The following is a 57,333-nucleotide window of genomic DNA, read 5'->3' on the forward strand; positions in this document are numbered from 1 at the left end:
CCACGCTGGCCGACCGAGAGGACACCCTTGTCAGGGCCCTTCAGCACGGGGAATATCGCAAGTATTCGGGCGACGAGATCCCGGGATGTTTCGCGTATCTCGCACTGACGATGCTCGTCGAGGGAATGATCGATCCGGACACGAGCAGCCACGAATTCCGTCCGAAGCTTGCCTCGTTCCTCAACCTGAGGCGTACCTTTGGCAACTTGCCCGGCATCAATACCATGTGGCTCGAGCTCGATGCTTGGCTGAAGGAGAGATCGGCGAAGGGACTGCCCTTCCGCGCGCTGGAACTGCCGCCAAGAGACGTGAGGCGGAAGCAGATTGGATACTCGGTCCAAATGTCCTTTCCGTCCCGGAAGGACAAGCAGTTGGTTCAGAGCTTCTTAGCCGATAACGAGGGCGTCCTGCGCAGCCCGCTGGACTTCCTGGATCAATTCAGACGCGTGGCAGATGGCACAAAGGCGTCCGCGTACCTGAAGGCCGCGTACGGTGACTTCGCGCGCAGCTATCGAATCGGCCAACGCGCGCTCGCCGACCACCGCTTCTGGCGGCTCGTTCAGGCAATCAGCCTAGGACGGAAAACATCCTCGACGGTGGAGCTCGTGCTGGAAATGGTCCGCGACGAGGACGACCTTTGGTCGTTCGCGATCTCCGACGCGGCGACTGGTCGAGGCATCGGATCCCACGCGTCGTTGGATCGGGCCGCGTCCGCCTGTTCGGCCAAAGAAGGCCACGAACTGACCCGGGCGATCGACCTCGGCGCGATCTTCTTTCGGCAGATCGGGCACGCGCGCTGGGAGGCGATGCCCACGCTCGCCGATGGACTAGGCAGGGTCATCGTTGGCCTTTCACAGCGCGTGGCGGCCAGGATCGGAGACAAACTCGGTCCGCTGGAGAGAAGCGGAGACTGGTGGCTCACGCGGGTCGTGCCAGCGGGCAGCGCGCAAGACCGGATCGGAGCCATCGTCAAACTGCCGAAGCCGGAAGAGCAGATCCGAAACGTTCGCGTGTTTGGCGGCGTCCGCAGCGGCGGCGAGTGGCTGGGAAGACCGTTGGTGCTTCCGCGCGTCGCGGCGGATGCAAGCGGTCTCTCGATCGCGCCTCGCGGCGGCTCGAAAGATGGCACGATCGTCTGCGAGGAGAAGTCCGGAGGCACTTACTCGATACGCAGCGACAAGCCGCTCGATGGCCAGTATGTCGTTCAGCCCGCTGCCGAGGAGGGCCGTCCGTCGCCTTCATGGTCGCGCAGCCTTTCCTTCGTTCGCGATGCGCATGTCCACCGTTCCGTTGGCGAGCCAAAAGGGGCGCCGATCCAAGAATGGAGCGACGTCGCGGACATGCATGACAAAGTCGCGCCTCCTCGAGCCGGATGGGAGGACGTGCATCCTGCGCTCTCCGATCTGATTGAAGCGGTCTACGCGGGCGGCGGATCTTCCGGCTGGCCCGAATCCGAGCTCGTCCCGATGCTGTCGGACATTTCGGCGGGCGGCGCGAGTCCTTGGGACCTGCTGCGCAGCCTTCAAGAGGCGGCGATGATCGAGCCGTTCTTGAGGTCCGGGTGGAAAGGCCGGACCTGGATGCTGGTCCGGCCGACGATCGCGCCCTTGGGCCCGGCTGCGGGCGGTCTTGTCGTGATCGATGGCTGCATCGGCGCACGCCAGGTAAACGACTTCAGGGAAGCGGTGGCGGCAATGGGCGGCGAGGCCTTTCGAACGAGCGGCATCGCGCGTTGGTCGCCCCCCTTGTTTGGCGCAACTTCGGTGCGACCCGACGAGCTCTCCGCACGCCTTCGCTGGCCGATCGGCGTGCGCAAGGTGGCCGGAAACGCGCCGGGTTCATTCGTCCAGACGCCCATCAGCCACGAATTCTATGCCGAGGCGTCGTTCTGGTCCTGGAAGAAACGGCATTTCGTTACGGTGCGCGACGATGATGGCGAGCCTGTGAGGCTCATCCGCTGGAAGAACGTCGGCGACCGCGACCATGACGTCTACGTCGTTACCGTCCGCGGACGCGAATTCAGGTTCGTTTCGCGACATGCCGCGATCGTGCATGCTCACCTGCTTCGTCGTTCTCCGATGTTCAGCTTCGGAGCGCGCGGTCTCGTCCGTTGCGCCGGTGAGGGCGCGTTGCCGCTGCCGATCGCCGCGGGGTTGCGATACCGACATCTCACGAACGCAGGCTCGTCCGGCAGGCGGCATTACGTGTATCCCGCGAGCGCGACCGACCTCTCGAAGCTGCAGAGCCTGCTGCCGTCCATCGTCGAGGCCGAGGGGTTTCAGTCCGTGCTGGACGCCTCGATGGCATTCAGAAGGTCCGGAGGCGCCGCGCGCCTTCTCTGGTTGAACGAAAGCGTAAGAGCGGCGCGAGCTTTGCCGCCAGTTGGGTAGGTCAGAAGTGCCGAACGATAGCAGCAATTTCGTATTGGGCGTATGCACCAGGACGCAAGGCCCGTCAGCCTTCGTCGAGGTTCGAGCACGGTCGATCGAGGGTACGATCTCCGACATTTCTGCATCGTCGCACAATTTGTTCGGCAATCACGGAGAGATCGAAGTCAAGTCGGCGCGGCCGGCGTTGAAAGTCGGCGACTGGGTGCTGGCAAGACCGACGCCGGAAGGGCCGCCGAAGAGACAGCGTTATGTCGCGACGTTCGGAAAGCGGCTTGTCCCGTTCGAAGACCTTTCCGGGCTTTACGCGCCTGAGGCCGCCCGTAGGCTTCTGGTCGAGACCGGGCGCCAGGACGGCTTCGCCGGCGACAAGGTTTTCCGCATCAGCGCTTCTGACCTGATCGAGGTGCGGATGGCGCTCTCGCCTGACGGGCGCTCGCGGATAGCCCAACCTGAAGACCTTGGCTCGCTGCCAGTCTGGCCGTACCAAGCCGACAGGCACTTGCGTGTGCCGACGGCGGCGGGCCCATTAGACTTGTTCGCGAAGGATGCCAGCGCGTCGCAGAGCGGGTTCGTCAATTGGAGCTCCGACGCCGACTATCTGGCGCAGGTCATCCGCAGCCTGGCCAGCGAGGGCACCGATGACGATGCGCTTAAGCAGGTCCCCACGCTGCTGGCGAGCCATCTTGCAAGGCTCGAAAATGTCCTGACGGAGGCGGAGTTGCTCGATCCGCGGGTCGGTCAGGAGATCATGCGATCGCGACGGCTCGCAGACGTCCTCAAGTCGCGTGACGATCTCCTCAACGGCTTCATGAACGTGCTTCGGTCGGACCCGGAGGTGAGGGCGCAACTTGCAGTGCGAACTGAGGAGCTCGCGATTCAAGCCGCTGCGGTCAGATGCGAGGCGCTCGTCAGCGAGCGAACGGCGGCGCTCAAAGCAGACCTCGATCAACAACGCGAAATTGGCCAGAAGGAGATCGCCGCGACGTTGCGCGATCTGGAGGCGTCCGATCTCGCTGCGATGGAAGCGCGTCTGAAGTCGGCCGAAAAAGCTGCCTTAGCCGAGATCTCCGCGAGGAAGAACGAGCTCGAGATCGAAATCGAGCTGCTCAATGAGCGAAGCGCGCAGGTCGCGCAGGAGAATGCGATGGCAGCGCGCCGGCTCGCGGATGCCCAACAATTCCTGCGAACACTCGACGGGGACATCGCAAGCCGAAAGGACGAGATCGACCGCATCGTCCGTATCGAGACCTTGCTAAAGGACAGGGAGAATGCGCCGGGGGAGAAACCGCGGGTTCCGGGGTTTCGGCCAACGGGCCAGACGCAACCAATCGCCGTGGGCGAGCTCGCGGCTTGGGTCGATTCTAGCAGCCTGCTGAGCAAGTCGGGGAAGGTCGCTTGTCTGCGCGTGCTCACAGATTTGCTGTCCGGCGGCCTTCCGGTGCTAAGCGGCAATGAGATCGACGACTTCATCGCCCTGATGGCGGCTGCTGTGGGAGGCGGACGGCATATCTCTTTCGAATGCGATCCGACCATCATCACGTTCGATGATCTTTGGGTCCGCCCTGGCAGCGGGGCGCCGACCGTGCTCGGCGAAGCGCTCGCCGACAGCGCCGGCGAGAGAGCGGTTCGCCTGTGCGTGCTGCGCAACATCGACAGGGCGGGCGCGCATTTGTGGGTGGAGGCGCTCGCGGACAAGCTTCGTCGCCGCGTCATTCCGGACAACATGTTGATTTGCCTCTCGCTCGCGGAGGCGCCGAGCGAAGCGCTGGCGGAGGCACTCAAGCAGCTGCTTCTCATCGACGCGACCGGCGCGATGGAAAGAGCAGGCGTCGTCGCGGCGCTTGCGCGGTCGCCGGCCGATCGTCTGGAACGACAGATCGACATGTCGACGATCGAGCCTGCGTCTGCCTCGGCAGCCACCCAAGCGGCCGGAAAACTCCTCCTGAAGGACGTGCAGATCGGCTTCGCGGACGTCGATTGGTTCGGCCGTGTCGTGTCGGTAGCGAATACGCTGCTTGCTAAGGGGGCAGACGACTTCATTCTTGCGGCTGCCCGACGGCGATTTGCGGTTCAGAAGGGCGGCGCGCCGAGCAACGGAAAGCCAGGTCTTCGGGTGATCGAGTCCGGAGGCGCGTCGAATGCTTGATCCAGTCGGCGGCTTCAGCCGCATCAAGGACTTCTTCATCTCGTACATCGAGACGGCGTTCCGAATTTCCGACCGAAGGACTGCAGCGGCCCGCCGGGCCCTACTCGAATCCGAAGGCATGCTCGCGACGGTGCCGTTCGTCGAGCCCGTCCTTCGTTACCTTGCGGCGAAGGAGCCGATCGAGAAACTCATCGATGATCCGGCGCTCGATCGGCTTTCGCGGCCCGGGAAGGTCGCATTCGCCGAACTTGCCTTGTCAGGCTTGTTCGACGGAGAGCCCGCGGAGGGCGAGATCAGGCGCAAGTCGACCTTCGCGCCTTACGTCCACCAGAAAGACATGCTGCTGCGGGGCGTGCAGCCCGGCAAGCCCGGCATCGTGACGTCCGGCACGGGATCGGGAAAGACCGAAAGCTTCATGCTGCCGCTGCTCGCGCAGCTTTCTGACGAAGCTCTCGGCTGGGCCGCTCCAGCAGCCGACTATCTGCAGGGCCGCTGGTGGAGGGGTTCGGAACGATACCGGGCGCAGCGAGGCGGCGAGACCCGGCGCGCGGCCATCCGCGCGCTCGTCCTCTATCCGATGAACGCGCTCGTGGACGACCAGATGGTTCGTCTCCGCCGGACGCTGGACTCCGATGGCGCTCGCACCGTCATGGACAACCGGTTTAAGGGAAACAGGATCTTCTTCGGCCAGTACACCAGCGCCACGCCCGTCACGGGCTACGAGCGTCATCCACGCCGGTTCGCTGATCCAGTCGAGAGGAAACGCCGCGCGCGGCGCCTTGCAAAGCTGCGCGCCGACATGCGCTCGTTCGAGAAGGGCCAGAACGCGGCGCGTGCGCATGACTTCAAGAAGGCGGCGGACGCCGCAGCTGGGATCGCTCCGGCGGAGGATCCGACGCGCTACATCTTCCCGAGCGTGGACGGTGGAGAGATGGTCAGCCGCTGGGACATGCACGCTGCGCCTCCGGACATTCTCGTTACCAACGCTTCGATGCTCGGAACGATGCTGTCGCGCGAAGTCGAAGAGCGGATGTTCGAGCAGACCCGCGACTGGCTCCTTAGTGACGACAAGGCTTATTTCTACCTCGTCATTGACGAGCTTCATCTCGTGCGCGGCTCGGCCGGGACCGAGGTTTCGTTTCTGATCAAGTCGCTGTTGCAGCGCCTCGGCCTCGACGATCCGGCGCACATGCACAAGCTTCGTATTCTCGCATCGAGCGCGTCGCTGCCCCTGGACGAGGCTCGCGGTCAGCAAAGCTTGCGATATCTGCGGGATCTGTTCGCACCGTTCGGCACCTGCACGAAGGCGGGCGACACGGGAACGACGGAGACCGAGTTCTGGCGCGGCTGCGTCGTTCCTGGCGAAGCGAACGTTCTCCCGTGGGACGGGCGGGGCCTGCCGCCGGTGCCTTTCGAGCGATTGCTTGCGGCAAGCGATCAGGACAGGCACGGATTCGTCGCCAAGCTGGAGCCGACCGAAGCCATCCGCTCGGCCTTGGCCGACGTGCTGGGCGAGCTAGGAATCGCTCGCGATGCGCCGGATCGCGTCGTTCAGGCTGCCGTCCAGGCCGCCGCCGCCCTAACAGCGTCATGCCGAAGCGGCGACGGCGTCCGCGCCACGTCGGTCGCCGACATCGCCGCCTTTCTGTTCGGCGATAAGACGAGGGTAGACGCCGTTCGCGGGCTCATGCTTGTGCGCGCCCTGCCGGAGAGCAAGCATGCCGAGTTCAAGGCGAAGTTGCCGGAAGGCGTGCCGTCTTTCCGCTTTCACGGCTTCATTCGGAACGTGGAGGGGCTGTTCGGATCCATCCGCGCCGTCGCGGATGGAATCGAGATCGACGACCTGACGACCGAACGCGGCATCTCGCATGGCGTCCCGGCCGAGAGCGAGACTCGTGGTCGCCGCCTATTCGAGCTGCTGTACTGCGAAGCCTGCGGCGAGCTCTTGGTCGGCGGTCAGCGCGGCGACAAGAATTCGGGTGCCGTCGTGGAGATGCTGCCCTCTGCGGCGGATCTCGAGAACATCCCCGAGAAGGGCGTCTCCGAATACTACGACAAGATGCTCTTCGATCAGTTCGCGGTCTTCTGGCCAAGAAGGGACGCATGGAAGGGCTCGGAGAAGGGGTTCGACCGATGGGAGCCGGCCTCCCTCGATCCGAACACAGGTGCGGCGACGCTCGGCAACGACGTGCCCCCAGGCCACGTCGGTGGCCACCTGTACTTCCAAACCGACGCAGCCGTGACGGTCAAGAGGAGGCTGGCGTTTCCAAAGACGGCACAGCCTTTTTGCTGTCCGAAGTGCTCGACCGACTACTCCTCGCGACCGAGAGAAAGCCGGTCACGTTCTCCGATCCGCGCGTTCCGGACCGGCGTCGGTAAGGCGTCGCAGATGGTCGCGACGGAGATGTTCGAGCTTCTGCACGCCATTGGCGCGGATGCCAAGAGCATTGTTTTCAGCGACAGCCGACAAGATGCGGCGAATCAGTCTCTCGAGATCGAGCGGCTGCATCTGCGTGACCTGCGCCGCGAGATCCTCGTCTCGGCCGCAAGAGCGGCGCTAAGCGAGGCGGAAGCGTCGTACCTGACGCAGGACCAGCAGAACGCGATGATCGTGCAGATGGCCCAGACCAATCCGGGGGGCGTCCAGGCGATGATCGAGGGCTGGAAGAAGAACTCGGGGGGCGGCGCTATCAGCGTCCCGACACGGAAGGTCCGTCTCGACCACCTGCTGCAATTCTCCGTCAACAGCACAAGCGTTTCGCGCATCACGTCGGAGTTCGTGCGTCTCGGAATCCATCCTTTCGACGAGTTTGGAAGGAAACGCTTCAACAGACAACCTTGGTGGCAGGCGTTCAACGAGGCAGCCGGCGACGTGACGTTCTCGAACGCACTGACGCCCGTGCTGCGAGGAGATCTATCGCAAGAGATCATGAGAAGCCAGTACGGGCTGATCGAGGACGTGATCTTCGCGAACAGCTTCTTCGCCATCGAAGAGACCGGCCTTGCGTATCCCTCTCTGTCTGACGATGAAGGAGAAGCGGCGGACGAAATGGATGCGTGGCTCCGCGTGTTCGCAAGCGGAAACCGGGTCCAAGAAAGCGAGTATTTCGATCCGACGAATTACAAGCAGTGGCACTCGGCAGGCGATGTGCAGGAAACCAATAAGGTGTGGCGTTTCGCGGACCACATTTTTGGCGCGCAACGTCAGATCGGCCTCGACGACGTGCTGCGTCGGCTAACGGCAAAGGACCAGCTCGGCGGCACGATCCAGGTCGGCAAGCTCTATCTCAAGATCGCGCGCGAGGACGATCCCTATTGGCGGTGCACCGCATGCGAACGGGTACACATGCATCAAGGCGTCGGGAGATGCACCCGTTGCTACGCGCCGCTGCAGACGCCGCGCACGGGACCGGTCGAGGAGCTTTGGGACTCGAACTTTCTCGGGCGCCGCATCGTCCGCGGCCATGAGCAGGGCATTCCGCGCTTCAGACTCAAGTGCGAGGAGCTCACCGGCCAAACCGACGACTTCTCCGATCGCCTGCGGCGCTTCAAGGACATCTTCGTCGGACTGGACAACATCGTCGGCCAGCATGCGCAAGAAATCGACATGCTATCAGTCACGACGACCATGGAGGTCGGCATCGACATCGGCTCGCTTCAGACCGTCTACCAGGCGAACATGCCGCCGCAGCGATTCAACTATCAGCAGCGCGTCGGCCGCGCCGGCCGAAGGGGGCAGGCGTTCTCGTTCGTGACCACGTTCTGCCGCGGCCGCAGCCACGACGCATTCTACTTTCGTCATCCGGAATCGATCACGGGCGACCCGCCGCCGGCCCCGTTCCTGGCGGTCGATCACAATCCCATTCCGCTGCGGCTGCTTCGGAAGGTCTGGCTTCGGCAGGCGTTCGCGCTGGTGCGGGACGAAGCGATTCAGGACGGCCTGCCATACCCCGGCGACGATCTCACCCCGCCGGACGTGCACGGCGAGTACGTCCCGACGACTGAGTTCTACGAGGTAGGCTCGGCTTGGCCGGGCAAGCTCCGCAAGGCGCTGGATGAGACGGACGACGTCCGTCAACGTTTCATCCGGACGGCGGTGCTGAAGCCCGCGCAGCGCCGGCAGCTTCTCGACATGTCCGAACCTGATACCCTGATGAATGAGATCATGGGCCTTGGCGCGCAAAAGCCACGCGTGCGCGGCGGCCTCGCGCAGTTCTTGGCGGAGCAAGGTCTGCTGCCGATGTACGGGATGCCAACCCGGGTAAGAAACCTCTATCTAGGCGCCAGGCGCGAACCCGGCGTGGTTCCGGAGGAATACGACTGGAGCCTGATGGACCGCGACCTGGAAATGGCGATTTACGAGTTCGCGCCGGGAGCGGTGCTCGTCAAGGACAAGGCCCGGCATCGTGTCATCGGCTTTACCGGGCCGTTGCCCGAACCGGAGCGACGCGGCAGGGATATCGTCGTCGACCCGCCGAAGTCCGACTGGTTCGGCGAGACGACCCACGTCGCGTGGTGCGGAGCCTGCGGAGCCGCGAGCCATACGGCCGACCATCCAGGGGCGCCGGTCGCTTGCGGCGACTGCGGCGTCGACGTTCCCGAAGAAACGTTCAACTACTACGTCTCGCCCAGCGCCTTCCGCACCGATTTCCGTCCGACCCCGAAGGATGTCGAGACGCCCGGTCAGATGGCGATCCGAACGGTCGCGACGATCCAGCACGACGGCGTGCCCAGCACGATCGGTAGCCTGACGGTGCACGCAGGCGCTGGCACCACGATCATGAACCTCAACAGCGGCGTGGAGGATGAAAACGGCCAAGCGAAGTTCTTCAGCGCCGACGTCGTAACTGACAATGACGTGCTGGGCTGGCAGAAGAACGTCACGGTTCCTGAACAGGCGATCGATCCCGAGATCGAGAAAATCACCGGAAGCCCGAGATGGACCCTGACCGCGCCACTCGGGATGCGTTTCGGGCTCCTTGCGCGCAAGGAGACGGACGCGCTTTTCCTTGAGGCAATCGGCTTCAATCGTCGGCTCAATCTAGATCTCGTCGCTCGCCGGGGCCTTCGGTCCAGAATCGGCGCGAGGTCGGCGGCCGTGAGCGCGACGCATCTGTTGGTGCAGAAGGCGGCGCTAATCCTCGACGTCGCCCCGGACGAGTTCGAGGCGCTGGAGCCGAGGCTTAGAGGCGAAAGACCAATGCTTCAGATCGCCGACACGCTGATCAATGGATCCGGTCTCTGCCGAAGGCTCGGCGAGCCTGGCCCCGACGGTCGTCCTCAGATCGTTCGCTTGGTCGAGGACGTCATCGGAGATGGAGGGCAGTGGCCACTTAAGGACTTCCTGAAGGAAGATCATGTAAAGCGGTGCTCGACGTCGTGCTACGTGTGCGTGCAACAATATCAGAACCGTAGATACCATCCGCTGCTCGACTGGAGGCTGGCCCTTTCCTATCTGCGCGGAATAATGGACCCACATTATTCGTGCGGTCTCGACGGGAACTTCGACGGCCATCCGGAACTACGTGGCTGGCTCGACAAAGCTCATGCGCTTGCACAGGACGTCGTGTCGATGCGGCCGAGAACGCTCCGCTATGGCCGCTTCGGCGTCGGAGGACGAATTCCGTTCATCGAAGAACGCACCGTCGATGGCCGTCTCGAACGGCGCTATGCCGTCGTCCATCCTCTCTGGAGGCTGGACGCAGCATCGGTCCGGGAGTTCGGCATCGCGCCCGATGGAAGCTCATTATGCTTCGTCGACACGTTCGATCTCGAGCGGCGGCCGCTGAACGCGCTGAGGTTCGGGGCCATACGGCCCGAAGACAACGCGCTGGCGCGCTGAGACCACGTCGCACGCGCGGTTACAGCGCCTTCGGCTTCGACGCGATCTTTCGGCGCAGGATGCCGGCGAGCTTCTTGGCGTCCTTCGTCTCGCACTCCCAAATACGCACGCATCGCCAGCCGGCCTTCCGCAGATCGGTGGCGTTGCGGGCGTCGCGTCGCACGTTCCGATCGAACTTCGCGGTCCAATACTCGACGTTCGACGCTGGCGAAGTGGCTTTGTCGCAGTCGTGCCTATGCCAGAAGCAGCCATGCACGAACAGCGCGATCCGCTTTGATGCAAACGTCAGATCAGGCGTTCCAGGCAGGCTCTTGCGGTGAAGCCGAAACCGTAGCCCCAGAGCATGTGCGGCCTTGCGCACAGCGATCTCCGGTTTTGTGTTTTTCGATCGCACTTGGGCCATCGTCCAGGAGCGAAGGGAAGGGTAGCCTTCCTTCGTCTTCGATCTGCTCCGAGCGGACCGCTTTGCGAGTTTAGAGCCAGTCCGTTTGGAACAAGCTCCGGTGGGTGTCGCAGGATAGACTGCCATTGTTCTTAGGTAGTGGTCAGGCTAGATGCTTACCAGAGCAGAGAAGCTCTTCAATGTCGCGGGCAAGCGCGAGTGCAAGGAGGATTGAAGTGTCGGAACTACAACGCTTCGCGAGCCTCATCACGGAGGCGCAAGAGAGCGAGATCGCGGCCGATGTCACTCTCGGTGGTCGACTCCTGCTCGCGAAGCAACATTCGCTTGCCATCAGCTATGCACCTTTCGAATATATTCAGAACGGCGCCCGGATTGCCATCGTCGGAATTACTCCCGGAGCCCAACAGGCCCGGAATGCCCTAACGGAATTCCGACGCCAACTTACCTCGGGTGCTGATCACGCAACTGCCCTTGGAGCTGCAAAGACGTTCGCGAGCTTTTCGGGTCCCATGCGTGCGAACCTTGTCGCGATGTTGGACCATATCGGGCTTGCAGGCTGGTTGGGCTTGGCCAGCACGGCGGAGCTTTGGACGTTGCGGAGCGATCTTGTTCACTTCACCAGTGCCATCCGATATCCGGTCTTCATCAATGGCGAGAACTATAGCGGTTCGCCGTCGATGGTCACGACGCCACTGTTGCGCGAGGCATTGCTTCAGTATCTCGCAGAGGAAGTTTCCGCGTTGCCGGATGCGGTGTGGGTTCCCTTGGGACCAAAGGTGAGCGAAGGACTGGCATTGCTCGTTAAGCGTGGATGTCTCTCGGCAGATCGGCTGCTGATCGGTCTACCTCATCCGAGTGGCGCCAACGCAGAGCGCATATCGTATTTCCTTGGCCGAAAGGATAGGGCCTTGCTGTCGGCGAAAACGGCGCCGGACGCGATCGACGCGCACCGTGCAGCACTCGCCGATCTGGTTGCTAAGCTGCCAAGATGATCTCGCGCGGGGCGCAGGCTGTGGTCTGTCCCAACTCTGCCTTTGCTCTATGAAAGCGTCGTCCGGGCGCGGGCAGAGCGGACTCTGGTTCAAAATTTGACGCCTTAGCAGGTTCGTGATAGGCCTTAATCCATCATCGCTGTAATTTTTGATCGGAAGCCCCGCCGTAGGTGGGGCTTTTGTCGTCGACCTGTCCGACGCCTCGGCAATCCCGCCGGGGCGTTTTGTTTTGGAGGAACTATGACTAACCGCCTTTTCTACGATCCCGATACCGCACGGCCACATGTGGGCTTCAGGCTATCAGCGCACCAACTGGCCGCGCTGGATGAAGCACGCCTGAACCTTCGTCAGGGCAGGTCAGAGTTCGTGAGGCAGGCCATCGAGGAGCGTCTGCAACGGCTTCAGGGCGCCGCGAAGTAGCCACCAACGAAAAAGCCCACGGCGTTCGCTGCGCCATGGGCTTCAAATCTCATTGTTCAACCAACCGCGATCGAACGAAGATACACTAATGCAAAAATCCCGAAAAAACAAGCACGCCAGCGACAACAGGTGTCAGGCGGAAATCCAGCCGACTGATCGCCTCGATTTCTTGGCCGAAATCGCAATGGACCACGACATCTCCGCCAAGCAGTCCATGGCGGTGCGCGTTGCCGCAGTCGTGCTGAAGCACCGCCACAATCAAACCGGACTGATCATTCTGAGGTACAAGACGATCGCGAAAGAGATCGGATGTTCCGTATCGGCAGTTCGAGACGCAGTCGAACTGCTGGAAGATCTGTGCTGGTTCAAGGTTGAGCACGTTTATCGTGACGGGGAGATCACGGCCAACAGATACACGCCATGCTGGGATTGGGCGGCGGCGTGCGGAGGGGTCTGGTGCGTAGAGAGCAGACGTCTGCTCTCCAGGGGACAGACCCCTGCTGAGTGGAGGACTAACCTCTGTGCTCCGGGGGACACTCAAAACTCAGGGGTTTATTCTCAGGGGGTTGAACCCAGCGCTTCAAACCCGACAATTCCCGAGAGCTCTGCTCCGGGTATGTTTGCGTGCTCCTCTCAGAGGAAACGCGCCTGTGGCGCTGATCGGCGCGGCAATGAGAGGACAACCGGATACCAACAGACCAACGAGGAAGCGGAGCGAGACTGGGTCGAGTTGAATCGCATCCTGCCGGGAACATCAGAAGATGCCGAATGCCAACCAGCGAAGAACTCCACCCATGGTGCTAAAGTTCTCTGGCACCGCTTGCTCAAGTCAGGCGTCCCATCGTGCCAGATCGTGCAAGCCGCGCGTGGTTACTTGGAACGGAAGCCCGATGGACAATGGCAGAGTGGCGTAGCCGGTTTCCTGAGCAACTTCGATCCGGAGCAGCTTCCGGATGGGACATACCCTGAATGGGGCACGTACCCTGACGATAAGCCGGCCGCGAACGATAACCGCCATTACGATCGTGCCAGCGGCGATGACCCCAACGAAGGTATTGAGGTCGATGTTTAACCCATGATCGGCAGCAGCACGCGCCGCGTGCTGTGGTCCCTTGGTCCGCCCCAGCCGGTGACTGCCTAGCAGGTCTGCCACCGGCTTCACCGTCACGCACATTCATCACTATGCCGGGCCGTCAGAGCGCGTCACCGGCTCCGAAAGCATTCCCCATGACTTCTTCGCTGGACCAGTCCTCCGACTGCCTCAACTTTTCCCGACCTTCTTCAGCAAAACCCACTGGCCCCCACCGCATCACCATCCGCGAGGCTGATGACCGACATGGACGGTTCGAAATCCGGCTCCCGGGTGGCTTAACCCTACCGGCTTCCCGCACGCCGATGCTCGCCGCAGCTCGCTACCTTCTCAGTGAAGGTGCGGACCCTTCCGCTGTTGTCGAGATGCGTCACGGCAGCCGGCCCGACACTGTGGCCGCATTCGGCAGGGTGGGCGCACTCGCAAAGCTCGACGTTCGGGAGGATCAAACGAGCGGACCACGTTTCTGCAAGTGGCGACCTCCACCGCAAGACCGGCCCTAGATGCTGCGGGTATCGACCGCTGGTGCGTTTTTCAGGATGGAGGCTATCCGCTGTAGCTCTCATTGAGAGGCGCGCTATACGGCTCCGCGCTGCACGCCATCTAGCGCGATCGACCGTGGACCTTGAAAAGGTCCGCCGACTTGCGGATCTACACCACATAAAAAGCGAGCGGCATTTTCGGGCGCAATTTGCATTCTTCCGCAAGACACCTTGACAAAACCCGCGTACCGTAGTACCAAGTTAGGCACAATAGCATTAGAATGCACGATACGAGATAGGCCCCTCCGCGGGGCCTTTTGCATTTGTTAAGCCTGTCAATCCCCAGCCCGCTCGGCATCCTGCCCGGCGGGTTTTTGCTTTGGAGTACCCCAAATGAAGAAAACCGATCCGTTCGCACCAGACGAACTTGTTTGCAGTCCGATGGTTCACGTTGGCCTCAAGCTACCCAAGGTTCTGCTCGACAAGATCGATGCTGCCGCCGCTCAAGACGATCCCAGCTGCATGAACCGCAGCTCGAAAATGCGCAGATATCTGATCGCCGGCCTTCGCCGCGAACATGAGGCAGCCTGAGATGACCACGGACGCAATCGAGGGCGCCGTCGTCTCTGCCGCACGCGCCAGAGGCTATGCGCTCAACTCCGCGACCATGGCGACGGTCGCAATCGATTTGGCTGGAAGCTCGCTGTCCGGCGACCTGATCACAGTTCCCGGCAAGGGCTCGTTGTCCGTCCAGGACTATCTTCGCGACCTGCACGACCGGGCACCGAGCGGCTTCAGCCGACTGCAACAGGACAAGCCGGACGAGGAGCGGACAATCACCGAGATGCGTCGGAAACGTCCGCTCGATGATGCCGCATGGCATGCACGCCGCGCCAAAGTGACCGGCACCACGGCCGCCTACATGGACGAGATCAAAAGGAACCGCACATGACTTATCGAAGACTACGAAGTGCAGTCGCGACCCGGGAAGCCATCGAAGCAATTCCGCCCGATGCACGGGAGCAACGGGCTCAGCATTTGGTGGCCCGCGAACGAGGCCAGCGACTTGCCGCCGCTCAGGCCGCCGTGGCAGCTGCGCTTGAGGCGCATGAACGCGCGCTGGCCAGCGTCCCAGCGGCTGAGGCCGATCTCAAGGCCGCCCGTGCGAAGTTCGACGAAGTCGAAAGAGAGGTAGCAGCGGCGACGCAGGCTGCTTAGATGTTTGGACCGCGGTTTCAGCTTCTCCAGAGTCGCCGCGGTCCATTGGAGGCGCAACGGTGATATTGAGACTCGCAGGACTGCACGCACTCGCGCTGGCTCTCGCCGTTGCGCCCACAATGCTCCCAACACCTGCCACCGCTGAGAGCCCGTATGCGACACCGACCCGCGATGGCCGTGGGCGCATTCCACGCACAGGGGCTTGCCCTACCGGCTACGTCGGCCTCGGCAACTTCTGTGAGGCGCTGCACAGGGGCACGCCGCACGCCTTTCCAGTGATCCCCGGCAAGGCCTGCCCGTCCGGGACGTTCCTGAGCGGCGATGCCTGCAAGGCGTTCCGATGATCCTACGCCGCGCGGTCTAGGATGTTCTTGACCGTCGTCGGGTGCCAGTCACCGCCATTGGCCGTGTGAATGCCTTTTGCATTGAGCGCCTCCGCAATCTCCCGCAGGGTCTTGGCACCTGCCTTTCGCACCGCCTCGATATTCGGAAGCACATTTGCAGCGAACCGGTCTGCCTCTGCCTTCTTCGCCGCCATGGCTGCCACGCGAGCCTCTGCCAGCTTGGGGCCGCCAAGCTTGGCTCCGCCGGCCTTCTTCGCCTGCAAGGCCTCTCGGGTCCGCATAGCGATCATGTTGCGCTCTTTCTCCGCGAGGGCGGCGTAGACGTGCAGCATGAATGGGTCGACGTCCTTCCCCAGTTCAGCGACCACGAACGAGACCCGCTGAGCCATCAGGCCGCTCACAAAGGCAACATCGCGTGACAGCCGGCACAGCTTCGCCACGCAGACCATCGCCTTGGCTCGACGTGCATCACGAAGGGCAGCCGCCAGTTGAGGCCGGCGTTCCAGAGCATCATGACCCTTGCCCGTCTCGGTCTCCTCGCGCCAGCCGATAATCTCGAATCCTTCCGCTTCCGCAAAACGCTGGATTGCCGCGACCTGTGCCGCCTTGCCGAGCCCGCTCTTGGCCTGCTTACCGGTGCTGACGCGGACGTAACCGATCAGGGGAGCTTTTGTGCTGGCTTCGGTCATCTCAGTACCTCAAATATAAGATCAGATCGAACATATTGATCTTATACAGACAGGCCAGACATGATCGCAAGCAGAATTTTCGTGCGGCTGCGTCGGCTGCGCCCTCTGGCCTTGAGCGCGAATGGAATGTGAAACAAGAGAAGCCGCTGGCGTCCCTAGTTTAGGCGGCGGAGCTTCCTGATGATCGCTCGCAAGTCCTCTGCATACTCTTGGATCGTTCGCAGCATCTCTTCCGAGGGCGCAGGCTCCTGCGTCGGCAGTGCTCTGGTCTGGACTGGCTGAGGTTGGCGCTCCATGCCTCAGCGTCAGCGGTGAGGGCAAAGCCACGTTGATCGAGGTCAACGATAATCAGAACGGCAGGACGCTGCCACCGCCTGCACGATCGGCATCAGCATCATCCCTGTTGCCACCGGCAGCGAAGGTTTCCCAGCGGTCGCGAGCGCGGGAGTGGTGAAGCCGAGATTTTTTATGCGGCATGGGACTCGGGTGAGAGGTGCCAGCTCCGCAGCCACCAACAAAAAGCGGACTTACGGCCATCCCGGGGCCTTCGATGTACCCGCGGGAGGTTCACGCATCCGCATGACCCCCACCCCCGAAATAATCGGGCGTCACCATTCCACGCGCCATGAGCGCGCATTTTCCAAAAGGCACTTTTCCCCATCGTCACCGTCTGCGCGATCGACGCGCCAACAACAAGAGAAACATGTCAGAGATCATCAGTGTACACGCCTCATTGACCGCGACCGACGGCGCGAGCCCCGTCATCGTCGGACTTCTCCGGAACGTCCGCAAGCTTGAGGCCGCAGTCAAGTCCATCAACGGCATCTCAGCATCCAAGCTGTTTCCCGACAGTGTCTCAGCCGGCCTCCAGAAGATCACCGACGACGCTCGGAAGGCTGCGTCGACCTATCGCACTGAATGGAAGTCGGCCTATGCAGACAGCCTGCGTGACGCGCGGGCGTTCCACCGTGAGCTGGACCGCCTCGACCGGCAGACCTTCAATCGGCGGCAGGCTGAACAACGCGCCGTTAGTCGTGGTGCCAGCTCCAGCGGCCGTGGCTCGCTCCCTCGTGGCACGTCGCCAACCACCGCGCTCATAGCGGGCGGCATCACCATCTCCGGTGTCGCATCCGCCTTCCAACGACGGATGGAAGCCGACGTCGCCGAGACCAAGGCGCAAATCTTCGGCGGGCTGTCGCAGGCTGAAGTGAAGCGGCTGCGTGGCGACTGGTCAGATCAGGTCGCGATCAAGTTCGGCGAGTCAGCTGCCGCGGTGCTGGACAGCTACACCGAGGCGCTGAAGCAGGGTTTCGATACCACGGCCGCAAAGAAGGTCACAGAGAACGCCTTGGAAGCGTCGTCGGCGCTCGAAATGAACATCGGCGAACTGATGAAGCTGGCAGGTAAGACCGCCACCGCTCTCTATGGTAACGTCCGGAACGCTGATCCTGCCCGCGTAGCGCGAATGATGACCTCGGTAGCCGTTGCCGCTGCCGCGACCGCCGCAGACCCGAACGAGGTGGTAGAGGCGAACAAGCGCGCCCTGTCCGCCTTGAGCACGACGAAGATGAAGGAAACCGACCTGAGCGCCTTCACGTCGGTGGGCATCTCGGCAGGCCTCCAGCCGAACAAGGCCGGTACGTTTCTCGGCTACATGACCTCCGAATTTGCAAACGCCGGCAACGCCCGTGGGCAGCGGGCGAAAGATCTGGATCAGGCTGCACGCATGATCGGGTACGGCGGCCGGTCGCAGATGGCTCAACGCATGGCGTCGGCGCCCACCGAGTTCATGTTGGATATGTTCTCGAAGATGAGAAACATGTCTGAGCAGAACCGGGCGAAATTCGCAAACCTCGCCGGCATGCGGGAGTGGCGCGATGAGCTGGTACAGATGGCCAAGGCTGCTGACCAAATCCGGGAGACACTGAAGGAGATCGATCAGAAGAGCGACGCGGTTTCCGCGTTCTCCCGCACGAAACTCAACTCACTTCGGAAGCGCTGGGACCGTATCAGGGAGAGTTTTGGTCTTGCATGGGAGAAATTCGGGACCGGCATTGAGGAGAGCTTTATTGAGGTGTCCGATTGGTTCGATCGACATACCGGCATCTTCACCTCTGGCAGGATCGCGGAGAAGTCTAGAGACCTTGTCGAGCGGCTGAAGAAAGCCTTTGGCGTCGCGAACATGAGCGACGCACTCGACAGGATCGCCGCAAAACTGTCCTCCATCGACGCGGACAAGATCATCGGCTTTGCGTCTGGTTTCGTGAGCGGGCTCAAGTCAGTCTTCGATACCATCACCACCCTGCTGAAGGGCGTCGCCGCCGCAATGGGCAAGGATGGCAACAATGCTGAAGTCCTGGGGAGGCTGACCGGGCAGATTGTTGCCTTGTCCGTCGCGCTCGGAACGCTCGCCCCCGTCATGGCCGTGTTCAGCGGCTTGGTGGGCATCATCGGCCGCATCGCGGGTCTGCTCGGTGGTCGGGCCTTACTCGGTGCCGCCGCCGGTAACCCCGTCGGAACGGCCGCCGCGCTCGCTTTGCTCTTGGCAGAGAACAACGACACCGGCATGCCGGACGCCTCCAAGAAACGGCCGGGAGAGACGACGAGCCAATGGCGAGAGCGGCAACGCCAGCACAAGAAAGACCTGTACCACAAGCAGTCTGGCGACGGTTTCAACCCGGCGGACGTTCACCCGATGAGCTTCATCGGGAAAAAGCTGGACAATCTCGGTGGGAAGATCGAACGCGCATCGTTCATGAGCACTGACTTCAGTTCCCGCGGACGCACTTACGGCAGCGGCGGACTGAGCGGCGGCACGGCGATCAGCGCCGACATGAACAGGATCGTCAGCGGAGTCGGCACCCCGGATGCTCTGTGGAAGAACGTAACGCCGGGCGGCATCCTTCCGAATTTCGGCGTGGGGTCTTCTGGCATCATCAAGCGCAGCAACATCCCGTCGTTCAACGGCGGAGGTGGCAGCGTTGACGATATGAGCCGGTCGGCCTTCGATAAGAAGTTCGCCGGTACTCCGCTCGCTGGCAAGTACGATCAGATCGTCGCGGCAGCCAGAGCCAACCGCATCTCTCCTGCGCTGCTGGCCGGCGTGATCGCACACGAAACCGGCAACGGTCATGTACTGTCAGGAAACAACGTGGCTGGCCTGATGGACCCGGCAACCGGCATGGCGAAGAAGATGCAATTCGCCAGCCTCGATGCAGGCATCAGCCGGGCGGGCCAAGTAGTCGCAAAAAACTACCGTCTGGCCGGCGGTAACCTCGACAAGATGGGGGAGCGCTATGCCCCGGTCGGCGCAGCGAACGATCCCCGTGGCTTGAACGGTGGATGGCCCGCAGGCGTTCGCAAGCAGATGAACGCGCTCTCCGGTGGTGGATCGGCCGGCGGCGGCGATGCCGTTGCGTGGGCCGAAAAGTACAAGGGCATGAACGAGTACACCGACAACCGAGTGTTGGCGGCAGCCCTTGGCGGTGACGTACGCGGCAAGTCCAATGCTTGGTGTGCTCGCTTCGTCAACAAGGCGTTGGAAGCGGCCGGAGGCAACGGCACGGGCAGCGCGGTGGCGAACAGCTTCCAGAAATGGGGCTCCGCGATCAGCCCGCCTGACGTCAAGCGCAATGACGTTCTGCTCCAGACTCACGGCCTCGGTTACAATCAGCCTGGTGGTCACGTAGGCCTCGCGACCGGCGAGACCCGCATGAACAATGGCCGGCTGCAAATCAAGATGCTGGCCGGCAACGATGGCGACTCAGTGCGCGAGCATTGGATCGACGCAGACAAACACCTGATGGTCCGTCGCGGCAATCCCATCGGCCAAGTCCCGTCGCCGGCCGAAGCAATCAAAAGTGTTCCCGCAGCGCCTCAAGCTGGAGTCCCGATGAGGGGCGGCTTTGGTGGCGGTGCTGGCGGTAACGTCGCGATCCATATCAACGGCAACAGCCACGACCCGGAAGCCCTCGCAACGCTGGTCCAGCGCCGCGTTGACGAGTCAATGAACTGGCGCGCTCACGACTCGGAGAGCGAGTACACCTGACGACAACAGCCCGGCCCCACGGGGCCGGGCAACTTTTTCGCCATTTGCGTCAATACAAATTCCAATGCAAACGCCGATCGATCATGTTCGAGTCGCGATCGACGTTCGGTCGCGTTGAAAGGAAAGCATCACCGTGAAGAGCCATCCAGTAGAGACTGCGATCGAATTCATCTTGCCAGCCCTATTCAAAGTCCGTGGAGATCATCAGGCGTCTGCGAGATCAGCAGCCGACATCCTGATGCACTTGATCGACGGGCAGGTATTCCGCGAGGTTTCAATCGAGACCGCGGAGATCGACGGGGGCTCTCGCGGTACTTCCTGACCTAGCACGTCCGTGTTGCCAGATGAGGCCACTGGCCTAGTTCCCTTGCCATATCGCCAGCGCCCCCGCGGCGGATGCGTGGTGAGCTTGGGCTCTGGCCCATCGGCGAAGTTGCGCTGCGCCTGACAGAGGTCCGCTCATGGCGGCAGAGCGGACCAGATTTGCTCAACTTGAGTTCTTCGCAGGTTGACCCAAAGCAGGCATAGGCCCCCACATTGTAAGGATCACAAAACCAAACGATGCACTATTCGATGATTTCATCAGCAGCAGCTATCAGCGTTGCGGGCGGCGTCATGCCTTCTGCGATGGCCGTCGCCTTGTTTAGGACTAGCTCGAATTTCACCTGCTGATTGATCGGGATGTCGCCGGGCCGTGCGCCCTTCAGGATTTTGTCCGTTATGTCTGCCAGCCGACGCAGCACATCAGCGAGATCGACACCATAGGACAGCAACCCGCCCACCTCGACGAATTCCCGATAAGGATAAATTGCCGGAAGGCGGTGCTCGACTGCGAGATCAACGATGAGTTTGCGGTTAGTGATGTGCTCGGCGGAATCGAAGAGTACGACCCCGTTGACGCCGTCGCTCATCATTGTCGCATAAGCGCGCTCATAGGCGGCGCGATCGATGCGTTGGTCGAGCCACATTGGCGCAATAGATATCCCGGCCCGCCTCGCATCGGCTTGAATGTGCGCTGACGATTTCTCCCACCAATCGACCGGCGCGGCGAGTAGAAATCTGACGTTCGTCACTCGTCCTCCAGCAATTTCGGAGAGAAGCTGCACACGCTTACCCCACAGATCGAACCCGCCATCGACACTCGCGCCGGTGACATTGCCACCTGGCCGGGCCATGCTTGCAACGAGACCAATCGCAACCGGATCGGAACTGGGGGCCACGATAGGAACTGTTGCAGTCTTCTGCTTGAAGCGTAACGCCAACGATCCACTAAGTGCCACTATCACGTCCGGCTTCACCGCCAGCACCTCGGCCACAAGATCGTCAGACTGGTTGGAGTGCCCGAGTCCGGAGAAGCGATCGATGATTACATTGCTGTCCTCGACGTAGCTGAGCCGCCTCAGCTCTGTGAAGAACGCTTTGAAGGTGCGCCGGCCGTCAATCGTCATGCCTGCCGGCTTTTCGGTAGGGTGGACCAGCGCGATGCGCTTGAGAGGCGCAGGGTTACGGGTCTGAGCGCGCGCGAGTCCCACCGGCGCAACAGCCACCGCGGCAGTCAATCCGGCTATGAATTCTCGCCTGCGCATGAATCCGGCCCAGGTCAACGCCATCGTAAATGCGAACGTCTTGGCAATGCGCTATTCTGACGCTGGTAAGCGATGGTGTCAAAGTTGTTTTGACCCTCGGTTCGCCGCTTTTGGCCCAAAGCGCCGGTTGCGGGACGTCCGCTATTCCGCCGCTGTCGAGCGTAGAGCAGACATCGGCGCTGCCCCGCTTGGGCGCTTATGGGTAAGCCATAACTGGCCCATCCGGGCCCTCAACGCCCTCAGGCCGGGGGCGTTGCTGCAATCCGGGGAATGGCGTTGATCACTCTGGCCATGGCGAGCACCGACACGTCGCCATAATCTTCGCCGGATGTTCGGGCCGCGTGGCCCTGAATGGCATCGATGACTCGCGGATCGAAACCAAGGTTACGACTGACTGAACTGAGGCGGTGCCGCCATGCGTGGTTAGGCTGGACCCGTTCGTCGGTTACAACTGCCCGAACAAAATCAAGAACACGTTTGTAGCTGCCTTTCGCGAACAGCGGGCCGTCTCCCGAGTCAGCGACGAAGCGCAACAACCCGAGTTCGATCAGGTGTGGGTGGACGGGGACCAGCCGGTAAGTCCCGGTCTTGATGCTTCCAGCAAGTGGATTGAGATCAAAAACATGGTGGCCTGACTCGGTGCGAACATCCTCTTTCCGAAGCTGTAACGCCTCCGCAATCCGGCAGCCGGTGTAGCAGGCGATCAGGGGAGCCCACCGTTTGGCGGCGGCCGTTCTCGGGTCTTCTTTCGGCTTCTGCAAGTATGAACAGCAAGCCTCGAAGATCGCGCCGGCTTCCTGATCTGTGAAGCCCTTCGGTCGGGTCCTGATTTTCTTTTCTGCCTTGACCTTGACTGCGTCGGCCGGATTGTTCGTCAGCTTCCGATTGTCTACGGCCCAGCCAAAAACGGATTTGATCCCCGGCAGATCACCGTCCTTCAGGGTCTTGGCAGTCACAACCTTCAGACGGGCATCCTTGAACGCAATCATGTCCTGCTCGGTCACGCGGTTAGCATCGTCGTGACCGAGATGCTTGACCAGTCGATCGATCGCACCCTTGTAAGTGTCATAGGTGGTCCGACTGCGGCCAGTTGCTCTCGCTTCAGCCCACCACAGGTCAAGCAGGCCGGTGATCGTCTGCCGCGGATTGATCGCTGCTACGCTTTCGATGGGTGGGAAGCGCTGCGCCTTCGGATCAGGGCTGTAGTCACCTTCAGCGTTGCGCCGGAGCTGCCAGCCGGCATCAAGGCTGGCCGTTCCGACAAGGCGCAGGAAGCGTCGCCGATCATTCGGGTTTAGGTGGATGCGCTGTCGGATCAGAACCCAATCCGCGAGCAGCCCGAACCGATCTTCCAGCGCGTCGTACTGATCGGCCGGGAAGGCGTTCACTGCGGTAGTCAGATCACCGGTTCCGAAGAGTTCAAGGGCGGTGTTCGCTTCGTTCGGCATCAACACGGCTGGCGGTGGGTTCTTGATGCGACCTTCGAGGGCCGCGCGACTGAGCGCCTTGTGATACATCCATGCGTCAGGTTCGCCCGGGTTATCGCGGTGGATTTCCTGATACAGTCGGTACGTCTCGCCGCTCAGCGCGACCATGTCTTTATGACTGAGACTGATCGGAGCCGCTTCTGTCAGATCGAATAGCCGGCGAAGATGATCCAGAGCGTTGGCCTGTCGCGCCTCCGCGATAGTCCTGTCGTCTGTCCCGAGGCTAAACGCTACGTCGCTTCCGATCGTCACCGTCCGAACGAATGGATAGTCGTCGGGCGTGCTGATGCTGAGCAACACGCGCTTGCCGCGTAGGCGGTCGACGATCTTGGTGGGAACACGAATTCGGAATTGGGGAACGGTCGAGCCGGCACGCTGGGACATCGAGAACTTCAGGGAAACCATGGGTCTGTGTGGCACTCTTGTGTGGCACTCAGGACCGAATTTCCAATAAAATCAACGCAGCCAATGGGATGAATGGTGCTGCCAGACAGGATTGAACTGTCGACCTCTCCATTACCAATGGAGTGCTCTACCACTGAGCTACGGCAGCATGTGCTGGGATCTAGAATCGGCCGCCACGAGGGGCCTACCAAGCGGGCCGATATCTGCCACAAGCCCCCCTCCTGTGCAAGCTTGCAAGCCCTGCCAAGACGAGAAAATCGGGCCGATATCGGGGCCAAAATGCCCGTTTTGGCTCGAAACGACCGCCTTTCCGTTGATTCGGGTTCCGATTTCCCCACCCAACTGGCCAGTTGGCCGGGCTGCCGGATTCGCCTCATTTGGAATTTCGCACGATCGGATCGCGCGGGCCTCTTGAGCTGCCACGTTCATTGGGCATGTTATCGCCGATCGCTGCAATGGACCGGTGATGGCTGACGAGAACGACAAGAGCACGAGGCCGGCGAGGGCGTCCCGGGACGACCGGCTGAAATCGGCGCTGCGCGAAAACCTGAAGCGGCGGAAGCTACAGGCGCGCGAACGCGCCGCAAGCGCCGAGCCCTCGCAGAATGACGATGCATCCCTAAATGAGGGGGCCGCCGGCAAGACCGGCGGTTAAAATCCGGCGGCTGGAATTTTTGGAGTTGAGCGACGTGGCAATGGGGCAAGACGGACAGCAACGAAACGACCGTGAGGCGCTGATGTCGCGGTTCACGCGCCCCGAGCAGACCTTTCCCGCGCTGACATCGGCCGAGATCGAGCGCATCAGGCATTTCGGCGAGCTCCGCACCTATTCGGATCGCGAGCTGCTGTTCGAGACCGGCAAGCCGGGACCCGGCATGTTCGTCATCCTGAAGGGCCACGTCGCCATCACCCAGCGCGACGGGCTCGGTCATGTCAGCCCGGTGATCGACCAGGGACCCGGCCAGTTCCTGGCCGAACTCGGCCAGCTCTCGGGGAGGCCGGCGCTGGTCGACGGACGCGCCGAGGGCGATGTCGAGGTGGTCCTGATCCCGCCGGACCGGCTGCGCGCCCTGCTGGTCGCCGAAGCCGAGCTCGGCGAGCGCATCATGCGCGCGCTGATCCTGCGCCGGGTCAGCCTGATCCAGGGCGGCGTCGGTGGCCCGGTGCTGATCGGGCCGTCGAACTCCGCCGGCGTGGTGCGCCTGCAGGGCTTCCTCACCCGCAACGGCCAGCCGCATCATCTGCTCGATGCCGACAGCGAGCACGACGCGGCCGAGGTGATCGCGCGTTATTCGCCGAAGCCGGAGGATTGGCCGCTGGTCGTCACCGCCGACGGCAGCGTGCTGCGCAATCCCAGCGAGATCGAGCTCGGGCGCGCCATCGGCATGATCGGCGGGGCGAAGGATGATCGGATCTACGACGTCGCGATCGTCGGCTGCGGGCCGGCAGGGCTAGCGACCGCGGTCTACGCGGCCTCTGAAGGCCTCTCGGTCGCGGTCGTCGACACCCGCGCCTTCGGCGGCCAGGCCGGCGCCAGCGCGCGCATCGAGAACTATCTCGGCTTTCCGACCGGCATCTCGGGGCAGGCCCTGGCCGGCCGCGCCTTCACCCAGGCGCAGAAGTTCGGCGCCGAGATCATGATCCCGATGTCGGTGAAGTCGCTGGACTGTTCGCGCAGTGGCGGCACCTTCGCCCTCGCGCTGGATTGCGGCGACACATTGCGCTCGCGCGCGGTGGTGGTCGCGAGCGGCGCGCGCTATCGCCGGCCGGAGATCGCAAAGCTCGACACGTTCGAGGGCCGCGGCGTCTGGTACTGGGCCTCTCCGGTCGAGGCGAAGCTGTGCGCCGGCGAGGAGGTCGCCCTGGTCGGCGCCGGCAATTCGGCGGGCCAGGCCGCCGTGTTCCTGTCGGGTCACGCCAAGAAGGTGCTGATGATCATCCGCGGCGGCGGTCTGGGCGCCAGCATGTCGCGCTATCTCATCGAGCGCATCGAAGCGACGCCGAACATCGAATTGATGTTCAACACCGAGATCACGGCGCTCGAGGGCGACGAGGCCTCGCTGCTGCGGCGCATCCGCTGGAAGAGCCGGCTGTCGAGCGACGAGGATTCTGCCGACATCCGCAATCTCTTTCTGTTCGTCGGCGCCGATCCCGCCACCGGCTGGCTCGACGGCTGCGGCGTGACGCTCGATCGCGGCGGCTTCGTCGTGACGGGCGCGCAGTCCGAGCAGAACCAGGGCCGGCTCGTGGCGCCGCTGGAGACCTCCGTGCCCGGCGTCTACGCCGTCGGCGACGTCCGCTCCGGCTCGGTCAAGCGCGTCGGCGGCGCCATCGGCGAGGGCGCGCAAGTCGTCGCATCGCTGCACGGCTATCTCGGCGACGCCGCAAAACCGGCGCTTTAGTCAAGGAGAAGGCAAGGGAATGGCAAGTCGAATCCGGCTTGCCATCTTGCTGCGTCCCACAGACTATCGCCTGGTCGCGAGGCCAATCGCGCGTGGAAAAACAAGGATTCCCAAGGGAGGACTCAATGGCTGAAATCGTCGTGCTCTACAAAACACCCAAGGATGCTGCGGCCTTCGACAAGTACTACGCCGAGACCCACATTCCGCTCGCCAAGAAGCTTCCCGGCCTGAAGAAATACGCCGTCAGCAAGGGGCCGGTCGCATCTCCCGCAGGTCCTTCCGGAATCCATCTCGTCGCCATTCTCACCTTCGACAGCGTGGCCGACATTCAGGCGGCATTCGCCAGTCCGGAAGGCAAGGCGACAGGCGCCGACGTGCCGAAATTCGCGAGCGGCGGTGCCGACCTCTTGATCTTCGACACCAAGGAAGCGTGAACAATCGATTCAATTTGGGTCGAAGCCTGCTGTCGTTTGTGACAGCGATGCAAAAAATTCAGCCATGCGTTTGTCGATTCGCACGATGACGCATGGCTTTGCCCATGCGTGTGACGACAACGCATGTGGCAATCTCATGAGGGGCGTAATACTAATCTCCATCTCAATGCAGAGAGTAGGAGAGATGTCATGGTTCTTGGGTTGAGCTTGCCCGTCTTCACGATGGTCCATGTCATCATAAGCCTGATCGCCATCGTCGCCGGCCTCGTCGTGATGTTCGGCCTGCTCGGCTCGAAGCCGATGCCGGGCCTCACCGCGATCTTCCTGCTGTTCACGATCCTCACCAGCGCGACCGGCTTCCTGTTTCCGTTCAAGGAGCTGTTGCCCTCGCACATCATCGGCATCATTTCGCTGGTGCTGCTCGCGATCGCCTGCATCGCGCTCTACGGCATGAAGCTCGCGGGCGTCTGGCGCCCGGTCTACATCGTCACCGCGATGATCTCGCTGTACTTCAACGTCTTCGTGCTGGTGATCCAGTCGTTCCTGAAGGTGCCGGCGCTCGCCGCGCTCGCGCCCGCCGTGCCGCCGGCGCCGCCGTCCGGCCCGGTGTTCGCCGTGGTGCAGGGCATCGTGCTGGTGTTCTTCGTGGTGCTGACCATCGGCGCCTGGCGCCGCTTCAAGCCGATGGCGTTTGCCTGATCGCACGATTCTCGTGGTCTCGGGCGGTGCGGGGCATCGCCCTTGGAACATCGCGCAACCATCTTGATGTCGCCGGCTCGCGGTTCGCGGGCCCCGGAATGATTCTCACTGAAGGAGCCCCACCATGCCCACCATCACCACCAAAGACGGCGTCGAGATCTTTTTCAAGGACTGGGGCTCGGGCCAGCCGATCGTGTTCAGCCATGGCTGGCCGCTGTCGTCGGACGACTGGGACGCGCAGATGATGTTCTTCGTCGCGCGCGGCTACCGCGTCATTGCCCATGACCGCCGCGGTCACGGCCACTCGTCGCAGGTCGCAGACGGCCACGACATGGATCACTATGCGGACGATCTTGCGGCGGTCACCGCGCATCTCGACCTGAAGAATGCCATTCACGTCGGCCATTCCACCGGCGGCGGCGAGGTCGTGCATTACATCGCGCGCCATGGCGAGAGCCGGGTGGCGAAGGCCGCGATCCTCTCCGCGGTGCCGCCGCTGATGGTGCAGACCGCAGCCAATCCCGGCGGCCTGCCGAAGAGCGTGTTCGACGACTTCCAGGTGCAACTCGCCGCCGGCCGCTCGGCGTTCTATCGCGACATCGCCGCCGGCCCGTTCTACGGCTACAACCGTCCCGGCGCCAAACCGTCGGAAGCGGTGATCCAGAACTGGTGGCGTCAGGGCATGATGGGCGGCGCCAAGGCGCATTACGACGGCATCGTCGCGTTCTCGCAGACCGATTTCACCGAGGATCTGAAGAAGATCAACGTGCCCGTGCTGGTGATGCACGGCGACGACGACCAGATCGTGCCTTACGCCGATTCCGCGCCGTTGTCCGCGAAGCTGCTCAAGAAGGGCATCCTGAAGACCTACAAGGGCTTCCCGCACGGCATGCCGACGACGCATGCCGAGACCATCAACGCGGACCTGCTGGCGTTCTTCAAAGAGTAAGTCCGCGATTACCCTCCCCTCCAGGGGAGGGTAATCGATCACTTCAATATCGCCCTGATCGCATCGAACGTGCGCTTCACGAAAGCCTCCGGCTTCTCCCGCGCACCTTCGCCGATCCAGCTCTCGCCGCCGACGCGCATCGCGCCGGTGGCGATCATGGCGACGAGCCGGGCCTTCAGCCGGTCCGACTTGCGGCCGGAGCGTTGCGTGAGCCCGTCCGCGAGCGCGCGCTCGAGCTTTTCGTATTTGAGCTGGTCGCGCGCGTGGAGCGCGGGATTGTCGCGCTTGAGCCGCGACATCGCTGCCGCCTCGGTCGGATCGATCCGCTTGACCGCCGCGGCGATCGCATTCTCCGCCGCCGTCAGCATGGATTCGTCCGCAGGCCGTGCGAGAATCTCGGAGACCAGCGCCGCCGCGGCATCCTCCTGCCAGGCGGCGACCACGTCCTCCTTCGAGGCGAAATAGTGGAAGAAGCTGCGGCGCGACACATCGGCGGCGGCCGCGATGTCGTCGATAGTCGTGGTCTCGAAGCCGCGCTCCAGGAACAGCGCCATCGCCGCGCGCTTCAGTCGCTCGCGGGTCTGCTGCTGCTTGCGCTCGCGCAGGCCGGGCGCCGCCGGGGATTTTTCTCCGGAGGACAAGGGCTTGGCGCGTCTGCTAGCGTGCTTCGAAGTCTTCAAATTATTTCACCTCTTGCAAATTTGCACTTAGTGCACATTTAGACCGGTCGCGGGCCTTATTCCACCCCCTGATAGCCTGGAGCTATGGCATGACCGACTGGACCACGGCAGACATCCCCTCCCTCAGCGGCAGGACCGCCGTCGTGACCGGCGCGACGGGCGGGCTCGGCTACGAGACGGCGATGGCGCTGGCGGGCGCCGGTGCCATTGTCATACTCACCGGACGCAACGACGCAAAGGGCCTGCGGGCGATCGAGGGCATTTGCGAGCGGTTTCCCAATGCGCTGATCGCCTACGAGCATCTCGACCTCGCCAGCCTGTCCTCTGTGGCCGATTTCGCCAAGCGCTTTGCCGCCGGCAACGAGCAGCTCGACCTCCTCGTCAACAATGCCGGCGTGATGGCGCTGCCGAAACGGCAGCAGACCGAGGATGGCTTCGAGATGCAGCTCGGTACCAACTATCTCGGCCATTACGCGCTGACGGCGCGCCTGTTGCCGCGGCTTCGCCGGGCGAAAGCGTCTCGAATCGTCAATCTCTCGAGCCTCGCGCACCGCTCCGGCGCGATCAATTTCGATGATCTGCAAGGCAAGCGTTCCTATCGTCCGTGGCGGGCCTATTGCCAGTCGAAGCTGGCGATGCTGATGTTTGCCTTGGAATTGCAGCGTCGCAGCCTCGCCGCCGGCTGGGGCGTGACCAGCGTTGCCGCCCATCCCGGCTACGCGCGGACCGATCTCATTGCGAACGGGCCGGGCGCCAATACGCTCCAGTGGCGCGTCGGCCGTTGGCTGCAGCCGTTTATCAGCCAGTCCGCCGCCGAGGGCGCGCTGCCCACGCTGTTCGCGGCGACCTCGCCGGCGGCCGAGCCCGGCGGCTATTACGGTCCGAACGGGTTCTATGAATTGAAGGGGCCGCCAGCGCCGGCGAAGATCATGCCATGGGCCAAGGATTTCGCCGCGGCGGCCATGCTGTGGGATGTCTCGGCAACGCTGACCGGTGTATCCTTCGACGACATCGCGGTCGCCGCATGAGCCGCGACGCTGTTGGGGACGTCCCGATGCAAGTCATCATCTTTGGCGCGACCGGCATGGTCGGGCAGGGCGTCTTGCGCGAGTGCCTGGTCGATGCCGGCATCGACCGCGTGCTCGTGGTCGGCCGCAGTCCGACCGGCGTGCGCAACGCCAAGCTCACCGAGATCATCCACGACGATTTCACGAACTATTCGGCGATCGAGTCTCAACTGACCGGCTTCGACGCCTGTTTCTTCTGCCTCGGCGTCTCCTCGATCGGCATGAGCGAGGAGCGCTATCGTCATCTCACCTATGACCTCACGCTCGCCGCGGCGACGACGCTGGCGCGGCTCAATCCGCAGATGATTTTCACCTATGTCACCGGCGCCCGCACCGACTCCACCGAGCAGGGCTCGCGGATGTGGGCGCGGGTCAAGGGCAAGACCGAAAACGATCTGCTCAAGCTGCCGTTCAAGGGCGCCTACATGTTCCGGCCCGGCGCGATCCAGCCCCTGCATGGTGCCCGCTCCAAGACCGCCTGGGTGCAGGCCGTGTACGCCGCAACCTGGCCACTCTGGTCGGTGCTGCGCCGGATTTCGCCGCGGCTCGTCACCTCCACCGAGCAGATGGGCCGCGCCATGATCCGCGTCGCCCGGGAGGGGTATCCGCGCAAGGTGCTGGAGATGGAGGATATCAATAGCCTCTAGTCCGCCGGGTCGTTAGTTCTAAGGAAATTTCCGCGGCCGCGCGCGTTGGGCCGTATCCGCCCCCCCAGGAGAAATGCCGGCGATGTCGCCCCAGCTCAAACTGATCGCGCTCGATGCCGACGATCTCGCCGTGATCTCCACCCATGTGCAGGATGCCCGGGTGCAGGCCTCGGACATCATCTGGCGGCAGAGCGAGAAGCGGCTGGTGGTGGGCATGAGCCGGCTGGACTGGGAGCAGACGCTGGACGGCGAGACCGAGCCGCGCCGGCTGGTTGCCGCGCTCCGCTTCGACCGCGTGCTTGCCTGCAAATCGCGCAACATCGACCTCGGAGCCCCGGACGAGGTTCTGGACCTCGTCGGCATCGAGTTTCACCCCCAGGACGGCCACGACGAGGAGCCCGGCGGCAGCGCCCTGCTCTTGTTCGCCCAGGGCGGCGCCATCCGCCTCGATGTCGAATGCCTCGAATGCGAGCTGACCGATCTCGGGGCGGACGAACTGGGGACGGGGATCGAAGCGGAGGGGTGAGGAATGGGAATGACCCCACTCCTGCTGTCGTCCTGGCGAAAGCCAGGACCCATTACCACCGGTGGTCGTGATGGAGTGGGCCGGAACCACATCCTGCTTCAATTACAACAAGTTGGGGTAGTGGGTTCTGGCTTTCGCCAGGACGACATCGAAGCAGGATGGCGATGGGCGACGACGACGTCTGCCAAGGGTTGACGGCGGGAGGCCGTCGCGCCATTGAGCAGGGGACCTGGTGCGCCAATCGCCCCGAGAAACCAGCCAGAAGCCAAGCCAGACATGCCCGTTCGTCTCGACCGCAGCAGCGCCGATTTTGACCAGCGATTCGCGGCCTTCCTCGCCGCCAAGCGCGAGGTCTCGGCCGACGTGGAAGCCGCCGCGCGCGCGATCGTCGACGACGTGGCGAGGCGTGGCGACGCGGCCCTGCTCGAGGCCACGGCGAAGTTCGACCGGCTGACACTGGACGCATCCGGCCTTCGCGTCTCGGCCGCCGAGATCGAGGCTGCGGTGAAGGCCTGCGATGCCGCGACGCTGGATGCCTTGAGCCTCGCGCGCGACCGCATCGAGACCTATCATCGCCGCCAATTGCCGAAGGACGAGCGCTTCACCGACCCGCTCGGCGTCGAGCTCGGCTGGCGATATACCGCGATCGAGTCCGCCGGCCTCTACGTGCCCGGGGGAACTGCCGCCTATCCGTCCTCGGTGCTGATGAACGCGGTGCCCGCGAAGGTCGCCGGCGTCTCGCGCCTCGTGATGGTGGTGCCCTCGCCGGACGGCAAGCTCAATCCGCTGGTGCTGGCGGCGGCAAAGCTGGGCGGCGTCACCGAGATCTACCGCGTCGGCGGCGCGCAGGCCGTCGCCGCGCTCGCGCACGGCACCGCCACCATCGCGCCGGTCGCAAAAATCGTCGGTCCCGGCAATGCCTATGTCGCCGCAGCCAAACGGCTGGTGTTCGGCAAGGTCGGCATCGACATGATCGCCGGTCCCTCCGAGGTGCTGGTCATTGCCGACGACACCGGCAATGCCGACTGGATCGCCGCCGACCTGCTCGCACAGGCCGAGCACGACACGAGCGCGCAATCGATCCTGATCACCGATTCCGCACGGCTTGCCGCCGATGTCGAGAAGGCGGTCGAGGCGCAGCTGAAGACGCTGCCGCGCACCGCAATCGCGAGCGCCTCCTGGGCCGAATTCGGCGCCATCATCATGGTGAAGAATCTCAACGACGCCATCCCGCTTGCGGATGCGATTGCCGCCGAGCATCTCGAGATCATGACGATCGATCCCGACGCGCTCGCCGCAAAGATCCGCAATGCCGGCGCGGTGTTCCTCGGCGCGCATACGCCGGAGGCGATCGGCGATTATGTCGGCGGCTCCAACCACGTGCTGCCGACGGCGCGCTCGGCGCGGTTCTCCTCGGGCCTCTCGGTGCACGACTTCATGAAGCGCACCTCGATCCTGAAATGCGGCCCGGATCAGCTTCGTGCGCTGGGACCTGCCGCGATGACGCTTGGCAAGGCGGAAGGGCTGGACGCCCATTCGCGCTCGATCGGATTGCGCCTCAATCTGTCATGACAAAGCCGCCCGAACAGGACGACTCCAACAATCGCATCGTCGCGGTCACCCTCGACGAGGAATCGATCGGCCGTTCCGGGCCAGACATCGAGCATGAGCGCGCGATTGCGATCTACGACCTGATCGAGCAGAACCTGTTCGCGCCGGAGGGCGCCGACGGGAAGGGGCCGTTCACGCTGCATATCGGCATCACCGGCAACCGCCTGATGTTCGACATCCGCCGCGAGGACGGCGCGCCCGTGGTCGTGCATCTGTTGTCGCTGGGGCCGTTCCGCGGGATCGTGAAGGACTATTTCATGATCTGCGACAGCTATTACCAGGCGATCCGCACCGCGACCCCGGACAAGATCGAGGCCATCGACATGGGCCGCCGCGGCATCCATGACGAGGGATCGCGCACGCTCCAGGAGCGGCTGAAGGGCAAGGTGCGGGTCGACTTCGAGACCTCGCGCCGGCTGTTCACGCTCATTACTGTTCTGCACTGGAAGGGGTAAGCGCGGATGGCTGCGCCCCCACGCGCACGCGATCCGCAATCGGTGCTGTTCGCCTGCGCGATGAACAGCGTGCGCTCGCCGATGGCCGAGAGCCTGCTGCGGCACATGTTTCCGCAGGGCCTCTACGTGAAGTCGGCCGGCGCCAGGAAGGGCGAGCTCGATCCTTTCGCCGTTGCCGTGATGGCCGAGCTCGGCCAGGACATCTCCGTCCACAGGCCGCAGACCTTCGAGGAGCTGGAGGACTGGGAGGGGCTGAACTTCGACCTCATCATCACGCTGTCGCCGGAGGCCCATCACAAGGCGCTGGAGCTGACCCGCACGCTCGCCGCCGACGTCGAATACTGGCCGACCCACGATCCCACCACCATCGAAGGCAGCCGCGACCAGAAGCTCGCCGCCTACCGCGAGGTCTGCGACCAGCTGCTGCTGCGCATCCGCCGGCGCTTCGCGAAAGTGGGCGCAGCGAGCGGGTAGCATCCGGCGGGCGTAACACCCGCGTCACAGACTGCAGGCACAGGCATGTCGGACACCTCGAATCAGCAAAGTCCGGGTTCCCGGGTTGTGAAATCAGCCCCCTTCCGATAGGTTCCGCGCGCAATTCACCCCTGCCTCATCCCCAAATCACCTGATGCTTGGCCGCCCCAAATTCGTACTTGCCTCCGGTTCGCCGCGGCGCCTGTCGCTGCTCAACCAGGCCGGCATCGAGCCGGATGCGCTCCGGCCGGCCGACGTCGACGAGACGCCGAAGCGGGGCGAGCTGCCGCGCGCCTGCGCCAATCGCCTCGCAAGGGCCAAGGCCGATGCGGCGCTGAAATCGGTGCAGCTCGACGACGAACTGCGCGGCGCCTTCATCCTCTCCGCCGACACGGTGGTGGCGGTCGGCCGCCGCATCCTGCCCAAGGCCAATCTCGTGGACGAGGCGGCGCAGTGCCTGCGGCTGCTCTCGGGCCGCAATCATCGCGTCTATACCGCGATCTGCCTCGTCACGCCGCGCGAGGCCTTCCGCCAGCGCCTGGTCGAGACCCGCGTCCGCTTCAAGCGCCTGTCGGAGGACGACATCCAGGCCTATATCGGCTCCGGCGAATGGCGCGGCAAAGCCGGCGGCTACGCCGTGCAGGGTATCGCCGGCTCCTTCGTGGTGAAGATGGTGGGGTCCTACAGCAACGTCGTCGGCCTGCCGCTCTACGAGACCACGACGCTGCTCGGCGGCGAGGGCTTCCCGATCCGCTTCGGCTGGCTCAACGCCACCGCCGTGTGAGCGCGAATGCCGCGCCGGACGGGTCTTAACAAAAATCTCGAAAACAACCCCATGCACAGTAGAATTGGCCCGCGGGACCCGGGCCGCGATGCCTGCGCGTCCGCCCGAGGAACCTGTTTGCGGACAGGCTCTTGAACGTTTTCACCCCGTGTAAGCTGCCGACATCATGGACGACCAGGTCAAAATGCCCACCGGCCCGCTCAAAACCTGCCCGATCTGCGGCAAGCCCGCCGTGCAGGCCACCCACCCGTTCTGCTCCTCGCGCTGCCGCGACGTCGACCTGAACCGCTGGCTGAAAGGCTCCTACGTCATTCCCGGCCGCGACGACGAGGTGGATGACGTTGAATAGAAAAGCAATATCAATTACTTAATTGAGCTTCCAGCGTGCCGCACGCCAGCCGCGGCAACGCCACCCCACCTTGTGCACAGCCGGGTCGCGCCCGGCGTAGCCTTCAGGCGAAGCCGGGTGGACAGGCGGCCTTCAGCCCACTATAAACCGCCCGCTCGATGGGCCTTGACCTTCTCTTTGGGTCCTTCCCTCAGCACGCCCAGGTAGCTCAGTTGGTAGAGCATGCGACTGAAAATCGCAGTGTCGGTGGTTCGATTCCGCCCCTGGGCACCATCCGGCTCTTCCAACAGCCCGATATCCAAAGCAATTCTGTAATTCCAACGGCCTCGCGCTGCCGATTGGCTATTCGGCCGCAATCCAGTTTCGCAGGCCATCGACCGTGCGGAATCCGTCCGCCGCGTAGCAGCGGATGGAGGGAAGGAAGGCCTGCATCATCTCGGCGAGCGCGTGTCCCGGACCGAGATCCAGCACCCTGCTGACGCCCAGCTCCGCAAGGGCTTCCAGCGTCGCCGACCAGTCGATCGGGCGCGCCACCTGCCGGGCGAGCTTTGCGGTTGCGTTGCTCGCGGAGAAGATGCGCTCGCCGTCGCCTCCGGCGAGCAGGACGCGCTGGCTTGCAATGGCGGAGCGTGTGCTGGCGTCGAGCGCCAGTTGAAGGGGGCGGCAGGCCTGTTCGAGCTGCCGCGTGTGCGAGGCGATTCTCACGGCGAGCAGACCTGTGCGCGTGGCGCCTTGTCGTATCGCTTCCTCGCAGAGGTCGATCACGTCCTGCTCGGCGCCTCCGACGACAACGAGACGATCGGGGTTCCTGATCGCGATCTCGCAGCGATGCTTCCCGAGCAGGCGTTCGAGCGCGGCCGGGTCGAGCCCGCGGACATAGCCGAGGCGGCCATCGGGGCCGGCGACGCTGTCCATCAGGCGCGCGCGAACAGCCGTCAATCGCAAGGCTTCATCGGCGGTCCATATCCCTGCAATGCTCCAGGCGGTCATCTCGCCGACGCTGTAGCCGGTGACGGCCGCAGGTTCGGTCAGGAGATCGGCAATGCAGGCATGGATCGCGAGTGCCGACGTGACGGTCAGGATCTGGCTGACATGGTTGGCGGACAGCTCGTCTGCGCTGTGCGTCCGGACGAACTCCCGCGGATCCTCGCCAAGATGCGCGGTTGCCGCGACGAAAACAGGCTCCGCGGCAGGCTGACCGGCGGCCAGATCGAAGATCTTGTCCGAGAGGGTGCCTTGTCCACCGCAGAGCAGAGCAAGCATCAGGGGTCCAGCCGGTCGACGAAGAGGGCCATGGCCAGCAGATCAGCCGAGCCGCCGGGACTGAGATTGCGTGCCACGAATGCCTGATGAATCTCGATGGCTCGCTCGCGCCAGCCGTGACGTCCAACGCCTCCGGCGGCAAGAAATGCGGATGCGCTGGCTTGGGCGAAGTGCAATCCCTCCGCTCCGCCGCGATGCAGGAGGTTGGTGTCGGCGACATCGGCGATGAGCGTCATGCAGGTCTGAACGCGGACCGCTTCCTCATCGCAACGAGCGAGCTTTCGCGCAGCATGCAGGGCGGGCAGGGCGATCTCGTAGACCGACGGGAAGCCGCAAGCCGCCTCCGCCCTGGCGCCGCCGGCACCGTAGCGCCGCGAGGCCATGGCGCCGTGGCTGCGCAAGGATATGGGACCCGAAAGGATATCTTCGCCCCAGCGCTGCGACACCAGATCGCCGAGCGACTTGCGAATGCCGAGCGCGCCGCGATATCCGGCCGCGGCGCAGAGCAGACCCAGTCCGAAGATCGCGCCGCGATGCGTGTTGACGCCTCCGGTTTCCGCGAGCATGGCGCGCTCGGCGGCGACCCCGATCGCGCGCAACCGGCTCATGCCGGCGCCTTCGGCTCCGGCAAGCGCCAGATCACGGAGGAATGGCCTCAAGGTATCGGCGCTGCGGCACAAGAGCCCGGCGTCCATGTCGCTGTGCGCGCCATTGTCGACATGGCTGACGAGCCCCGGTTTCGGATGGGTTTCGACTTCGAGCTTCAAGCAAAGCGACGCCAGATCACCGAGCTGCGCCGCATCGGGCGCGTTGGCAGGTGTCGATTGCCATCTCAGCGCGACGGTCACGACAGATTCCCCGTCAGAAACGCGGCGCGCGTCGTGCTGATGACGCCGGCGGGGCCTTTCACGAGGACTTCATCGTCGTCAGCACCGATGAGCTCGCGCCATTGGACCCCTCCCGCGCGACCAACGATCTCACCGTCCAGCCGCATCGGCGCCTGGTTCGCAATCCGGCCGATGTCCGACGGCAGAGTGTCGGCTTGCCTCGCTGACGACAGCGGCCAGAGCAGATCGAGGTCCGAACTGTCGGAAAGATAGGGCAGGCCGGTGAGATGCTGCCAGGCCAGGCTGCCGAAGGTGCGTGTCTCCGGCAGAAGCTGGAGCAGCAGGCCGATCGTCTCCCGCCAGCGCGCAGGTGCCGCGGCGGCCGCATCGGCCAAGGATGGCGGCGGAGCCGATGCGATGATGTCGCCGGGTGCGAGCGCGAACGCGATGCGCCGTTTGCCGTGGCTGGGCGGCAGCGGCAGGCCGAGCGGAATCATGCCGGCGGCATCGCTGCAAGCCGGCCGGCGAACGATGAGGGGGCGGTCGGCGCGCGCCCAGCCGTCGATGATCGGCTCGCTGGCGAGTTCGGGGTGGCGGCTCATCACGGCAGCCCATCCGGCGGCCGAGGCCTTCACCATGGTGTGACGCGCGAGCGCTTCAGCCATGTTGCGCTCCTTGCTGCGATATCGCGGCGAGTGCGACGACCCGATCGGCGATCTCGGCCGCCTTTCGACGTCCGCCCCGCTCCGCGCCGAGCCGGCTGCGTTCGTCCCGTCCGGCAGGCTGTGCCAGCACGGCCGCAAGCTGCGGCGCCAGGGGCGCAGTTTCGTCCCAGACGACGTGAATGCCGCCGGTGCGGACCATGTTGTCGAGCCCGGGCGCGAAAACGGGTGTCGCTTCCGCCTTGGCCTTCAGCACTTCTATCGGAAGCTTGGTGACCCGCGCCATCGACGGCAGATCCATCACGGCGGGATGCGCGCCGGGAAGCGCCACCAGCGTGCCGGTGGCAAGAGCGGTGGCGATGAACGCACCGGCCGCGCTGCCGCCGTAGAGCAGGCCGACGGTGCGGTGTCCTTCCGCTTCCGCGAGCAGCAGTACCTTGGCGAGATGCGACAAATATTCGCTGAGGCCGAGCAGTTCGTCGCGCTTGCTCATGCGCTGGCTGGCGGAATCCACCAGGACCAGGATCGGCGCGCGATCCCCAGATTTGATAATCTCGATCACGCGCCCTGCGAGCGCGATCGCCTCGTCCACGCCGAGCGGCTGTCCTTGCGTGATGCCGAGCACGTGGATCAGTCCGCCGTCAGGCAGGGTCGCCGTTCCCGCGATCATCGCGCCGGTCGTTTCGATCTTTCGGCCGTTCGGGAACAGGCCGGCCAGGATGTCATCGAGCGTCATCGGCGTTCTCCCTTGTGTCTGCCGCGTGAAGAAAGGCGTCGGTCGGAAGCGCGGGGATCTCGGTCGGCGCGTCGATACCAAGCGCCTGCCAGATCTCGACGGCGTCCTCGGCTTCACCGAAACGCTGCAGGCGCCGCTCCAGGCGATTCTGCTCGGCTGCGAGTACGCTGGCGTCGCAGCCACGCTTGATCTTGAGCGCGTCGATCGCAGCCTGCCGAAACGCCAGCGCCTCGTCGTCGACGAACGTGTCGGCTCCGCCGATGAGATAGCGGTGCTTGCCGCCCATGGTGCGCCAGACCAGCGCGCGATCGCGCGAGTCGAACTCCTCGATGCCCCTGTTGGTCTCGATCACTTCGGGGCCGCTGACGCTGAGCCGGCCCTGCTCGGAGATGATCAGGCGCGAGCAGGTGCCGGCGATCAGGCTGCCGCCGCCATAGCAGCCGGCACGTCCGCCGATCAGGCCGACGACGTTGATGCCGGCGCGCCGTGCCTCGACCACCGCGCGCATGATCTCTGCGATCGCGAGCTCGCCGGCATTGGCTTCCTGAAGCCGCACGCCGCCGGTGTCGAACAGGATCAGCACGTCGTGCTTGAGCGTACGCGCCGCGCGCAGGAGGCCGGTGAGCTTGGCGCCGTGGACTTCGCCGAAGGCGCCGCCCATGAAGCGTCCCTCCTGCGCGGCAACGAGCACCGGCGATCCGTCCAGGCGGCCACGGCCGACGACGATGCCGTCGTCGAACTGCTCCGGCAGGTCGAAGATCGAAAGATGCGGGCTGATCTCGCGCAGCTCGGGGCCGATGTACTCGGCAAAGCTGCCGGCATCGACCAGCGCGTCGATGCGCTGCCGGGCGCTCGCCTCGTACCAGCTCAGCGAAATAGTGTTGGCTGCGACCTGTGTCATCGTTCCGGCTCCTCGATCTTGCGGACGCCTTGCGCAAGGCGCAGCGCGACCGTGTCCGGCCGGGCTCCGCCGTCATTGATGGAGATGCGCAAGCCGCCGGCAGAGCGGCGGGCGACGAAGTCGCGGACCACGGCGTCCCACACCGCGCCGAAACCGTGAGCTGCGGTTGCGATGTCGATCGTGCACATGTCGGCCGGCGAGGCGCGTTCCAGCAGCACCTCGAGATTGCCGGAGGCGACGACGCCGACGATCGCCTGCGCGCGGGTGCCGCCGGCGGATCTGGCTGCGGTCAGCCTGAAGCTGAGCTTTTCCATGCGAAACTCCTCACCAGTTGCGGAAGCGGCTGGGCGGACGGTAGAGGCCGCCGGAGGCCAGCATGAGGTCCTTGATCGAGCGGGCCGCCAGCAGGCGGCGGTCGGCATCAAGCGGGTCGATGCCGAGATCCTCGGGACGACGAATGACGCCGCGTTGCCTGAGCTGCTCGACCAGCTTCGCATCGCGCGCGCGTCCGATGTCGGTGTACCCGGCGACGCCGCGGATCGCCTGCTCGCGCTCGTCCTTGCTGCGGCACATCAGGAGGTTGGCGATGCCTTCCTCGGTGACGATGTGGGTGACATCGTCCGAGTAGACCATCACCGGCGCCAGATCGAGCTTGAGCTCGCGCGCCAGCTCGAGCGCATCCAGCCGCTCGACGAAGAGCGGGGCATTGCGCTCGCCGAAGGTCTCGCCGATCTGCACCACCAGCTTGCGGCCGCGGCGCAGCGCGGCGTTGGAGTGAGGGTCTGCTTCGGCGCCGGCCTTGAGCCAGGGTTCGCTCGGGTGGCGGCGGCCATGTGGATCGGATCCCATGTTGGGTGCGCCGCCGAACCCGGCGATGCGGCTCGTCGTCACCGTCGAGCTGTGACCCTCGAGATCGATCTGGAGTGTCGATCCGATGAACATGTCGCAGGCATAGAGGCCGGCCGTTTGGCAGAAGGCGCGATTGGACCGCAGCGAGCCGTCGGGGCCGGTGAAGAAGATGTCGGAGCGCGCGGCGACATAGTCCTCCATGCCGACTTCCGACCCGAAGCAGTGGATCTGGTCGACCCAGCCGGATTCGATCGCCGGAATGAGGGTTGGATGCGGGTTGAGCGCGAAGTGGGTGCAGACCTTGCCCTTGAGGCCGAGCTTCTCGCCATAGGTCGGCAGCAACAGCTCGATCGCGGCGGTGTTGAAGCCGATGCCGTGATTGAGCCGGCGTACGCCGTAAGGCGCGTAGATGCCCTTGATGGCGAGCATCGCCGTCAGGATCTGGGTCTCGGTGATGGCGGCGGGGTCGCGGGTGAAGAGCGGCTCGACGTAGAACGGCCTGCCGGCTTCGACCACGAAATGCACGAGGTCGCCGGGAATATCGACGCGCGGCACCTTGTCGACGATCTCGGTGACCTGCGCCACCACGAGACCATTTTTGTAACTCGTCGCCTCGACGACGGTCGGCGTGTCTTCGGTGTTCGGTCCCGTATAGAGATTGCCGTCCTTGTCGGCGCTCACCGCGGCGATCAGCGCGACGTTCGGCGTGAGATCGATGAAGTAGCGGGCGAACAGCTCGAGATAGGTATGGACGCGCCGAGCTCGATCTTGCGGCCGAACAGCATGCGCGCAATGCGCGCCGATTGCGGGCCCGAATAGGAAAAGTCGAGCCGCCGCGCGATGCCCTTCTCGAAGACATCGAGGTGCGCGGGCAGGACCACGCCGGACTGCACCATGTGCAGGTCGCTGATCTCAGCGGGGTCGAGGTTCGCAAGCGCCGCGGCGAGGATGTCGGCCTGCTTCTGGTTGTCGCCCTCCAGGCACACCCGGTCGCCTGATCGGATCACAGCCGCAAGAAACACGGGCAGGCTCGGGAGCGGGACGATCTTTCCCTTCGCGTGCCGCCGGCCGGCCGTCAGGCGCTCTCCCAGAGCGGCCTTTTGCATACCCCAATTGCTCATCTCGGCTCCTTGGCATGCGAGGTTGCCTTCATTTGCGCTTAATGTATGCGTATTGCGCCTTAATGTCAATTAGTGTATACGCAAACCCATAAGCGATGGATATTCGCATACACAGGAGGAGATTTAAGATGCGAATGCATGCAAGGCGTCCAAGTCGCGTGGCCGGAGCTCGGTTCGTTCAGGGGAGGCGCCCGTGACCGTCTCCGGCGTAGCGCTGCTCTCCATCTGCACGTTGCTGGGGGTCCTCCTGGGGGACCTGCTTGGCATCGCCCTCGGCGTTAAGGCCAATGTCGGCGGCGTCGGCATTGCGATGATGTTCCTGATCGCCGCCCGGCTCTGGCTGGTGCGGCACGGCCTGCTCAGCCACGGTCTCAAGACCGGCGTCGAGTTCTGGGGCAGCTTCTACATTCCGATCGTGGTCGCCATGGCGGCGCAGCAGAACGTCGTCGCTGCGGCCAAAGGCGGTCCCATCGTCGTCATCGCGGGGATCGGCGCGGTCGCCGTGTGTTTCGCGATGGTGGCCCTGATCGGCCGGCTCAGCGGCCGTGTCGAGACCATGGATGAGATCGAGGCGCGAGAGGCGCTCGAGGCCAGCGTGCCCCACTTCAAGTCCGGGAGGATCGGATGACGATGATATCGCACATTCTTGCTGCAAACTCGCTGCTCACCGCTTTCGCGGCCGTCGGGATCCTAATGTGGGTCTCCGGAGCGATCTCGAAATACCTCACCTTCGGACGCATCCACGGCTCGGCGATCGCGATCATGCTGGGTCTCGTGCTGGCCTTTTTCGGAGGCCTCGCCACCGGCGGTGAAAAGGGCGTCGCCGACCTGCCGGCGCTGACCGGGATCGGTCTGATGGGCGGAGCCATGCTGCGCGACTTCGCCATCGTCGCCACCGCCTTCGAGGTCGATGTCGTTCATGCGCGCAAGGCCGGGGCGATCGGTGCGGTCGCGCTTGGGCTCGGAACTGTCGTCCCGTTCATTCTGGGCGTGTTCGTCGCCGCGGCATTCGGTTACACCGATGCCATCTCGATGACGACGATCGGCGCCGGCGCGGTGACCTACATCGTGGGGCCGGTCACGGGGGCTGCGATCGGCGCATCCTCGCCGGTTATTGCGCTCTCGATCGCGACCGGTGTATTCAAGGCGGTGATCGTCATGATCGGTACGCCCTTCGTGGCGAAGATGATCGGTCTGAACAATCCGCGCAGCGCAATGGTGTTTGGCGGCTTGATGGGAACGGTCAGCGGCGTGTCCGGAGGGCTGGCGGCGACGGACCGGCGCCTGGTGCCCTACGGTGCGTTGACGGCGACGTTCCACACCGGGCTCGGGTGTCTGGTCGCGCCCTCTGTTCTTTACTTCGCGGTGCGCGCGATCACGGGAGGCTGAATGGCAGGATTGTTGAAAGTCGCAGCCGACGCCGAGGACGATGGCGGGCTGCTCTCCGATCGCATCCGCAACGCGCTCACCGACGAGATCGCCTCGGGTGCGCTGGTCGCCGGTTCCGCCCTGGAAGAGCAGCTGCTGGCCGATCGCTTCGGGGCCTCCCGCACGCCGGTGCGGGAGGCGCTTCGCCAGCTCGTGGTCAGCGGCCTGGTCGAAGTGCGGGGGCGGCGCGGCCTCGTCGTGGCGCGGATGACGCCCGAGCGCATCATGGACATGTTCGAGACCAGTGCCGAGGTGGAGGCGATGTGCGTCAGGCTCGCGACCTATCGCATGACCCCGCTCGAGCGCAGCCATTTGATCGAGCTGCATGACGCCTCGCTGAAGATGGTCGAGGCCAATGACGTCGATGCCTATGACGCGTTCAACCGGGAATTCCACGAATGCATCTACCGGGCGACGCACAACTCGTTTCTGGCAGAGCAGGCGCAGGATGTCCGCTCGCGTCTCAGCGCTTTTCGCCGCACGCAATTGCGGCACGGCGATCGCATTCGCAAGTCCCGCGACGAGCATGACGTCATCATGCAGGCGATCGCCGAAGGCGATGGCGAGACCGCATCGCGCAGGATGCGGGCGCATATGTTGAACGCGGCCGCGGCGCTTCGGCGCTACATCGATGATCGCCTCGGCGGACAGGCCGATGGACCTGCATCCGACAACACCTGACGATTGCCGTTGTGAGCCGCTGTTGAAACTAACCAGATCGGTGCGGGCGTGAGTTACCAGCAGGGCGCACAGCTTTCCCGTTCTGACGAGGCCGGTGTGTGCGGCCAATCGGATCGCACGCCCTGCCAGCGCCACGCTCCGGCATCATCAGACTGTCACCGCCCTGTCATCGGCGTTCCATTGATCGCTGCTCCTTTCGCCGCGCATCGCGGAGGGCGGACATGCATCTGATCAAGACAATTTCTTCCGACCGCCGGTCGATCCTGAAGGGCCTCGTGGCCGCAGCTGTCGCGCCGCTGGCGGCGCCGGCTTTTGCCGCCGAGGGCCTGCCGGCACAGCCGACCGGATCGGCGGTCGCAATCGCCACCGACAAGGCCTATTGGACGGCCGTGAAGGGGCTCTATGCCGTGACGCCCGATGTCGTCAATCTGGAGAACGGCTTCTGGGGCATCATGGCCGAGCCCGTGCGGCGCGAGTTCATCCGCCTGTCCGATATGGTCAACTATCAGAACACCTATTACGCGCGGCAGCGCGCGGGCGCGGATTTCGAGGCCGTGCGGGCCAGGGTGGCGGAGGCGGTTGGAGCTGCGCCCGAGGAAATCGCGCTCACCCGCGGCGCGACCGAAGCGCTGCAGCTGCTCATCGGCGGATACAACAAGCTGAGGCCCGGCGACAGCGTGCTCTACGCCGACCTCGACTACGATTCGATGCAATACGCCATGAACGCTCTCAAGGCGCGCCGCGGTGTCGACGTGGTCAAGTTCGACGTGCCGGAGCCGGCCACCCGTCAGGCCGTGCTCGATGCCTATGCCCGCGCGCTCGAGGCGAATCCGAAGACCAGGCTGCTCCTCCTCACCCATGTCAGCCATCGCACCGGCCTTGTCATGCCGGTCACCGAGATCGCCCGCATGGCCAAGGCGAAGGGCGTCGATGTCATCCTCGACGCCGCTCATTCCTGGGGACAGATGGACTTCAGGGTGGGCGAGATCGAGGTCGATTTTGTCGGCTTCAACTTGCACAAATGGATCGGCGCGCCGGTGGGCGTCGGCTTCCTCTACATCAGGAAGGACCGCCTCGCCGACGTCGACCGTGACCTCGGCGACGAGGATTTTCCGGCGACCGACATCCGCTCGCGCGTCCACACCGGCACGGTCAATTTCGCGACGGTGCTGACGGTGCCCGCGGCCGTCGAACTGCATCAGCAGATCGGCGCTGCGGCGAAACAGGCCCGCCTGCGCTACCTGCGCGACTACTGGGTCAGCCGCGTTCGCGGCTTCAAGGACATCGAGATCCTGACGCCGGACGAGGCTGGCCTCTATGGTGCGATCACGTCCTTCCGCCTCGCCGGCAAGACGGGCAAGGCCGACAACGACGCCGTCGTGGCGAAGCTCAGGGACACCTACAAGGTCCTGACGGTTCGCCGGGCTGGCGTCGCCAAGGGCCAATGCATCCGCGTGACGCCGGCGCTCTACACCGAGGAGGCCGATCTCGACCGGCTCGTCGAGGCGCTTGCCGCCATCACGGGTACGAAGTCGGGCTGAACCCGCTCGGGGCGGAGTGCAATCGGCCAGCGCATCGACAATCATCGCGTGATCGCCGGCACATATCATTCGAGCCGGTCAATCTAGCTTGTTGTCAGGTGGCTCGCAGTGATCCACCAGGCAAAGGATAAGACTCATGCGCAATTACATCCTTGTGGCTCTCGCAGCGATCGCATTGGCAAGCGTGGTGATGCCCTCGAACGCGACGACCATCGTCCGCGACCATCGCGACCCGCCCGTCGTGCGCGACCATCGCAATCGGACCATCGTTCGCGACCACCGCAATCAGCCGGAGGTCCGCGACCACCGCCACTAGACGTCCTTGCGACGGAGCCGAACCCAATCGGTTCGGCTCCGCTTCGCGGTTCAAGCCATTGAGACCGCGCTTCGTATTTTCCCCCGCGAACTCCCTGGAAGGCCACCGATCGCCTGCGCGTGGCGCGGATGTCCATTCGCGATTGTGAGGCTTGAGCACGAGCCATGTTGCCGCCTCCGTGCTATTGCTGCTCCCCGCAACTTCCCGCGAGGACACTCATGCTTCCCCTTCCCGCCGACATCTTCACCGAGCCCGAGAACGTCTCGCCCGACGGTCTCGCCAATCTCGGCCCGCTGCGCCGTCTCGCAGGCAGCTGGCAGGCCGACAAGGGGATCGACGTCAACCCGAAGGCCGAAGGACCGGAGCGGCGGACCTTCATCGAGCGCATTCGGATGGACCCGATCGATCCGCAGGCCAACGGCCCGCAGCTGTTCTACGGCCTGCGCTATCACATCCACATCAACACGCCCGAGGAGGACATCACCTTCCACGACCAGGTGGGCTACTGGCTGTGGGAGCCCGCGACCGGGCTGATCATGCAGACGCTGGCGATCCCGCGCGGGCAGGTGCTGCTCGCCTCGGGCAAGGCCGGACCTGATGACAGGAAAATTTCGGTCACGGCGAAGCGCGGCGACACCGCTTACGGGATCTGCTCGACCGACTTCCTGGAACAGGCCTTCCGCACCGACGCTTACCGCTGCGACATCACCTTCAACGACGACGGAAGCTGGACCTACCTGATCCAGACCGAGTTGTTCGTCCGCGGCGCGCCGTTCAATCATCGCGACAGCAACACGCTCCAGCTCGTTGCGCCGCCAAAGCTCAATCCGCTCGCGGTGATCGTCAACGATCGCGCCAAGAGCGGCGGCAGCGGAACGGCGGGTTGAGCGCGGTCCGGAGATTTGCATGAAGCCGTATGTCATCTGTCTGATGCATTCCAGCCTGGACGGCCGCACGCACCCCAGCCGCTGGCGTCCGAAGGGCGCGGGCACGGACTGGTTCGAGAAGATCCATGACGAGCTTGGTGGCGATGCCTGGGTGATCGGCCGCGTCACCGGCTCGGAGTTCGCCAAGGGCAAGCCCTATCCCGCGACCTCGGGCGAGACGTTTCCGCGTCAGAACTGGTTTGCGCGGCGTGATGCAAAGACTTATGGCGTCGTGCTCGACGCGCAGGGCAAGATTGGCTGGGGCCGCTCCGATATCGGCGGCGATCCGATTGTCGTGGTGCTGACAGAGGGCGTGCCGGATTCGCATCTTGCAGGCCTGCGCGCCGAGGGTGTGTCCTACATCTTCGCCGGCGAGTCGGAGATCGACCTCGCGCTGGCTGTGGACATCCTCAACCGCGAGCTCGGCGTGAAGCGCCTGCTGGTTGAGGGCGGCGGCGTCGCCAATGGCGCGTTCCTGCGCGCCGGGCTCATCGACGAATTCAACCTGATCCTCAGCCCCGCGGTGGATGGCGCAAGCGGCGCGCCCTTCGTGTTCTCTTCGACGGAAGCCGACAGCGACAAGCGCGCGCCCCTCGCCGCGATGACGCTGGAGGGGGTGCGGGAGCTCGGCAGCGGTGTCCTGCTGTTGCGCTACCTGATCAAGAACGATCCGCAGGCCGTGGGTAAGTAAAAGCACCGGCATGTCGGACAAACCACAGCATATCGTCATCGTCGGTGCCGGCGCGGCTGGCCTGATGGCGGGGCGCGAGCTCGCGCGCGCGGGCAAGAAGGTGACGGTCCTGGAAGCACGCGACCGCTGCGGCGGGCGCATCCACCCGCTGCCGGCGGCGGAGTTCGGCTACCCCGCCGATGGCGGCGCCGAATTCGTCCATGGCGATGCCCCGGTGACACGCGCCCTGCTGCGCGAGGCGGGGCTGTCCCTTCAGGAGATCGAAGGCACGCTATGGAGATTTGACGGTGCAAATTTCTCGCGTGAGGATCGCCATGATCCGCACGAGGCGGAGCTGCATGCCGTGCTCGGGAATTTGAAGGACGACCTCACCGTCGCCGATTTCCTGCGCCGTCATTTTGCCGGACCCGAGTATGACGGGCTGCGCTATTCGATCGAGCGGATGGTCGAGGGCTACGATGCCGCCGATCCCGAGCGCGCCTCCACGCTGGCGCTGCGCGAGGAATGGATGGACGGCGGGCTCCACACGCAGGCGCGCATCGATGGCGGCTATGGCGCGCTGATCGATTTTCTCGCCGCCGAGTGCCGCAGGCATGGCGCGGCGGTCCGCCTCGGCTGCGTGGTGTCGGCGATCGAGGACGAGGGCGGCGCGGTGGTCGTTCGCGGTGCCGGCGGCGGGGTGCATCGCTGCGACCGCGTGATCCTCACGGTGCCGCTGCCGCTGCTGCGCGAGATCGCGCTTCCGGCGAGCGTGCGCGCGAAGGCGGCGGCTGCCGACGACATCGGCTTCGGCAACGTCGTCAAGATCCTGCTGCGGTTTGCGCGGCCATGGTGGCGCGAGCGAAAGCCGGATCTTGCGGATATGACCTTCCTGCTGTCGGACCGGACCATCCCGGTGTGGTGGACGCGCTATCCGGAGCAGCATCCCGTGCTCACCGGCTGGTTCGGTGGCCCGCGGACGGCGGAGCTGCAAGGCCTCGATCCGCAGGCGTTGATCGAGGCCGGGCTTGGTTCGCTCGCCACCATCTTCGGCCTGTCGCGCGAAGACGTCGCGCGCGACCTCGTCGCGGCCACAGCGACCAATTGGGGGCAGGATCCGTTCGCCCGCGGCGCCTATTCCTGGGCCACGCCGCGCACGCGCGCGGCGCAAACCATGCTCGCGCGCGCCGACGGAGCGGTGCTGTTCTCCGGCGAAGCGCTCTATCGCGGCCGCGACATGGGCACGGTCGAGGCGGCGCTGGCGAGCGGACTGGAGACGGCGGGGATGATCTTGCGGGGATGAAAAAAGGCCCGCGTGGTCGCGGGCCTTTCGTTCGCAGGCGACCGCCGGTTTACCAGCGGTTGCCGCCGAAGCTGAAGGTCACGCCCGGGCCGCCGCCACCGTAATATCCGTACGGTCCGCCGCCGTAGTAACCGTGGTGCCGCGGGTAATAGCCGTAGCTCCGGTAGTGCGGACGATAGTAGCCATGGTGGTGATGGCGCCATTGATGATGGCGATAGCCATGATGGTGGTGCCTGTGCTGCGCGCTGATGTCGGTCGGCTGGCCTCCCCGCGCGCTTTGCTTCGCGCTTGTGGTGTTGGCCGCGTTCGCCGCCGATCCGCCGGCAAGCGCCGCAGCACCGACGACCATCGCGACAATGAGATACTTCATGTCATCACTCCAGTTGAATGTCGTGTGACAACACATGGGCGCTGGTTGCGTTCCGGCTAGTGCGGGCGTCGAAACGACGCAGCACGTGCTGTCCGATTCGGCGCGGATGATCGCGCGGCGTGAGATTTATTGTCGCATCGCCGGCATTGATCGCACTGCTGCCATCACTTCGCCGCGAATGATGCGATCACCTCGCCCGCGGTGACGATGCGCGCGAACTCGCCGTCGAGATTCGACAGCGTCATCGCATGGACTTCCTCGGCGGAATGTGCGTCGCCGTCGGGTCCGATCCGGTCGAAGGTCCAGGTGGCATCGCGCACGAGCCGCGTGTCGAAGCCGAGATTGCCGGCCATCCGCGTCGTCGTCTCCACGCAATGGTTGGTGGTGGCGCCGCAAATGACGAGCGTGGTGATGCCGCTTGCGCGCAGGCGCGCTTCGAGGTCCGTGCCGATGAAGGCGCTGTTGACGCGCTTGACGGTCACAGGCTCGCCATCCTGTTCGCGCGCCTCGTCCTTGACGGCGTAGCCGGAGCGCGATGGCAGAAACGACGAATTCGGCTTCGTGCCCTCGTGGCGGATATGAAAGATCGGCGCACCGTTTGCCCTGAACGCCGCGAGCAGATCGACGATGCGGGCCACCGCGTCCGGATTGTTGCGGCGCTTGCCCGCCGCCTCCCATTCGTCGAACGCGCGCTGGACGTCGACGACGATGAGGGCGGGGAGGGGGTGCGGCATGATCGGACCTTTCGGACGGCTTGTCGGGCCGAATATGCGAGGCGATCGGGAAGCGCAATGCCAATCTTCCCTCGTTTCGCGACGTCATTGCAGGTCCGTGGCCCGAATTGCGCTGCGCTCCATCCGGGCTACGTCGACGTTCCTACGGATGCGGATCGGGAAAGCTGTGGCGTTCGGAGAGCGCGGCGAGGATGGCGTCCTTGTCGGCGATGAAGGCGCGGCCGCGGTGGTTGCCGGTCTGGTGCCGCGATGTCGCGCCGTCTGCCAGCACGAGCAGCGGCAGCGACTGGTTCTCCTCCCCGACCAGCGCGATCACGGCCTGCCGCGGCTGCGGCCACGCGATGCGCTCGACGTCGAGCTTTTCGGCGAGCGCCGGAAACGAAGCGAGCACGCCCTCCATCAGCGCGCAATGCCAGCAATAGAAGCGCCGGCCCGGATAGGCCGGGTTCTCGAACCCCGGGCGCAGCAGAAACAGCAGGTCGCGCGTCATGGATCGCTCCGAAGCATGGCCGCCTTGCTGAGGATCAAGGCGGCGAGGGCTGGCCGGCCTAGTGTCGAGCCCCCAGATTCATGGGAATCGACGGTGAAGGAAAGGACGCCATGCCGGGGCCGATCAGTCAACCGCAGACGCTCGCCGACGTGAAGACACTGCCTGAGCTGCTGCGCTGGCGCGTCGAGGCGACGCCGGCGGCAGAAGCCTATCGCCATTTCGACGCGCATGCCGGGCGCTGGGTCAGCCAGTCCTGGCACGAGATCGACGCGGAATTCGAGCTGTGGCGGCGGGCGCTGGCCGCGGAGAATTTTTCGCCGGGCGAGCGCGTCGCCATCCTGATGCCGAACGGCATTGCGCATATCGCGATGGACCAGGCGTCGCTGTCGCGCGGTCTCGTGCCGGTGCCAATGCATGCCGTCGACAACCCCGACAGCATCGCCTACATCCTCGCCGATTCCGGCGCGCTACTGCTGTTCGTCGATACGCTGGCGCGCTGGCAGGCGATCGTGGCCACCGGCCAGCCGCTTGATGCGCTCAAGCGCATCGTCTGTGCCGACATGACCGGACCGGTGCCGGCCGATGCACGCATCGTCGCGCTCGACCAGTGGCTTGCGTCCGCGCCTGGCGCGACCGCGCCATTGTCCGACGTCGCGGTGGCGCCGGACGATCTTGCCGCCATCGTCTACACCTCGGGCACGACCGGGCGGCCGAAGGGCGTGATGCTGTCGCATGACAACGTTGTCGCCAATGTGAAGGCGATCGCGCATCGCATCGCGGCGTCGCCCGACGACGTCTTTCTGTCCTTCCTGCCGCTCTCGCACACGTTCGAGCGCACCGGCGGCTATTACTATCCGATCGCGGCCGGGGCCTGCGTCGCCTATGCGCGCTCGGTGCCGCAACTCGGGGACGACCTCAAGCATGTGCGGCCGACGGTGCTGGTCTCAGTGCCGCGGATCTACGAGCGCGTCTACGCGCTGATCATGCAGCACCGCGCATCGGCCGGAAGCATCGAGCGGGCGCTGCTCGATCTCACGATTGCCGTCGGCGGCCGCCGGTTCGACGCGCGGCAGGGACGCGGCGCACTGTCGCTGCTCGACCGGCTGGCCTGGCCGCTGCTGAAGCAGCTCGTCGCCGACAAGGTGCTGGCGCAGCTCGGCGGCCGGTTGCGCGTCGCGGTTTCCGGCGGCGCGCCGATCGCCGAGCCCGTCATTCGTCTGTTTCTCGCACTCGGGCTCGACATTCTCCAGGGCTACGGCATGACCGAGACCTCGCCGGTGGTTTCGGTCAACACCCCCGAGGACAACGATCCGCGCTCGGTCGGCCATGTGCTCGACGGCGTCGAGGCCAGGCTGGGTGAGAACGACGAGCTGCTGGTGCGTGGCCCAAGCGTGATGCTAGGCTACTGGCACAGGCCCGAGGAGACGCGCCGCGTGAAGGAGGCCGATGGCTGGCTGCACACCGGCGACCAGGCCCGCATCGAGAACGGGCGCATCACCATCACCGGCCGCATCAAGGATATCCTCGTGACGTCCACCGGCGAGAAGATCGCGCCGGTCGATCTCGAGACCGCGATCCTGGCCGATCCCCTGTTCGAGCAGGCGCTGGTGGTCGGCGAGCAGCGTCCGTTCCTCGCCGCGCTGGTTGTGCTCAACGCCAAGGCCTGGGTGCAGGAGAAGGAAAGGTTGGCTGCGAGCGGCAAGCAAGGCGGTGCGGCGGAGCGGGCCGCGCTGCTTGCGCGAATCGCAGCGGCCGTGAAGGCCTATCCGTCCTACGCGACGCCGCGCGCGGTATGGTGGACGCTGGACCCCTGGACCATTGCTAGCGGCCTGCTCACGCCGACGCTGAAGAACAAGCGCCCCGCGCTCGAACACCGCTTCGCCGAGGAGATCGCGCAGATCTACGCGAAGAAGCCGGCCTGATCTTCGCCTCTCCCGCTTGCGGGGAGAGGCCATATCGCATCGAAGATGCGATATGGGTGAGGGGGAGCCTCCGCGAGTATAACTCTCACCGTCATTGCTGAAGCAGCCCCTCACCCCGACCCTCTCCCCGTAAGAACGGGGAGAGGGAGAGAAAGAGAGCGCTCACATCCTCTTGAACGCCGTGTCCATCGCGCTTGATCCAGCGCAACTTCGCTCGCTGGCCCTCATGCAATGTCGCCGCGAAAGTTCGAATTGCAATCGAGGCAAGTCATGAAGGCGTATTTCGTCGGTGGTGGCATCGGATCGCTCGCGGGCGCGGCGTTCCTGGTTCGCGACGCGCAGCTGCCGGGTCGCGACATCGTGATCTACGAGGCGCAGCCGCTGGTCGGCGGCAGCCTCGACGGCGCAATGCTCGCGAACGGCGCCTATTCGCTGCGCGGCGGGCGCATGCTCACCACCGACCATTACGAATGCACCTGGGACCTGCTGTCGAGCATCCCCTCGCTCGAGCGTCCGGGCCTGAGCGTGCGCGACGAGACCGTCGCGTTCAACGAGGAGAACCCGGCGCATTCGCGGGCGCGGCTGGTTGACCGCAACCGCTTCAAGATCGACGTCTCCCACATGGGCTTTTCCGCGCGCGACCGGCTCGAGCTGCTGCGGCTCACCGAGGCCTCGGAGGAGACGCTCGGCAACAGCCGCATCACCGACTGGCTATCGCCAAAATTCTTCGAGTCCAATTTCTGGTACATGTGGCAGACCACTTTCGCCTTCCAGCCCTGGCACAGCGCGGTCGAGCTGAAGCGCTATCTGCACCGGTTCATGAACGAATTCCCGCGCATCGAGACCCTCGCCGGGGTTAAGCGTACCGTCTACAACCAGTATGACGCGATCGTACAGCCGCTTGCCGACTGGCTGAAGCGGCAAGGCGTGCAGTTCGTGCGCGGCACAAGTGTCACCGACATGACGCTCGAAGACGAGGCCGGACGCGTGCGCGTGCGCCAGCTCGTGCTCGATCGCGACGGCCGCACCGCCAATGTCCGCCTCGAGGACGGCGATCTCGTGTTCTTCCAGAACGGCTCGATGACGGATGCTTCGAGCCTGGGCACCATGACCGAGCCGCCGCCGCACCTGACCAAGGCCGACAGCCAGGGCTGGGCGCTGTGGGAGACGATCGCGCAAGGACGTCCCGAATTCGGCAATCCGTCCGCGTTCAACAGCTCGATCCCGGAATCGTACTGGCTGTCCTTCACCGTCACCTGCCGCGATCCGCGCTTCTTCGACAAGATGGAGGCGTTCTCGGGCAACAGGGCCGGCACCGGCGGGCTGGTGACGTTCCGGGATTCCAACTGGTTGATGTCGGCGGTGCTGTATCATCAGCCGCATTTCGCCGGCCAGCCGAAGGACGTTCAGGTGTTCTGGGGCTATGCGCTGCATCCGGACCGCATCGGCAATTTCGTCGGGAGGCCGATGTCCGAGTGCGGCGGCGCCGACATCCTGAACGAGCTGTGCGGGCACCTGAATTTCGATCGCGACGTGTTCGAGACTGCGACCTGCATTCCCTGCCGCATGCCCTACATCACCAGCATGTTCATGCCGCGCAACGTGACCGACCGGCCGCTGCCGGTGCCCAGGAATTCGGTCAACCTTGCCTTCGTCAGCCAGTTCGTCGAGATCCCCGACGACGTCGTGTTCACCGTCGAATATTCGGTGCGCGCGGCGCAGATGGCGGTCTATCAGCTCATGAAGATCGAGCGCCCGGTGCCGCCGGTGACCCGCCATGACAAGTCGCTCGCGGTGATCTTCGCGACCCTGGAGAAGGCGTTCGCTTGAGGCTTTCGCCGGGATGACGTCGCCGGCGCACGCGACGGCGCCTATCGCGGCGCTGCCAGCGGCAGGCTGACGTGAAAAACGACGCCCCCTGACGGGACGTTTTCGGCCCAGATGCGGCCGCCATGCGCCTGGACGATGGTATGCGCGATCGAGAGGCCTATGCCCATGCCTTGCGCCTTGGTCGTGAAGAACGGCTTGAAGATCTCGGCGACTTTCTCCGCGAGGATGCCGTCGCCCTTGTCGGCGATGGAGACAAGGGCGAGGTTGCCCTCGGTGAGACTGGTTCGTCCGACGACGCGGCGCCGCTCGTCCGGAAGATGGGCCACAGCCTCCATGCCGTTCACGACGAGATTGAGGATGGCCTGCTGGAGCTGAATCTTGTCGCCTTTCACGCGAATGTCTGCGGACGACGGTTGCATGACGAGTTCAACATCGTGGGTCAGGGCCTGCACGGAGAGGAATCGAAACACCTCGCCGACGGTGGCATTGAGGTCGAGCTCGCGCCGTTCGGCCGGGTCTCGCTTCAGAAACGAGCGCAGCCGGCCGATGACTTCGGCGGCCCGCTGATCGTCACGGCGGATGTGGTCCAGGATGTCCCTGATCTCGCCGAGGTCGGGCGCCGGACTCTGTAATATCTGCTGGGCCGTCTCGGCATTGATCAGAATGGCGGCGAGCGGCTGGTTCAGCTCGTGTGCGAGCGAGACGGACATCTCTCCCGCGGTCGCGCGGCGGTTCATGTGGGCGAGCTCCGACATGCGCTGGCGCGCCTCGACCTCGGCCACGAAGCGCAGACGGCGCTCGCGCAGCAGAATGGTGATCATCAGCGCCTGCACCAGCACCACGCCTGCAATGATCGCGGAGTGCCAGTAATACTGCTCCCAGAAGGTCGGTTGGCGGAAACGCACCTCGCTGCCGGGGGGCAGATTGGCTTCGTCCACATTCCAGCGTTTCAGCTGCCGCCAGTCGAAGATCGGCCTCACGTTGTTTCCGCTGAACGGTGCGATGCTCGAGGGCGCTTCGCCGTCGAGGATCCGCATCGCCACTTCGCCGGCTTCCCGCCCGATGATTTCGGGCAGCAGCAGGAAGCCGCCCACGCCCGACCGTCCGAGGAACGTATCGGACGTTATGATGATCGGGCGGTTCGCACTCTCGGCAACGCGTGCGAGCGCCGAGGCCGGGGCGTAATAGGTGCCTTCGCCGTCGGAATACATCGCCGAGGTCAGGATCGCGGAGCGGTCGGGCAGGGAAGCGACGCGACTGCGGACCTCACGCAGCACCGCGCCGGACAGATCGATGACTTCGAGATCGGGCATTGCGGCCGCGAAGTCCTGCTTCCAATGTCCGTACACCAGCGGATTCTTCCAGGCCTCGCCCACCAGGACGACACGGGTCAGGTCGGGAACGATTGCGCGCGCTGCGGTCAGGAGGTGTGTCGGCCTCACTCTGGCGAAGACGGCCGTCGTATCGGGCAGGAACAGCGCGCGCGTCTCAGGCAGGTCGGGAACGAAGCCGTATACCACGGGCGCGGCGGGCCAGATGTCCTGCTTCCGCTTCTGAAGGAATTTCGCCGATGCGACGCCGATCGAAACGATGACGTCGATCGGCCGCTGCGCATATTTGGTCTTGAGGTGACCGACCAGGCTCAATTCATAGTCCGGTCCCGGGAAGCGGGCGAGATCGAGGCTTTCGCCGTAGATCACCGTGTTGCTCTTCCCGTTCTGCTTCGCGGCGGTGCGGATTCCGGCAAAGATCTCCGAATAAAAGGGCGAGCGAAAATCGGCTTCTTCCAGAACCAGGACCGAACGCTGCTGGGGGCCGTCGGCTGCGACGCATTCACGCGAGAGGCCAGCGAACAAGCAGGCGATCAGGATGCGCGCGAGCCCGCGGATCACACGCATTGCCGGACTCTCGGCCTCGCCTCTGGATGCAATCGGGTCTCCTCAATGAGGATGCACGCGAGAGCATAACCGCCTGACCTGGAGTTTCAACGGAAGGATGCGTGCTCACCCCGGTGACAAGCAGGGCGACACAAGGGGCCGCTACTTGAACGGATCCTGGATCGACGGCGACGATTGCCTGATGCGGCGCACGCTTACCGGCGTGCCGTCGGAGACGAACAGGAGCTCGTACTTCCGGCCCTCGCTGTCGGTGGCGGAGCAGGTGACGTCCGTCACCTTCCGGGCGGCGAAATTGCCGGTCTGGCGGCAGATTCCGGTGGAGGTCTGCTCCGCCGGCACCGGCAGGCCGTCGACCTTGGGCCGGTCCTTGGAGTTGAGCAGCATGCGGTCGATCGGCAGCTCGTAGGAGTTGTCGTCGGCCCGCTTGCCGTTCTCGCCGGAGAACGACACGACGTGGTTCGCATCAGTGGGGTCGTCGACAGCGACGGCGAAATTGACCCGGCCCGTGTCGCCATGGGCGTAGGCCACCGTCTTGCAGGCAAGGGTACGCCCCGCGACCTTGAGCGTCTTGCAGTGGCCGGACATCAGCGCCAGCAGATCGATGAAGGCGGTCTGCTGCGCCGGCTGATTGTTGACGGGAATCGGCCTGGAAGACTCAGCAAAACAAGGGCTTGCGAGGACAACGAAGGCTGCTGCGAGGGCCGGTCGGCAGAGGCGCATCGTGAGGCTCATAGGCCAGGGGACCGCGGAAAGGTTCCGCTCAACAACCATCGAACCGCAAATTGGTTGCGATCCCGTTTGTGCCGCCAAGCCCGTCTGGAATACCACCGCGCCACCCATCGGCGATTCGCCCAAAATCGCCCAACCATCCCGGCAGGCACTTGCCGTCAGGCCAGTGTTTTTTTCGTGGCAGAACCGGAGGGTCACGCCGCCTGCTTCATGGTCCTTGCAAAGGCCGGGTAAGTCTCGGCGAGCTCGTCGAAAATCCGGCCGCGCAGCAATGCCAGGGTTGCGGAATCGGGCCGCGCGGTTTCCCGCACGACCTCCGGCTCTTCATAGGTGAAGCCGGTATTTTCCCTGATGTCGGCCGGCGTGAAGGGCGGATGCACCGAGCGCAGGGCGAAGCCGCCTGCCTCGCGGTCGAAGTCGAACAGCGCCATGTTGGTCAGGAGTGCGTATGGCCCGCCGCGGCGAGGGACCTCCGGTGTGGTCGCCCGGGCGCTGACGAAGTCGACCTTCGGCACGAACACGCGCGGGGTGTGCTCCTCGCGAAACAGGATCACGCGCGGAATGAGATGGTAGAGATAGGCCGAGCCGAACGAGCCGGGCCAGCGCACATCGGTCTTCGGGTAATCGCCGGTGCCGACGAGGTTGATGTTGCCCGCGCCGTCGATCTGGCCACCGCCGAGAAAGAACGCGTCGACCCTTCCCTGCGCGGCGCAGTCGAACAGCTCGATGCCGCCATTGGTGAAGAAATTATGCCGCTGCGATCCCAGGATCGAGATGCGCACCGGCGGTTTGCCACAGAGTTCGTTGCGTGCGCGCAGCAGCATCGCACCGGCTGCGGGGATCGGCGACGATGCGCCGACCGCGACGTGACGGATGCCGTCGAGCAGGTCGGCGATGGTGGTGATCAGGATTTCGCGCCGTTCGCGTTCCGATGACATCAGGCCACCTGCTTGCGATGGGACAGGAAGGTCGAGAGATAGGCTCGGAAGCCGTCCTCGCTGCGCGCCATCGCCGCATAGCGCGCGATCTCGGCCTCGTCGGCGGGATATTCATTCCACAGCGCCAGCGGCCAGGCGCCGCGCTCGGCAACCGCGATGGCGTCGACATAGAGCGAGGGCAGCACGCCGGCGGCGGAATCCTCCGTCTCGAACAGATCGTGGTCGACGATGCGCTCGACGGTGACCAGCGTGCGCTTGGCGGCATAGGCCATGGTGGCGAGCTCGCGGAAACGGCCGATCCTGATATTGCCGGCACGGTCGGCCTCCGGCGCATGAAACAGCGCAACGTCGGGCTTGATCGCCGGCACCACCACCACCTTGCGCGCCTCGCCGACCGGACTGTCGATCACCTTCCAGTCCGGCCGCACCTCGAGCAGATCGCTGCCGATGATGCCGGCGATCGGCATGAAGGGCACGCCGTGTTGCGCCGCCATCAGGCCGGCGTGAATCGCGGGGCAGGTGGCATCGCGCAGCGTCACGCTACCCGCCCGCACCGCGGCGCCGAAACGCGGCGCGCCG

The 57,333-nt window shown here is 64.4% G+C and carries 51 protein-coding genes, 2 tRNA genes and 1 pseudogene (2 of these 54 only partly in view); 34 read left to right on the plus strand and 20 right to left on the minus strand.

The features are described from left to right. The 3 genes from EI171_RS08990 to EI171_RS09000 all read left to right on the plus strand — a co-directional run. Positions 1–2,390: the 3' portion of a hypothetical protein gene (locus EI171_RS08990; RefSeq protein WP_161533143.1), read on the plus strand. Its footprint begins 136 nt before the window's first position; 2,390 of the gene's 2,526 nt are visible here — the last part of the coding sequence; its start codon lies off the left edge, out of view; it ends in the stop codon at positions 2,388–2,390. Positions 2,391–2,574: 184 nt separating this feature from the next. After that, on the plus strand, positions 2,575–4,536 hold the full coding sequence (locus tag EI171_RS08995; RefSeq protein ID WP_161533144.1) for a hypothetical protein: 1,962 nt from the start codon (positions 2,575–2,577) through the stop codon (positions 4,534–4,536). Then, a complete protein-coding gene (locus tag EI171_RS09000) occupies positions 4,529–10,378 on the plus strand; it encodes a DEAD/DEAH box helicase (protein WP_161533145.1) in 5,850 nt (1,949 codons plus the stop codon). Before EI171_RS08995 ends, EI171_RS09000 begins: the two co-directional genes overlap by 8 nt. Positions 10,379–10,397: 19 nt before the next feature. Here the strand turns inward: EI171_RS09000 and EI171_RS09005 are convergent, their stop codons facing one another. Continuing rightward, positions 10,398–10,907, minus strand: coding sequence for a very short patch repair endonuclease (locus EI171_RS09005; RefSeq protein WP_161533146.1), 510 nt, complete (start codon positions 10,905–10,907; stop codon positions 10,398–10,400). An 89-nt stretch (positions 10,908–10,996) separates the two neighbouring features. Between EI171_RS09005 and EI171_RS09010 the strand changes: the two genes are divergently transcribed. From EI171_RS09010 to EI171_RS09035, 6 genes are all read left to right on the plus strand, one after another. Then, a complete protein-coding gene (locus tag EI171_RS09010) occupies positions 10,997–11,773 on the plus strand; it encodes a hypothetical protein (protein ID WP_246740473.1) in 777 nt (258 codons plus the stop codon). A gap of 240 nt (positions 11,774–12,013) precedes the next feature. Next, positions 12,014–12,193 (plus strand): ribbon-helix-helix protein, CopG family, encoded by a 180-nt coding sequence (locus tag EI171_RS09015; RefSeq protein ID WP_161533148.1) that lies wholly within the window; start codon positions 12,014–12,016, stop codon positions 12,191–12,193. Positions 12,194–12,281: 88 nt separating this feature from the next. Further along, a complete protein-coding gene (locus EI171_RS09020; RefSeq protein WP_161533149.1) occupies positions 12,282–13,265 on the plus strand; it encodes a hypothetical protein in 984 nt (327 codons plus the stop codon). Between the two features lie 893 nt (positions 13,266–14,158). After that, positions 14,159–14,356 carry a hypothetical protein gene (locus tag EI171_RS09025; protein WP_161533150.1) on the plus strand — a complete coding sequence of 66 codons (198 nt, stop codon included), beginning with the start codon at positions 14,159–14,161 and terminating at the stop codon, positions 14,354–14,356. A 1-nt stretch (position 14,357) separates the two neighbouring features. Continuing rightward, positions 14,358–14,717 (plus strand): hypothetical protein, encoded by a 360-nt coding sequence (locus EI171_RS09030; RefSeq protein WP_161533151.1) that lies wholly within the window; start codon positions 14,358–14,360, stop codon positions 14,715–14,717. Beyond that, positions 14,714–14,983 carry a hypothetical protein gene (locus tag EI171_RS09035; protein ID WP_161533152.1) on the plus strand — a complete coding sequence of 90 codons (270 nt, stop codon included), beginning with the start codon at positions 14,714–14,716 and terminating at the stop codon, positions 14,981–14,983. The genes EI171_RS09030 and EI171_RS09035 overlap by 4 nt, the downstream gene beginning before the upstream one ends. A gap of 346 nt (positions 14,984–15,329) precedes the next feature. Here EI171_RS09035 and EI171_RS09040 read toward each other — a convergent pair whose 3' ends face one another. Continuing rightward, positions 15,330–16,016, minus strand: coding sequence for a recombinase family protein (locus tag EI171_RS09040; protein ID WP_161533153.1), 687 nt, complete (start codon positions 16,014–16,016; stop codon positions 15,330–15,332). Between the two features lie 703 nt (positions 16,017–16,719). Here EI171_RS09040 and EI171_RS09045 point away from each other — a divergent pair. Next, complete coding sequence (locus EI171_RS09045) at positions 16,720–20,064, plus strand: phage tail tape measure protein (RefSeq protein WP_161533154.1); 3,345 nt, start codon at positions 16,720–16,722, stop codon at positions 20,062–20,064. A gap of 566 nt (positions 20,065–20,630) precedes the next feature. Here EI171_RS09045 and EI171_RS09050 read toward each other — a convergent pair. The 3 genes from EI171_RS09050 to EI171_RS09060 form a co-directional block, all read right to left on the minus strand. Continuing rightward, positions 20,631–21,674, minus strand: a complete 1,044-nt coding sequence (locus EI171_RS09050; protein WP_161533155.1) for an ABC transporter substrate-binding protein — start codon at positions 21,672–21,674, stop codon at positions 20,631–20,633. Between the two features lie 215 nt (positions 21,675–21,889). Then, positions 21,890–23,521 carry a tyrosine-type recombinase/integrase gene (locus EI171_RS09055; protein ID WP_161533156.1) on the minus strand — a complete coding sequence of 544 codons (1,632 nt, stop codon included), beginning with the start codon at positions 23,519–23,521 and terminating at the stop codon, positions 21,890–21,892. A 94-nt stretch (positions 23,522–23,615) separates the two neighbouring features. After that, a tRNA-Thr gene (locus EI171_RS09060) sits at positions 23,616–23,690 on the minus strand. A gap of 318 nt (positions 23,691–24,008) precedes the next feature. On the opposite strand from EI171_RS09060, the gene EI171_RS09065 reads away from it, so the two are divergent. The 5 genes from EI171_RS09065 (at position 24,009) to EI171_RS09085 (ending at position 28,026) form a co-directional block, all read left to right on the plus strand. Then, entirely contained in the window at positions 24,009–24,197 is a 189-nt protein-coding gene (locus EI171_RS09065; protein WP_161533157.1) for a hypothetical protein, read from the plus strand. A 40-nt stretch (positions 24,198–24,237) separates the two neighbouring features. Further along, complete coding sequence (locus tag EI171_RS09070; RefSeq protein ID WP_161536947.1) at positions 24,238–25,944, plus strand: FAD-dependent oxidoreductase; 1,707 nt, start codon at positions 24,238–24,240, stop codon at positions 25,942–25,944. A gap of 125 nt (positions 25,945–26,069) precedes the next feature. Then, positions 26,070–26,378: an EthD family reductase gene (locus EI171_RS09075; RefSeq protein WP_028173644.1), complete on the plus strand. Its 309-nt coding sequence runs from the start codon at positions 26,070–26,072 to the stop codon at positions 26,376–26,378. A 189-nt stretch (positions 26,379–26,567) separates the two neighbouring features. Further along, entirely contained in the window at positions 26,568–27,077 is a 510-nt protein-coding gene (locus tag EI171_RS09080) for a hypothetical protein (protein WP_060909319.1), read from the plus strand. Positions 27,078–27,201: 124 nt separating this feature from the next. Next, positions 27,202–28,026 (plus strand): alpha/beta fold hydrolase, encoded by an 825-nt coding sequence (locus EI171_RS09085; RefSeq protein WP_161533158.1) that lies wholly within the window; start codon positions 27,202–27,204, stop codon positions 28,024–28,026. Positions 28,027–28,064: 38 nt separating this feature from the next. Here the strand turns inward: EI171_RS09085 and EI171_RS09090 are convergent, their stop codons facing one another. Then, complete coding sequence (locus tag EI171_RS09090; protein WP_161533159.1) at positions 28,065–28,706, minus strand: TetR/AcrR family transcriptional regulator; 642 nt, start codon at positions 28,704–28,706, stop codon at positions 28,065–28,067. 89 nt (positions 28,707–28,795) lie between these two features. Here EI171_RS09090 and EI171_RS09095 point away from each other — a divergent pair, with 89 nt between their 5' ends. The 9 genes from EI171_RS09095 to EI171_RS09135 all read left to right on the plus strand — a co-directional run bounded on the left by EI171_RS09095 (position 28,796) and on the right by EI171_RS09135 (position 34,892). Further along, positions 28,796–29,734, plus strand: a complete 939-nt coding sequence (locus EI171_RS09095) for an SDR family oxidoreductase (protein WP_161533160.1) — start codon at positions 28,796–28,798, stop codon at positions 29,732–29,734. 26 nt (positions 29,735–29,760) lie between these two features. Then, complete coding sequence (locus EI171_RS09100; protein WP_028173639.1) at positions 29,761–30,420, plus strand: NAD-dependent epimerase/dehydratase family protein; 660 nt, start codon at positions 29,761–29,763, stop codon at positions 30,418–30,420. An 82-nt stretch (positions 30,421–30,502) separates the two neighbouring features. Beyond that, positions 30,503–30,946, plus strand: a complete 444-nt coding sequence (locus EI171_RS09105; protein ID WP_028173638.1) for a DUF2948 family protein — start codon at positions 30,503–30,505, stop codon at positions 30,944–30,946. 276 nt (positions 30,947–31,222) lie between these two features. Then, positions 31,223–32,518 carry a histidinol dehydrogenase gene (hisD, locus tag EI171_RS09110; RefSeq protein WP_161533161.1) on the plus strand — a complete coding sequence of 432 codons (1,296 nt, stop codon included), beginning with the start codon at positions 31,223–31,225 and terminating at the stop codon, positions 32,516–32,518. Continuing rightward, entirely contained in the window at positions 32,515–33,012 is a 498-nt protein-coding gene (locus tag EI171_RS09115; RefSeq protein WP_011084075.1) for a UPF0262 family protein, read from the plus strand. Before hisD ends, EI171_RS09115 begins: the two co-directional genes overlap by 4 nt. A 6-nt stretch (positions 33,013–33,018) precedes the next feature. Further along, positions 33,019–33,486, plus strand: a complete 468-nt coding sequence (locus tag EI171_RS09120; protein WP_161533162.1) for a low molecular weight phosphatase family protein — start codon at positions 33,019–33,021, stop codon at positions 33,484–33,486. A 154-nt stretch (positions 33,487–33,640) separates the two neighbouring features. After that, positions 33,641–34,270 carry a Maf-like protein gene (locus EI171_RS09125; protein WP_011084077.1) on the plus strand — a complete coding sequence of 210 codons (630 nt, stop codon included), beginning with the start codon at positions 33,641–33,643 and terminating at the stop codon, positions 34,268–34,270. A gap of 166 nt (positions 34,271–34,436) precedes the next feature. Then, on the plus strand, positions 34,437–34,619 hold the full coding sequence (gene yacG / locus EI171_RS09130; protein WP_011084078.1) for a DNA gyrase inhibitor YacG: 183 nt from the start codon (positions 34,437–34,439) through the stop codon (positions 34,617–34,619). A gap of 197 nt (positions 34,620–34,816) precedes the next feature. Then, positions 34,817–34,892 (plus strand) — tRNA-Phe (locus EI171_RS09135). Between the two features lie 69 nt (positions 34,893–34,961). Here EI171_RS09135 and EI171_RS09140 read toward each other — a convergent pair. From EI171_RS09140 to mdcA, 7 genes and pseudogenes are all read right to left on the minus strand, one after another. Beyond that, positions 34,962–35,882 (minus strand): acyltransferase domain-containing protein, encoded by a 921-nt coding sequence (locus EI171_RS09140; RefSeq protein ID WP_011084089.1) that lies wholly within the window; start codon positions 35,880–35,882, stop codon positions 34,962–34,964. Then, the gene (mdcB, locus tag EI171_RS09145; RefSeq protein WP_161533163.1) at positions 35,882–36,730 is read right to left on the minus strand and encodes a triphosphoribosyl-dephospho-CoA synthase MdcB; all 849 of its coding nucleotides are present in this window, start codon (positions 36,728–36,730) and stop codon (positions 35,882–35,884) included. Before mdcB ends, EI171_RS09140 begins: the two co-directional genes overlap by 1 nt. After that, positions 36,727–37,374: a malonate decarboxylase holo-[acyl-carrier-protein] synthase gene (mdcG, locus tag EI171_RS09150; protein WP_161533164.1), complete on the minus strand. Its 648-nt coding sequence runs from the start codon at positions 37,372–37,374 to the stop codon at positions 36,727–36,729. The genes mdcB and mdcG overlap by 4 nt, the downstream gene beginning before the upstream one ends. Next, positions 37,367–38,107, minus strand: coding sequence for a biotin-independent malonate decarboxylase subunit gamma (gene mdcE / locus EI171_RS09155; RefSeq protein ID WP_161533165.1), 741 nt, complete (start codon positions 38,105–38,107; stop codon positions 37,367–37,369). Before mdcE ends, mdcG begins: the two co-directional genes overlap by 8 nt. Beyond that, a complete protein-coding gene (locus tag EI171_RS09160; RefSeq protein ID WP_161533166.1) occupies positions 38,094–39,008 on the minus strand; it encodes a biotin-independent malonate decarboxylase subunit beta in 915 nt (304 codons plus the stop codon). The genes mdcE and EI171_RS09160 overlap by 14 nt, the downstream gene beginning before the upstream one ends. Then, positions 39,005–39,322 carry a malonate decarboxylase acyl carrier protein gene (gene mdcC, locus EI171_RS09165; protein WP_028173631.1) on the minus strand — a complete coding sequence of 106 codons (318 nt, stop codon included), beginning with the start codon at positions 39,320–39,322 and terminating at the stop codon, positions 39,005–39,007. The genes EI171_RS09160 and mdcC overlap by 4 nt, the downstream gene beginning before the upstream one ends. 10 nt (positions 39,323–39,332) lie before the next feature. Next, positions 39,333–40,978 (minus strand): annotated as a pseudogene (gene mdcA / locus EI171_RS09170) (malonate decarboxylase subunit alpha). A 193-nt stretch (positions 40,979–41,171) separates the two neighbouring features. Here mdcA and madL point away from each other — a divergent pair. From madL to EI171_RS09210, 8 genes are all read left to right on the plus strand, one after another. Further along, entirely contained in the window at positions 41,172–41,606 is a 435-nt protein-coding gene (gene madL / locus EI171_RS09175; RefSeq protein WP_028173629.1) for a malonate transporter subunit MadL, read from the plus strand. Further along, a complete protein-coding gene (madM, locus tag EI171_RS09180; protein ID WP_011084096.1) occupies positions 41,603–42,367 on the plus strand; it encodes a malonate transporter subunit MadM in 765 nt (254 codons plus the stop codon). Before madL ends, madM begins: the two co-directional genes overlap by 4 nt. Continuing rightward, the gene (locus EI171_RS09185; protein ID WP_161533167.1) at positions 42,368–43,087 is read left to right on the plus strand and encodes a GntR family transcriptional regulator; all 720 of its coding nucleotides are present in this window, start codon (positions 42,368–42,370) and stop codon (positions 43,085–43,087) included. It abuts the gene before it with no gap. A gap of 221 nt (positions 43,088–43,308) precedes the next feature. Further along, on the plus strand, positions 43,309–44,628 hold the full coding sequence (locus tag EI171_RS09190; RefSeq protein WP_161533168.1) for an aminotransferase class V-fold PLP-dependent enzyme: 1,320 nt from the start codon (positions 43,309–43,311) through the stop codon (positions 44,626–44,628). A 136-nt stretch (positions 44,629–44,764) separates the two neighbouring features. Then, on the plus strand, positions 44,765–44,944 hold the full coding sequence (locus EI171_RS09195) for a hypothetical protein (protein ID WP_161533169.1): 180 nt from the start codon (positions 44,765–44,767) through the stop codon (positions 44,942–44,944). Between the two features lie 218 nt (positions 44,945–45,162). Beyond that, the gene (locus EI171_RS09200; protein ID WP_161533170.1) at positions 45,163–45,831 is read left to right on the plus strand and encodes an FABP family protein; all 669 of its coding nucleotides are present in this window, start codon (positions 45,163–45,165) and stop codon (positions 45,829–45,831) included. 19 nt (positions 45,832–45,850) lie between these two features. After that, the gene (locus tag EI171_RS09205) at positions 45,851–46,561 is read left to right on the plus strand and encodes a dihydrofolate reductase family protein (RefSeq protein ID WP_161533171.1); all 711 of its coding nucleotides are present in this window, start codon (positions 45,851–45,853) and stop codon (positions 46,559–46,561) included. Between the two features lie 10 nt (positions 46,562–46,571). After that, positions 46,572–47,843 carry an NAD(P)/FAD-dependent oxidoreductase gene (locus EI171_RS09210; RefSeq protein WP_161533172.1) on the plus strand — a complete coding sequence of 424 codons (1,272 nt, stop codon included), beginning with the start codon at positions 46,572–46,574 and terminating at the stop codon, positions 47,841–47,843. Positions 47,844–47,892: 49 nt separating this feature from the next. Here EI171_RS09210 and EI171_RS09215 read toward each other — a convergent pair whose 3' ends face one another. The 3 genes from EI171_RS09215 to EI171_RS09225 all read right to left on the minus strand — a co-directional run bounded on the left by EI171_RS09215 (position 47,893) and on the right by EI171_RS09225 (position 49,437). Then, complete coding sequence (locus EI171_RS09215) at positions 47,893–48,213, minus strand: hypothetical protein (protein WP_161533173.1); 321 nt, start codon at positions 48,211–48,213, stop codon at positions 47,893–47,895. A gap of 164 nt (positions 48,214–48,377) precedes the next feature. Next, entirely contained in the window at positions 48,378–48,947 is a 570-nt protein-coding gene (locus EI171_RS09220) for a cysteine hydrolase family protein (protein ID WP_161533174.1), read from the minus strand. Positions 48,948–49,089: 142 nt separating this feature from the next. Continuing rightward, positions 49,090–49,437 (minus strand): DUF3088 domain-containing protein, encoded by a 348-nt coding sequence (locus EI171_RS09225; RefSeq protein ID WP_161533175.1) that lies wholly within the window; start codon positions 49,435–49,437, stop codon positions 49,090–49,092. Between the two features lie 110 nt (positions 49,438–49,547). Here EI171_RS09225 and EI171_RS09230 point away from each other — a divergent pair, with 110 nt between their 5' ends. Then, positions 49,548–51,359 (plus strand): long-chain fatty acid--CoA ligase, encoded by a 1,812-nt coding sequence (locus EI171_RS09230; protein WP_161533176.1) that lies wholly within the window; start codon positions 49,548–49,550, stop codon positions 51,357–51,359. Positions 51,360–51,590: 231 nt separating this feature from the next. Beyond that, positions 51,591–53,189 carry an oleate hydratase gene (locus tag EI171_RS09235; protein WP_371740483.1) on the plus strand — a complete coding sequence of 533 codons (1,599 nt, stop codon included), beginning with the start codon at positions 51,591–51,593 and terminating at the stop codon, positions 53,187–53,189. A gap of 41 nt (positions 53,190–53,230) precedes the next feature. Here the strand turns inward: EI171_RS09235 and EI171_RS09240 are convergent, their stop codons facing one another. From EI171_RS09240 to EI171_RS09255, 4 genes are all read right to left on the minus strand, one after another. After that, positions 53,231–55,087: an ATP-binding protein gene (locus EI171_RS09240; protein WP_161533179.1), complete on the minus strand. Its 1,857-nt coding sequence runs from the start codon at positions 55,085–55,087 to the stop codon at positions 53,231–53,233. A gap of 141 nt (positions 55,088–55,228) precedes the next feature. Continuing rightward, the gene (locus EI171_RS09245; protein WP_028173616.1) at positions 55,229–55,807 is read right to left on the minus strand and encodes a hypothetical protein; all 579 of its coding nucleotides are present in this window, start codon (positions 55,805–55,807) and stop codon (positions 55,229–55,231) included. 203 nt (positions 55,808–56,010) lie between these two features. Then, positions 56,011–56,754 carry a CoA transferase gene (locus EI171_RS09250; RefSeq protein WP_011084110.1) on the minus strand — a complete coding sequence of 248 codons (744 nt, stop codon included), beginning with the start codon at positions 56,752–56,754 and terminating at the stop codon, positions 56,011–56,013. Further along, positions 56,754–57,333, minus strand: the 3' portion of a protein-coding gene (locus EI171_RS09255) for a CoA transferase subunit A (RefSeq protein WP_011084111.1). Its footprint extends 239 nt past the window's final position; 580 of the gene's 819 nt are visible here — the last part of the coding sequence; its start codon lies off the right edge, out of view — the gene reads right to left on this strand; the stop codon is at positions 56,754–56,756. The genes EI171_RS09250 and EI171_RS09255 overlap by 1 nt, the downstream gene beginning before the upstream one ends.

This window comes from Bradyrhizobium sp. LCT2 (genome assembly GCF_009931255.1).
Classification (GTDB): Bacteria; Pseudomonadota; Alphaproteobacteria; order Rhizobiales; family Xanthobacteraceae; genus Bradyrhizobium; species Bradyrhizobium diazoefficiens.

Coding starts and splice junctions, on each gene's coding strand:
- EI171_RS09065 (WP_161533157.1), top strand. CDS start 24,009: ATGGCTGACGAGAACGACAAGAGCACGAGGCCGGCGAGGGCGTCCCGG.
- EI171_RS09105 (WP_028173638.1), top strand. CDS start 30,503: ATGTCGCCCCAGCTCAAACTGATCGCGCTCGATGCCGACGATCTCGCC.
- EI171_RS09200 (WP_161533170.1), top strand. CDS start 45,163: ATGCTTCCCCTTCCCGCCGACATCTTCACCGAGCCCGAGAACGTCTCG.
- EI171_RS09245 (WP_028173616.1), bottom strand. CDS start 55,807: ATGCGCCTCTGCCGACCGGCCCTCGCAGCAGCCTTCGTTGTCCTCGCA.
- EI171_RS09215 (WP_161533173.1), bottom strand. CDS start 48,213: ATGAAGTATCTCATTGTCGCGATGGTCGTCGGTGCTGCGGCGCTTGCC.
- EI171_RS09160 (WP_161533166.1), bottom strand. CDS start 39,008: ATGACACAGGTCGCAGCCAACACTATTTCGCTGAGCTGGTACGAGGCG.
- EI171_RS09235 (WP_371740483.1), top strand. CDS start 51,591: ATGTCGCCGCGAAAGTTCGAATTGCAATCGAGGCAAGTCATGAAGGCG.
- EI171_RS09040 (WP_161533153.1), bottom strand. CDS start 16,016: ATGACCGAAGCCAGCACAAAAGCTCCCCTGATCGGTTACGTCCGCGTC.
- EI171_RS09055 (WP_161533156.1), bottom strand. CDS start 23,521: ATGTCCCAGCGTGCCGGCTCGACCGTTCCCCAATTCCGAATTCGTGTT.
- EI171_RS09015 (WP_161533148.1), top strand. CDS start 12,014: ATGACTAACCGCCTTTTCTACGATCCCGATACCGCACGGCCACATGTG.
- EI171_RS09095 (WP_161533160.1), top strand. CDS start 28,796: ATGACCGACTGGACCACGGCAGACATCCCCTCCCTCAGCGGCAGGACC.
- EI171_RS09000 (WP_161533145.1), top strand. CDS start 4,529: ATGCTTGATCCAGTCGGCGGCTTCAGCCGCATCAAGGACTTCTTCATC.
- EI171_RS09250 (WP_011084110.1), bottom strand. CDS start 56,754: ATGTCATCGGAACGCGAACGGCGCGAAATCCTGATCACCACCATCGCC.
- EI171_RS09100 (WP_028173639.1), top strand. CDS start 29,761: ATGCAAGTCATCATCTTTGGCGCGACCGGCATGGTCGGGCAGGGCGTC.
- EI171_RS09120 (WP_161533162.1), top strand. CDS start 33,019: ATGGCTGCGCCCCCACGCGCACGCGATCCGCAATCGGTGCTGTTCGCC.
- EI171_RS09225 (WP_161533175.1), bottom strand. CDS start 49,437: ATGACGCGCGACCTGCTGTTTCTGCTGCGCCCGGGGTTCGAGAACCCG.
- EI171_RS09075 (WP_028173644.1), top strand. CDS start 26,070: ATGGCTGAAATCGTCGTGCTCTACAAAACACCCAAGGATGCTGCGGCC.
- EI171_RS09035 (WP_161533152.1), top strand. CDS start 14,714: ATGACTTATCGAAGACTACGAAGTGCAGTCGCGACCCGGGAAGCCATC.
- EI171_RS09140 (WP_011084089.1), bottom strand. CDS start 35,882: ATGCTTGCTCTGCTCTGCGGTGGACAAGGCACCCTCTCGGACAAGATC.
- EI171_RS09025 (WP_161533150.1), top strand. CDS start 14,159: ATGAAGAAAACCGATCCGTTCGCACCAGACGAACTTGTTTGCAGTCCG.
- EI171_RS09080 (WP_060909319.1), top strand. CDS start 26,568: ATGGTTCTTGGGTTGAGCTTGCCCGTCTTCACGATGGTCCATGTCATC.
- EI171_RS09190 (WP_161533168.1), top strand. CDS start 43,309: ATGCATCTGATCAAGACAATTTCTTCCGACCGCCGGTCGATCCTGAAG.
- EI171_RS09125 (WP_011084077.1), top strand. CDS start 33,641: ATGCTTGGCCGCCCCAAATTCGTACTTGCCTCCGGTTCGCCGCGGCGC.
- EI171_RS09030 (WP_161533151.1), top strand. CDS start 14,358: ATGACCACGGACGCAATCGAGGGCGCCGTCGTCTCTGCCGCACGCGCC.
- madM (WP_011084096.1), top strand. CDS start 41,603: ATGACGATGATATCGCACATTCTTGCTGCAAACTCGCTGCTCACCGCT.
- EI171_RS09210 (WP_161533172.1), top strand. CDS start 46,572: ATGTCGGACAAACCACAGCATATCGTCATCGTCGGTGCCGGCGCGGCT.
- EI171_RS09005 (WP_161533146.1), bottom strand. CDS start 10,907: ATGGCAGTCTATCCTGCGACACCCACCGGAGCTTGTTCCAAACGGACT.
- mdcC (WP_028173631.1), bottom strand. CDS start 39,322: ATGGAAAAGCTCAGCTTCAGGCTGACCGCAGCCAGATCCGCCGGCGGC.
- mdcE (WP_161533165.1), bottom strand. CDS start 38,107: ATGACGCTCGATGACATCCTGGCCGGCCTGTTCCCGAACGGCCGAAAG.
- EI171_RS09020 (WP_161533149.1), top strand. CDS start 12,282: ATGCAAAAATCCCGAAAAAACAAGCACGCCAGCGACAACAGGTGTCAG.
- EI171_RS09205 (WP_161533171.1), top strand. CDS start 45,851: ATGAAGCCGTATGTCATCTGTCTGATGCATTCCAGCCTGGACGGCCGC.
- EI171_RS09115 (WP_011084075.1), top strand. CDS start 32,515: ATGACAAAGCCGCCCGAACAGGACGACTCCAACAATCGCATCGTCGCG.
- mdcG (WP_161533164.1), bottom strand. CDS start 37,374: ATGGCTGAAGCGCTCGCGCGTCACACCATGGTGAAGGCCTCGGCCGCC.
- EI171_RS09220 (WP_161533174.1), bottom strand. CDS start 48,947: ATGCCGCACCCCCTCCCCGCCCTCATCGTCGTCGACGTCCAGCGCGCG.
- yacG (WP_011084078.1), top strand. CDS start 34,437: ATGGACGACCAGGTCAAAATGCCCACCGGCCCGCTCAAAACCTGCCCG.
- EI171_RS09050 (WP_161533155.1), bottom strand. CDS start 21,674: ATGGCGTTGACCTGGGCCGGATTCATGCGCAGGCGAGAATTCATAGCC.
- EI171_RS09085 (WP_161533158.1), top strand. CDS start 27,202: ATGCCCACCATCACCACCAAAGACGGCGTCGAGATCTTTTTCAAGGAC.
- EI171_RS09070 (WP_161536947.1), top strand. CDS start 24,238: ATGGGGCAAGACGGACAGCAACGAAACGACCGTGAGGCGCTGATGTCG.
- EI171_RS09230 (WP_161533176.1), top strand. CDS start 49,548: ATGCCGGGGCCGATCAGTCAACCGCAGACGCTCGCCGACGTGAAGACA.
- EI171_RS09185 (WP_161533167.1), top strand. CDS start 42,368: ATGGCAGGATTGTTGAAAGTCGCAGCCGACGCCGAGGACGATGGCGGG.
- EI171_RS09195 (WP_161533169.1), top strand. CDS start 44,765: ATGCGCAATTACATCCTTGTGGCTCTCGCAGCGATCGCATTGGCAAGC.
- hisD (WP_161533161.1), top strand. CDS start 31,223: ATGCCCGTTCGTCTCGACCGCAGCAGCGCCGATTTTGACCAGCGATTC.
- EI171_RS09045 (WP_161533154.1), top strand. CDS start 16,720: ATGTCAGAGATCATCAGTGTACACGCCTCATTGACCGCGACCGACGGC.
- EI171_RS09240 (WP_161533179.1), bottom strand. CDS start 55,087: ATGCGTGTGATCCGCGGGCTCGCGCGCATCCTGATCGCCTGCTTGTTC.